The following is a 56,366-nucleotide window of genomic DNA, read 5'->3' on the forward strand; positions in this document are numbered from 1 at the left end:
TGGCCGAGAAGGACTCGGTCACGGTGGGGGACAGGGTCAGAAGTGGCGGTGCACCGTGCGGCGCCGGAAGTACAGCACGCCGCCCGTCAGACCCGCGGCCACCAGGGCCCCGCCCGCGACCAGCGTGATTGTGCCGTAGTCCTCGACCGCGCCGCCGATGCCACCGCGCACACCGCGCGCGGGTGCCGTCGTCGACGAGGTCGTCGCGGTCGTGCCGACCGTGACCGACTGCGAACCGGCCGCCGAACCGTCCTGGCAGAGCACCGCCACCGTATGGGTGCCGGGACTGACGTTCGTCCAGGAGGCGCTGCCGCCCGCCAGCGTGGTCTGCCGCCCCGAGGCGAAGCTGGCGTTGCCGCCGCTCATCAGCGCGGCCTTGCCGCCGTTGGGGCAGGCAGTCGTGGTGACCTGCACGGTCGACCCGGTGACGGTCACGTTGATCCCCGGTCCCGCGACCGCCGAGGGGGCGGTCAGTGCCAGCGGGACTGCGACGGCGGCCACGGCCAGTCCGGAGCGGAGCGTTATCTGAGTAGTACGCATGCGTCTGCCCTCCGGTGGCACGGTTGGCGGTACGTCCCGTGCGCCGCCGGAATTGGGAAACGCCCGTGCTACCTGACGACGAGCCAACGCGGCGTCAGCCCGTACCGCATGCGGACTGCCCCCGGGCAGGTGACGGAGTCCATCGTCCGGCCGAGAGCTGACCGCCTTTCAGGGGCGTGCCGCGGTCGCGGCCGGCTGACCCGATGTCACCCGGGCCCGGACGCGCGGCCGCGGCGCGCGGGTCACCACGACGGCCCCGACCGCAGCAGCTGGTCCCGGACGAGGAGCACATGCGGATTGGCCGGGGCGCCGGGCCGCTGCGCGAGATAGCCCGTGTTGATCGGCGGGTCCTCGGGCAGCAGCAACGGCACCAGGGCGCCCGCCGCCAGCGCCTCCAGGCACAGATAGCGCGGCAGCACGCTGATGCCCGCCCCGGCCGCCACCGCCGAGAGCACCCCGCGCAGGTCCGGCACGGTGATGGCGGGCTGCTCGGTCAGGCGCTCGCCGAAGACGTGCCACCAGTACCTGCGGGCGATGGGCAGGTCGTCGGCGTACGCGACGAGCGGCACCCCGCGCAGCGCGGCGGGACCCTCGGACGCGACCCGCCGCGTGCCGATGCGCTCCGCCCACTCGGGGGAGGCGACGAGCACGAACTCCTCGTCCGCGAGCGGTACCGCGCTGAACGTGCGCCCGCGCAGCCGCAGCGTGGAGATCACCAGGTCGAAGCGGCCGCCTCGCAGCCCGTCGAGGAGTTCGTCGGTGAGGCCCATGGTGACCCGCAGGCGCACCCCCTGGTCGGTGAGCGGCGCGAGCGCGGGCAGGACGCGGGCGCACACCAGCTCGGCCGGTCCCGCCAGGTGCACCGGGTCCGGGCGCTTCTCGGCGGCGAGCGGGCCGCGGTCGGCCACGGCGGCGAGCGCGTCGATCGGGGCCGCCACCTGGGTCGCCAGCTCGTCGGCGACGGACGTCGGGACGGCGCCGCGCGGCCGTCGCTCGAACAGCTCCCGGCCCAGCTGCTGCTCCAGGGAGCGGATCTGCGTCGTCACCGTCGGCTGCGAGAGGCCGAGCACCCGGGCGGCCGCCGTGAAGGAGCCGGAGCGGTGCACGGCGAGGAAGGTGCGCAGCAAGGACAGGTCGAGCGGCGCACGGGCCGGGGAGACGTCGGCGGGCGCCGACGCGGGCCGTGCGCGGCGTACCCGCGCTGAGCTCCTGCCATTGGAATCTCTATGGGGCATACCGGAGATCGTATTGGAACTCTATGGCTCGGCGGCCTACCTTCGAACCACCGGCGACCTGACGTTCTGCGTACGGAATGTCAGCGCGTCATCCGGGACGCAGCGTCATCCGGGACACAGCGTCATCCGGAACACAGCGTCATCTAGAACAAAGTGCTTCATACGAGGCAAGACGCATCACGCGAGGCAAGGAGAGGGCTATGGCGAAGATCCTGATGGTGGTCACCGGCTCCGACGTATGGACGCTGGCCGACGGCACCGCGCATCCGAGCGGCTACTGGGCCGAGGAGGTCGCGGCCCCGTACCGGGCCTTCACCGAGGCCGGGCACGAGGTCGTGGTCGCGACGCCCGGCGGCGTCGAGCCGACGATGGACCCGGCGAGCCTCGCGCCCGAGCTGAACGACGGCCAGGAGAACGCCGCCGCCATCGCCGCCCTCCTCGCGGGCGTCGCCGAGCTCAAGCAGCCCGTGGCCCTTGAGGACGTGCGCATCGACGACTACGCCGCCGTGTTCTACCCGGGCGGCCACGGCCCGATGGAGGACCTCGCGGTGAACGCCGCGTCCGGCGCCCTCCTGATCGCGGCCCTCGCGTCCGGCAAGCCCCTCGGCATCGTCTGCCACGGCCCCGCCGCGCTGCTCGCCACCGCCGACGTCGAGGGCGGCTCGCCCTTCGCGGGCCGCCGCGTGACCGCGTTCAGCAACGCCGAGGAGACCCAGGCCGGGTTCGCCGACCGGGCGCCGTGGCTGCTCCAGGACCGGCTCGTCGCCCTCGGCGTCGACTTCCAGGAGGGCGAGCCGTGGGCGCCGCACATCGTCGCCGACGGCAACCTCCACACCGGCCAGAACCCGGCGTCGGCCGCCCCGCTGGCCGCCCGGATCGTCACGGAGCTGGGCTGAGCCATGGCGGGCGACCGGCTCACCGACGTCCTCGACGCGACGTACACGTGCCTGAGCAGGTACGGCGTGCGGCGCACCACGATGGACGACATCGCACGTGAGATGGGTGTGTCCCGGTCCGCCGTCTACCAGTACGTACGCGGCAAGGACGACGCGGTCCGGCAGCTCGCCCGGCGCCTGCACGACCGGGCGCTCGACCGGGCCGCGGCGGCCGCCACCGCCGACGCGCCGCCCGCCGAGCGGATCCACGGCATCCTCGCCGCCAAGCTCGACCTGGTCCTCGACCTCGCGGGCGGCTCGGGGCACGCCGCGGAACTCCTCGACGCCAAGGCGCGTCTGTCCGGCGACATCTGCGACGCGTTCACCGAGCGGATCCGGGGACTGCTGACCGAGCAGTTCACCGGGACGGGAGTGGCGGCCGCGCCCACGGGAGCCCCTGGGGGCACCGGGCCCGCCGCGGACGCCGGGCCCGCGCCCGCCGAGGCCCCGTCCACCCGCACTCCGGCACGGGCCACCTACACGACCGCCGCTCCGGCCCCGGCCACCGACACCACCCCCGCCCGGGCCACCGGCCCGACCCTCGCCCCCGCCCAGGCCGCCGACGTCTGCCTCGCCCTCGTCATCGGCCTGGAGTCCCTCCCCGGCGCGGCGCATCTGCTGCGCCCCGCGACCGACGCCCTGCTCACCGGGCTCCTGCCCGCACCCGAGTCACACCCCCTGAGGACCTCATGAACGACAGCGCCACCCCCGCGAACACCACGAACCCCTCTGGCTCCGAGGACCCCGCCGCCCTCGTGGCCCGCCTCCGCGCCACCTTCCGCACCGGCCGCACCCGTCCCCTCGACTGGCGCGTGCGCCAGCTCACCCGGCTGCGCGCGATGCTCACCGAGCACCGCGAGGACATCGCGGACGCCCTGCACGCGGACCTCGGCAAGCCCCGCGCGGAGGCCTACCGCTCCGAAGTCGACTTCAGCGTCCGGGAGATCGACCACACCCTCGACCATCTTCAGGAGTGGCTGAGCCCGCAGTCCGTCGACGTCAGCGGCGTCTTCGGGGAGCGGGCGAGCGCGGGCACGCAGGTCGACCCGCTCGGTGTCGTCCTCGTCATCGCGCCGTGGAACTACCCCGCGCAGCTCCTCCTCGTGCCCGTCGCCGGGGCGCTCGCCGCGGGCAACGCCGTCGTCGTCAAGCCCAGCGAGATGGCACCCGCCACCTCCTCGGTGATCGCCCGGCTCCTGCCGCGGTACCTGGACACCGACGCGGTGGCCGTCGTCGAGGGCGGTGTGCCCGAGACCACGGCGCTGCTCGCCCAGCGCTTCGACCACATCTTCTACACCGGCAACGGCACCGTCGGCCGCATCGTGATGCGCGCCGCCGCCGAGCACCTGACCCCCGTCACCCTCGAACTCGGCGGCAAGTCACCGGCGTTCGTCGACTCCGGCGTGGACGTGCCGGAGGTCGCCCGGCGGCTCGCGCAGGCCAAGTTCGCCAACGCCGGACAGACCTGCGTCGCCCCCGACTACGTCCTCACCGACCCGGCCACCGCCCGCGCCCTGGAGGCCGCGCTCACGGAGGCGATCGAGCGGCGGTTCGGGGCGGACCCGGCGGCGTCGGACGCGTACGGCCGGATCGTCAACGAGCGGCACTTCGACCGGCTTTCGGGGCTGCTCGGCTCGGGCCGCCTGGTGACCGGCGGGCAGACCGACCGGGCCACGAAGTACATCGCGCCGACCGTGCTCGGCGGGGTGAAGCCCGACGAGCCCGTCATGCGCGAGGAGATCTTCGGCCCCGTCCTGCCGATCGTCGAGGTCGAAGGCCTGGACGAGGCCATCGAGTTCATCAACGACCGGGACAAGCCGCTCGCCCTGTACGCGTTCACCGAGGCGGACGTCACCCGGGAGCGGCTCGCCGCCGAGACCTCCTCGGGCGGGCTCGGCTTCGGCCTGCCGATGGCTCATCTCTCCGTCCCCGAGCTGCCGTTCGGCGGCGTCGGCGAGAGCGGGCTCGGCGCCTACCACGGCCCGCACTCCATCGCGACGTTCAGCCACCGCAAGGCGCGCCTGGACGTGCCGCTGTCCGCCTGATCCACCGCCCCCGTCCGGCCTGGTGTCACCCCTCCTCGGGAAGCGGCGGCACCAGGCCGTCGGCGACCAGGCCCGCGTACACGGCCTGCCCGAGCGCCTGGACGGCCGACTGCGGGCGCACCATCACCGTGAACTCCTTGATCCGGCCGTCCTCGTCGAAGTGCAGCAGGTCGATGCCGTGGATCTCCTTGCCGGACACGGTCGTCCGGAACAGCAGGACGGCCGACGCCGCCTCGGTCCCGTCGGCGCTCGTCTGTGCCGCGCCCTCGTAGGACCCGACGTACCGGAAGTCCTCGAAGAGCCGGAGCAGCACCCCGAAGAGCCCGATCACCATCTCGCGGCCCTCGAAGGGCTGGAACTTCACCGGGCTGTAGAAGCGGATGTCCGCTGTGAACAGGTCATCCAGGGCGGCGAGTTCGCGCTTCTCCACGGCCTCGCGGAAACGGGCGACGGCGTCGCGGGCCGCGGCGGGCGTGCTGTCGGCGGACGTGGTCATACCAACCTCCATAGTCAAGAATCTGAGTAGTCAGATTGATGACTATCATGGGGGTGCGGCGCCCGGAAGGGAAGACCGTGCGACGGCGCCCGGAGAGAGGCAGGCGGCGCCCGGAGAGAGGGAGAGGTCGGACATGGCTCTGCGGCACGCGGTGCTCGCGGCACTGCTCGACGGGGAGTTCAGCGGCTATCAGCTGGCCAAGGGCTTCGACATCGGCGTCGCCAACTTCTGGCACGCGCTGCCGCAGCAGCTGTACGCCGAGCTGTCACGCCTGGAGAGCGACGGACTGGTCTCCGGGCGCGAGGTCGTGCAGGACGGGCGGCCCAACAAGCGGATGTTCCGCGTCACGGACGAGGGCGTCGCCGAGCTGGAGCGCTTCGCCGCCGCGCCCGCCAAGCCGTCGTTCATCCGGGACGACCTGCTGGTTAAGGTGCAGGCGGTCGACGGCGTCGACGCGGCGCCGGTGATCGCCCAGCTCCAGGAGCGGGCGGCGGTCGCCGAGGCCAAGGCCGAGGTCCTGGGGAAGCTCCTGCTGCGGCTGCGCGGGGAGCTGGACGAGGCGGAGTTCCTGCTCGCGGGGCAGCGGATCGGGCCGTATCTGACCTGTCAGCGCGGACTCGCCTTCGAGCGCGAGACGCGCGAGTGGTGCCTGTGGGCGGCGGAGCTGCTGCTGCGGCGGCAGAGCGCGGGACGGGCCGGGTCGGAGCCGGCGCGACGGCGCCCGGCCGGGTGATCCGGGCCTGGGCGGGTGCCCCCGCACCCGATCGGCGTCCGGTGCGGGGGTGGCTTTCGAGGGCAGCCGCCCGGGTCAGTTCAGGCGGGCCTTCGGCGGGGTCCCGTAGAAGGTGATGGGCGGCCAGCCGCGCTTGGCGGCGAGGTCGTTGAGCGCCTCCGCGATGTCCGTGGGCGTGACCTCCTGCTGCCCCGACGCCTCCTCGACCCTGACGCTGAAGGTCATGGACAGCTCCGCGTAGCCCGAGCTGTGCTGCACGCGCCCGCTGAACTGCGTCCCGGGGTCGAACGCCACCGCCGACTGGCTCCCCTCGGCGGCCTGGGCGGTCCGCGCGTCCGCGGCGCCGCCGTTGTCGTCCGCCTGTGCCGTGCCCGCGGAAGCGAGCACCGCGCCCGCCGCCGCCGAACCCGAGTAGCCCAGCAAGGACCGTCTGGAGACTCCGGACATGTTCCCCTCCTGATTCGCACGGGCCTCCCCCCTGGGGGCCCGCGGTGATCATAAAGGCCGAAAGATCCCCATGGAGCGGAACGAGATCACCTACTTCGGGCCGCTCTGTGCGGTGGTGACGGTCCGTTCGGGGGAGTAGCGGCCCCAGGTGCCGTCGGGCAGCTTGGCGCGGAGCTTCACGCGGTGCGTCTCGCCTGCCTTCCGGCCGACGTAGAAGCTGTGCTTCGCCTTGCCCTGGGGCGCGGTGCCGCCGAACACCAGCGAGGTCGCGCTCTTCCCGTCCAGGTGGATCTGATACTCCGTCACCGCACCGCCGGTGTGCGGGGGTTTCCAGGTCAGGTCGATGTAGTACGCCCCGTCGCCGGACTTGTGCGTCCGCGCCCCGAAGCCGCCCGGGGCGGTGGCGCGCCCGCTGTCCTTGCCCGCGGCGGTCCTGACGCGCACGGCGGGGCTCGCGGCCGAGAAGTTGTCGGCGGCGTCGCGCGCCTTCACCGTGAACGTGTACGTCGTGCCCGGCCGCAGGCCCGTGATCAGCGTGTCGGTGGTGCCCCCGCCCACGCTGTGGATCTTCGACGCGCCCTGGTAGATCTCGTACGACGCCACGCTGCGGTCGTCCTTCGACGCGCCCCACGCCAGTGTCGCCGCGTGCCCGCCCTGGGCCTCGCCGCGCAGCGTGCGCGGGCGGGACGGGGCCTTGCGGTCGGCGGCGGTCGCGGCGGGCGTGGTGACCCGCAGCTTCTTGCTGTCGGGGCTGACGTTGCCGTCGCCGTCGCGGGCCCGCACGGAGAAGGTGTAGGTCGCCGCGGGCTTGAGGCCGGTGATGTCCACCATGTGCTGGTCGGCGGGGACGTCCTTGACCTTGGCGGTGCCCCGGTAGATCTCGTAGCCGGTGACGTCGGAGCCGTCGGTGGTGCTGTTCCACATCACGTGCACGGACGTGGCGCTGCCCGCCTGCACGGTGAGGCCGCGGGGCGCGGAGGGCGGCCGTGTGCTCTTGCCGTCGTCGCGGCCCCAGGCACACGAACTCACCCCGAGGACGGCCGCGGTGACGGTGAGGCAGGCGCACATCAGGGGGAGCCGGTGGCGGGGCGGGTGGGGGGTCCGTCGCACGGTCGTGCCTTCCACTCGACGCGATTGGTCCGGACCAATTTGACAGGGGTGACGGGGGCACATCAAGGGGTGGGGTGGAACGGGAGTGCGGCGAAGGGCAGTTCACGGGGCCTCCGCCCCTCCGTACCCCCGCACACCTTCCGGCCCCCCTCACACCTTCCGGTACGCGTAGGCCTCCCGAGCCGCTGCCTCCACCGCCGCGAGGTCCGCGCCCGCCGACGCCGTCACGACCGCCGCCACCGCGCCCTCCACGAAGGGCGCGTCGACGAGGCGGGCGCCGTCGGGGAGTTCGTCGCCCTCGGCGATGAGGGCCTTGACCGTGAGGACGGCGCTGCCGAGGTCGACGAGGATCGCGACGCCCGCGCCCCGGTCGACCCGGTGCGCCGCGGCCGCGATGAGCTCGGAGCTGGTGCCGAGTCCGCCGCCCTCCGTGCCGCCCGCGGCGGCCACCGGCGCGGTGCCGCCCCCGGCGAGACCCGTCGCGAGCGTCGCCACGGACTCGGCGACGGGCCCGCTGTGGGACACGAGCACGATGCCCACGAGTCCGCCGTCGTCACTCATACCGTCACCGTTCCTTCCGGCACCCTTGCCCGCGTCGGAGGTCCCTTCACTCACGCCCGGCCCTCTCGGCGGTCTCGGCCAGCGCCTCGAACAGCAGGGCCGACGACGTGGCCCCGGGGTCCTGGTGGCCGATGCTGCGTTCGCCCAGGTAGCTCGCCCTGCCCTTGCGGGCCTGGAGCGGCGTGGTCGCGAGGGCGCCCTCGTGGGCGGCGGCGTGGGCCGCGGCGAAGGACGTGGGGAGCGCGTCGACCGCGGGGACCAGGGCGTCCAGCATCGTCTTGTCACCGGGTGCCGCGCCACCGAGCGCGGCCACCGCGTCGACGCCGGCGCGCAGGGCGTCCGCGAACTCCGCCTCGCCGACCTCGGCCGCGTCGCCGAGCGCCTTGCCCGTGCGGCGCAGCAACGTGCCGTACAGCGGTCCGGACGCGCCGCCCACGGTGGAGATCAACTGCCGTCCCGCCAGGACGAGGACGGCGCCGGGGGTGTCCGGAGCCTCCTTCTCCAGCGTGGCGGCGACGGCCGTGAAGCCGCGCTGGAGGTTGCTGCCGTGGTCGGCGTCGCCGATGGGCGAGTCCAACTCGGTGAGCCGCTCCGCCTCACGGTCGACTGCCGCGGCGGCGGTGGTCAGCCAGCGGACGAGGAAATCGGCGTCGAGCACGGGAACTCCTTGCGTTGTCGGTGCGCCGGGCCGGAGCCCGGAGCCGGTGGCGTGGGGGATCGGCGAGGGGGGCGGACCGGCCGGTGCGGGAGCCGCACCGACCGGAGCTGGGTCGGATCGACCGCCGACGGGGCGGACGGACCGCCGACGGGGCGGGACCGGCGGTCACATGCCCCAGCGCAGCCCCGCGGTGCGCACGGGCGCGTCCCACAGCCGCAGCAGTTCCTCGTCGACCCGGCAGAGCGTCACGGAGGCGCCCGCCATGTCGAGGGACGTCACGTAGTTGCCGACGAGGGTGCGGACCACGGGGACCCCGCGTTCGCCGAGCACGCGGTGGACCTCCGCGTTGAAGCCGTACAGCTCCAGGAGCGGAGTGGCGCCCATGCCGTTGACGAGGACGAGGACCGGGTCGTGCGAGTCGAGGTCGTCCAGGACGGCGTCCACGGCGAAGTCGGCGATCTCCCGGGACGTCATCATGGCGCGCCGCTCGCGGCCGGGCTCGCCGTGGATGCCGACGCCCAGTTCCAGCTCGCCGGCGGGCAGGTCGAAGGTGGGGGAGCCCTTCGCGGGGGTGGAGCAGGCGCTGAGGGCGACGCCGAAGCTGCGGGAGCTCTCGTTGACCCGGCGGGCGACGGCCTCGACGCGCTCCAGGGGCATGCCCTCCTCGGCGGCGGCGCCCGCCAGCTTCTCCACGAACAGGGTCGCGCCGGTGCCGCGCCGCCCCGCCGTGTACAGGCTGTCGGTCACCGCCACGTCGTCGTTGACGAGGACCTTGGCGACCTGGATGCCCTCGTCCTCGGCCAGCTCGGCGGCCATGTCGAAGTTCAGTACGTCACCGGTGTAGTTCTTCACGACGAACAGCACGCCCGCACCGCTGTCCACGGCAGCCGCGGCCCGCACCATCTGGTCGGGCACGGGCGAGGTGAACACCTCACCGGGACAGGCGGCCGACAGCATCCCCGGCCCCACGAACCCGCCGTGCAGCGGCTCGTGCCCCGACCCACCGCCCGACACCAGGGCGACCTTCCCCGCGACGGGCGCGTCCGCCCGCGTGATCACCCGGTTCTCCACGTCGACGGTCAGCTCCGGATGCGCCGCCGCCATCCCCCTGAGCGCGTCCGCGACCACGGTCTCCGCCACGTTGATGAGCATCCTCATGGGTACCTCCGATAGAGATGGGCAGGCGTGCTCTGACCTGCGTCTGACTAGGCAGAGCACATAGGGCGAGTTGTGGATCTTGACGGTCCGGGGCGGTCCGTGGCGGGTGCGACTTCGCTTGACGGCAGTATCGGTCTTGCGGCAGCGAAGGTCACGCGTCGATGCCGGTACGCTCGGGCGCTCCGCCGGGGCGCGGCAGCCGCTACAGCAGGCCGAGGCCCAACCGCAGACCCAGGGCGCACAACGCCGCCCCGCATACTCGGTTGATCCACATCATCGCCCCGGGTCCGAACCGGCTTCGACAGGAACCCACCAGCGCGATCAGCGCGTGGAACCACATCGCCGACGCCGCGGCCATGCCGATGATGAAGAGGAGCACCTCCCCGTCGCCCAACTGGGCGCGAAAACCGCCGAGGAGAAGCGTGCCGTCGAGGATGGCCTGAGGGTTGAACCAGGTCAGGGTGAACGCGGCGACCGCCACTCTGCTCCAGGCGTACGAGTGGGTCACATCCCGCCCGGTTTTCCCGTCCACGTCCTGCTCGGTACGGCTCCGCGCCAGGTTGACGCCGATCCAGAGCAGATAGACGCACCCCACCACGGTCATGGCGCTGCTCAGCCAGGGGAACCATCCGAGGACGGCGCCAAGGCCGTACAAGCAGGCCAGCGCCAGGGTGATGTCCATCGCCGTCACGGCGAGGGCGACCCGCACGGACATCCGTAGCGGGCCGCCCGCGGCGGACTGGATCACGTAGACGTTCTGTGCCCCGATGGGCGCCGCGTACGCGAAGCCCAGGGTGAACCCTTCAATCACCGGAGTCATGCGGAGTCACCCGACGTCATGCTGCCGATTTGGAGAAGGACGGGCGCAGCGCGCGGCGCAAGACGTCACGATAGAACTCACCATAAGTGCCGCTGTAGTTTTCGATGTGGCCGATCATGTGGGGGTGTATTTGCGGCAGTTTATTGATGGGGGTGCCCATGCGTATGTGATGCTCGACGTGAAAATTGTTCCCGTTGGTGAGCCAGAAGGAGAACCAGCCGCCGCGAATGGAGCGGGTGTTCTTGAAGACGTCCTGGGTCGAGCGGTCGCAGAAGATGTGCTCAGGCAGCTCGATCAGAAAGTGGATGGGCTCCGCGAAAAGCAGCGGGATGAGCCAGAGGGTCAGCATGAGCGGCGATCCGGTCCACCAGGAGAGCAGCCCGAGTGCCGCTGCGGCTGCCAGCGTTGTGCGGTACTCCGTGCGGATGCGGCCGTGCACCGCCGGGTCGGTGATGACCTCGTCGTACGTCGTACGCGGCGACAGCGAGCGTGCGACGTCCGCACCGGCCTCGAACCAGCGGCGCACATTGAACGCCGAGCTGACAAGGGTCCACAGTGTGAACCTCCCGACCGCCGCGTAGTCGAAGAACTCGGTGTCCTTGTCCGTGCCCAAGTACCTGTGGTGCAGCAGGTGCAGCGCCCGGTAGCGCGAGTACGACACCAGCAGGGGCATGCCCAGTGCGGTGCCGACCACCCGGCCCTTCCGTGCCGAGCGGAACCCCGTGCCGTGCAGTGTTTGGTGCTGCAGCTCCACCGCATGGGCGTAGACGAGGCCGAGCAGCAACTGTGCCGGGAGAGCCGCCAGCCAGCCGTGGGTGAGGATCCAGAAGCAGGAAATCGCTGCCAGCGCGCCTGCCAGAGCTACCTTGGCCGTGAATATTCGCGAGTCCCGTACCGTGAACTTCTTTGCTTCCGTTGGTATTTCGAGGCGAGCAGCGGGTTGAGCCGAGCGATTCACCGATGGGCGATGTGCCACGTCTTGCGACCCCCGTCTATGAGTTTCCCCAACCGCGACGTTTCCATCAGCGCAACCGGAATTTCGGCATGCGAATGGCGGTCCTTCGCCAATGGATCGAGGGCGGTATCGGGTCAGTATGCGGCTACGGCCCCTGGTCTGTCGTCGCCCACATGTACTCTCTCCAAAGTCACCTCGTGGCGTGCGTCGCCTACGCCATCAGACTAGGTAATCCCCAGAATTACCGACCTCGTTGTAAGGTTTGTGTCCACCGCTTCTCTGACCGGAGTGTCCAGGTTCCACAATGTCGGCCATGGCTGGGGACGGTCCGTCCCGGTCACCCGATCACCGCCCCTAGCCCACGCGCCGCAGCGCCTTCTCCCTGCGCTCCGCCACCCCCGACCCGGACTCCCGTCGCGCCATCCTGCGCAGGACCACCGGGGCGACGGCCAGGCCGAGCACCGCCCAGACGCCGAGGACCGCGGCCGTCTCCAGGTGGCGCCAGGAGTCGGCGATCTCGACCTGGACCGCGGCGTCGGGGAGCAGGGCGGAGCGCATGCCGAGGCCGAGCCAGTAGATGGGGGTGCACTGGGCGACGATCTGGAGCCAGTCGGGGAGGGCGGTGACGGGATAGAAGATGCCGGAGATCGTGATCATGCCGATGACGGGGAGCTGGATGAGGCCCTGGCTGCGCGCGCTGGGGAAGAGGGAGCCCAGGATCGCGCCGATGGGCAGCGTCGCCACCATGCCGAGGACCAGGATCCACAGCAGCGTCAGCCAGGCCCCGGCGCTGTCCGCCGCCAGACCGTCGATCAGGAACATGCCGGGGACGAGGAGGATCGCCAGATCGGCGATGAGGCCCCCGGCGACGGAGAGCACCTTGCCGGTCAGATAGCCCCGCATGCCGCCGGGCGTCGCCTTGGCCCGCAGCAGGGTGCCGTCCTCCCGCTCGGCCGTCAGGACCTGGCTCATCGTGACCATGCCCATCGCGGCGTTCATGCCGAGGATGCTCGGCAGCGCGAGGGTGCCGAGCAGCAGCCCGCTCGCCCCGAACTCCGTGTCCCGCATGAAGAACAGGGCCACGAGCATCAGCACCGGCCAGAGCAGATGCGAGACCAGCTCCGCGCCGTTGGTGAACGACTGCCGCAGTTCGATCGCGCCGCGGCCGCAGCCCGCTCGCAGGGCGGTGACCGTGGGGCTCGCGGGGCGCGTCCGGCGCGTCGGGGCGAGGGCGCTCATCGGGCCACCTCCGTCGTGCGCTCCTCGTGTGCCGTGGGGGCGCCGTCGCTCCCGGGTGCGCGCACCAGCGCCATGTACGTGTCCTCCAGCGAGGCCCGGCGGACCGCGAGATCACCGATCGCCTCGCCGTGCCGGGCGAACAACTCCCGTACGAACCGCGTCGATTCACCGGTCGTGTGCGTGAAGTGCCGCCCGCCGCACGTCCAGCTCACCTCGTCCGCGGCGGCCGTGCGGCGGGCCAGGTCGGAGGCGGAGCCGTCCGCGACGATCCGGCCGCCGGACAGGATCATGATGCGGTCGGCGAGCTTCTCCGCCTCCGCGAGGTCGTGCGTGGTGAGCAGGATCGTGGTGCGGTGGTCGGCGGCGAGGCCGTGGACCAGGTCGTGGAACTCGTAGCGGGCCCGCGGGTCGAGGCCCGCCGTCGGCTCGTCGAGGAAGAGGAGTTCGGGGCGGCCGACGAGGCCGATCGCCACGTCGAGGCGGCGCCGCTGCCCGCCGGACAACGTCCTGACCTTGTGGCCCGCGTGCGCCGACAGGCCGACGGCGGCCAGGAGTTCATCGACGTCCCAGGGCCGCGGCACCGCCTCGGTGGCGTACGGGACGTAGTACCTGCCGAAGTGCGTCAGGAACTCCCGCACCCGCCACTTGCCGTGGTCGCGCCACGACTGCAGGACGACACCCACCCGCGCCCGCCACTCCTCGTCGCCGCGCGCCGGATCCGCGCCGAGGACCCGGACCCGGCCCGACGAGCGCATCCGGAAGCCCTCCAGGATCTCGATCGTGGTGGTCTTGCCCGCGCCGTTGGGCCCGAGGAGGGCCAGTACTTCGCCGTGCCGGGCGCGGAACGTCACATCCCGCAGGACGTCGGTCGTGCCGTACCGCATGCGCAGCCCTTCGACGTCGAGTACGACGTCGTTCGCGCCGATCGTGGTCATCGTCATCAATTCACCGTGGTGGCAGGGAAAGGGGGGATCGCTCGCCGGGATCGGTAGTAGGCCGACCAGGGTTGAGCGGATGTGAAAGCTACGTTGCGTTCATGGGAGCGTCAATCGATTGTGGGGGTGGTGCGGGGCATGGAAGTCACCATCTCTGGCTTTCGGTGCAATGGAGTTGAAGGTGAATGCAACGTCGGTCCGAGTGGCGTTGCAATGAGCTGTCCGTGAAGGCACACTGGCACCGTCATCGACCGGCGGCGGGGAGCGGAGTGCTTGACGATGCCCGGAGGCAGGCTGACCCACGAGGACCGGAGGCGGATCGCCACGGGGCTCACCGACGGGCTCGGGTACGCGGAGATCGCCCGAAGGCTCGACAGGCCGACGTCCACCGTCAGCAGGGAAGTGGCCCGCAACGGCGGCCCCCGGGGCTACCGCGCCGAGCACGCCCACCACGCCACCGCGCGCCGCGCCCGCAGGACCACCCCGGCCCCGTACGAGACACCGTCCACCGACCGCACCACCGGCTCCGACCGTCGCGGTGACCCGGAGGCGACGCACGGGCGCGACCCCGAAGCGGTACGCGCCTTCGTGGACCAGTTCGCGGAGCTGATGGTGCACACGGGGCTGCCCCGCATGGCCGCCCGCGTCCTCGCGAGCCTCGTCACGGCCGACTCGGGCGCGCTGACCGCCGCCGACCTGACACGGCGACTGCGGGTCAGCCCCGCCTCCGTGTCGAAGGCCGTCGCGTACTTGGAGCGCCTCGAACTGCTGCGCCGCGAGCGCCACGCCGTCGGGCGCCGCGAGGCGTACGTCATCGACGACGACGTCTGGCTGCGCACCTGGCTGACCAGCGCCCGTACGCACGCGATGATGGCCGACACCGCCCAGGCGGGCGTCGACGTCCTCGACCCCGGCACCCCCGCGGGCGCCCGCCTCGACCACATGCGGCAGTTCTTCACGAGCCTCAGCGACGACATGGCCGGCGGCACCGCCGCCGACGCCTTCGCCGACGCCCTCACCGTCCTCGCCGCCCTCGTGCACGCCGAAGTCCCGCTGACGGAAGGGCAGTTGGCGACGGCGCTCGGCTGGAACGGGGAGCGCGTCGCCACGGCGTTGTACGACGCCGAGCAGCACCCGGACATCGCCGATCCGGTGGCCCTGCGCCGCCCGGCGCCGGACACGTACGGCGTCGTCGCCAGGCCGGGACGGCTCAGCACTGCCCAGCGCGCGGCCCTGACCCGGCCCTGACCGCACGCGGTCCGTACCGCGGCAGGGCCGGTCGGCCCCCTCATCGGGCCGGTTCGGCTCTGCCCGGACACGGCCGGGTCATGCCAACGTCGGGGTGGGACCCGCCGGGGCGAGCGGCGGGTCCCACCAGCGAGCGCGGGCACGACGCCGAGGAGGCCGTACGCCGTGGACGGGACACTGATCGTCGGAGTGGACGGCTCACCGTCCTCGGCGACGGCCCTGGACTGGGCCGTCGCCGAGGCCGTGCGCGGCTCCCTCGCGCTGCGGATCGTGCACGCGTCGGGCTGGGAGTGGTACGAGGGACACGAACCGTCGTTCGGCATCAACCGCGACGCCGTGCGCGCCCAGGCCGACCGCGTCCTCGCGACCGCCACGGCGCGGGTCGCCGACCGGGCCCACGCCGTCGACGTCACGAGCGAGGTCCTGGACGAGGACCCCGCCGCCGCGCTCGTCCGTGAGAGCCGCCGGGCGGCCGGTGTGGTCGTCGGCAGCCGGGGGCGCGGCCGCCTCGCCGGGCTGCTCCTCGGCTCGGTCAGCCTGTCCGTCGCCGCCCGTGCGTCCTGCCCGGTCACCGTGGTGCGCGGCGGCGAACAGAGCCTGCGCGGCGGGTTCCGGCGCGTCGTCGTCGGCGTCGACGAGGCCGCCGGGGCCGCGGCCGCCGTGGGGTACGCCGTCCGCGCGGCCCGGCAGCGCCACACGGAACTGCTCGCCGTGCACGCCTGGCGCCGCCCCGCACCCGAGGCCGAAGGGCCGCGTCCCGTCGACGACGCCGACCCGCGACGGCTGCGCGCGGAACGCGAACTCGACGTGGCCCTGCGGTCCGCGGTACGCGACCACGGTGCCGTCGCCGTGCGCCACGAGGCCGTCGAGGGCCAGGCCCGCGCCGCCCTCCTCGACGCCTCGGCCACCGCCGACCTGATCGTGGTCGGCGCCCGCCGCCGCCCCGGCCACACCGGCCTCCAGCTCGGCCCCGTGAACCACGCCGTCCTGCACCACGCCGCGTGCCCGGTCACGGTGGTGCCCCATGCCTGAGCGACGTCCGCGCGGCGCGCGCACCGGACGTACCAGACGCACCGGCGCCCGACCTGTCTGAACCGCGCCGCACGTGGAACCCGGCCGCCCACCGGACGCACACCCGGACACGAACGCCCCGGACGCACACCCGGACACGAACACCCGGGACAAGCCCCCTGGACCCGAACGCCCGGGACAAGCACCCCGGACACGAACGCCCCGGACACGAACGCTGCCGACCTGGATGCGAACCGGACAGACCAGGCAGACCAGGCCGACCAGACAGAAGAGAATCGAGGTCCGTCACCCATGGCCAAGGATCGCCTCGGCGCCCTGGACGCCCACTGGCGCGCCGCGAACTACCTCGCCGCGGGCCAGCTCTACCTGCTCGCCAACCCGCTCCTGACCGAACCACTGCGACCGGAGCACATCAAGCCCCGCCTCCTCGGCCACTGGGGCACGTCCCCGGGCCTCAACCTGGTCCACACGCACCTGAACCGGCTGATCAAGGAGCGCGACCGCGACATCCTGTGCGTGTGGGGACCCGGCCACGGCGGTCCCGCCGTCCTCGCCAACTCCTGGCTGGAGGGCAGCTACACGCAGAGGTACCCGGACGTCACCCGGGACGCGGCGGGCATGGAGCGGCTGTTCCGGCAGTTCTCGTTCCCCGGCGGCGTACCCAGCCACGTCGCGCCCGAGACCCCCGGCTCCATCCACGAGGGCGGCGAACTCGGCTACTCCCTCGCGCACGCCTACGGCGCCGCCTTCGACAACCCGGACCTGCTCGTGGCCTGCGTCGTCGGCGACGGCGAGGCCGAGACGGGGCCGCTGGCCGCGTCCTGGCACTCGGGCCGGTTCCTCGACCCCGTGCACGACGGCGCGGTCCTGCCGATCCTGCACCTGAACGGCTACAAGATCGCCAACCCGGCACTCCTTTCCCGCATCCCCGAAGCCGAACTCGACGCCCTGCTGCGCGGCTACGGCCACGAGCCCCTGCACGTCACCGGCGACGACCCGCGCACCGTCCACCGCGACCTGGCCGCCGCCCTCGACCGGGCCGTCGACCGCGTCACCGCCGTCCAGCGGGAGGCGCGCTCCGCGGGCAGGCGCGGGCGCCGCCCCGCGTGGCCGGTGATCGTCCTGCGCACGCCCAAGGGCTGGACGGGCCCCGCACAGGTCGACGGCGAACCGGTCGAGGGCACCTGGCGCGCCCACCAAGTGCCGCTCGCGGGCGTGCGCGAGAACCCCGAGCACCTGCGCCAACTGGAGGTCTGGCTGCGCTCCTACCGCCCCGAGGAACTGTTCGACGCCGAAGGACGCCCCACCCCGAAGGTCCTCGCCTGTGTGCCCGAGGGCGACCGGCGCCTGGGCGCGACCCCGCACGCCAACGGCGGCCTGCTCACCCGCACCCTGCCGCTGCGCCCCCTGGAGGACTTCGCGGTCGCCGTCGACAAGCCCGGCACCGCCCTGCACGAGCCCGCCCGGGTGCTCGGCGGGATGCTCGCCAAGGTCATGGCCGACACCGCCGAACGGCGCGACTTCCGGGTCGTCGGCCCCGACGAGACGGAGTCGAACCGCCTCGGCGCGCTGTTCACCGCCACCGGCAAGGCCTGGCAGTCCGAGACGCTGCCCACCGACGAACACCTCGCCACCGACGGCCGCGTCATGGAGGTCCTCTCCGAACACCTCTGCCAGGGCTGGCTGGAGGGCTATCTCCTCACCGGCCGCCACGGCCTGTTCTCCTGCTACGAGGCGTTCGTGCACATCGTCGACTCCATGGTCAACCAGCACATCAAGTGGCTGCGGACCGCGCGCGGGCTGACCTGGCGCGCCCCCGTCCCCTCCCTGAACTACCTGCTGACCTCGCACGTCTGGCGCCAGGACCACAACGGCTTCTCCCACCAGGACCCCGGCTTCGTCGACCACGTCCTCAACAAGAGCCCCGAGGTCGTGCGCGTCTACCTCCCGCCGGACGCCAACACCCTGCTGTCCGTCGCCGAACACGCCCTGCTCAGCCGGGACTACGTGAACGTGATCGTCGCGGGCAAGCAGCCCTGCTTCGACTGGCTGAGCCTCGACGCGGCCCGCGCCCACTGCGCGCGCGGCGCGGGCGTGTGGGAGTGGGCGGGCACCGACGACGGCCTGCGCGACCCGGACGTCGTCCTTGCCTGCGCGGGTGACGTCCCCACCCTCGAAGTCCTCGCGGCCGCCGCCCTGTTGCGCGAGCACCTGCCCGAACTCGCCGTGCGCGTCGTGAACGTCGTCGACATCGCCCGGCTCCTGCCGCGCGAGGAACACCCGCACGGCATGGCCGACTTCGAGTACGAGGCGCTGTTCACCCGCGACAAGCAGGTGATCTTCGCCTACCACGGCTATCCGTGGCTGATCCACCGCCTCGCCTACCGTCGCACCGGCCACTGCCGCCTCCATGTGCGCGGCTACAAGGAGGCGGGCACGACCACCACGCCCTTCGACATGGTCGTACGCAACGACCTGGACCGGTACCGCCTGGTCATGGACGTCATCGACCGCGTCCCCGAACTGTCCGTCCGCGCCGCGTCCCTGCGCCAGCTGATGGCCGACCAACGCGCCCGCCACCACACCTGGATCCGCGAGCACGGAACCGACCTGCCCGAGGTCGCGGCCTGGTCGTGGCCGTACTGAACCACCCGAGCAACCCGAACGACCCGAACGACCCGAACGACCCGAACAGCACCGGATCGCACACCCTCCGAGGCACGCCATGAATCGCCACCGCCCGTCATCCCGTCCCTGGCCGACGACCCGTTACCGCCTCGCCACCGGTGACCGCACGCGCGCGGTCACCGCGGGCATCGACGGCACCCTCGCCGGCATGGACGCCGCCGACTGGGCGGCCCGTGAGGCGCTGCGCCGAGGTGTGCCGCTGCGGCTCCTGCACGTCGCGGCCGATCCGGACCACCAGCCCCGGATACGCCGGGTCGGCCCCGCCGACCGGGCCCGCGGCGTCCTCGACCGGGCCGCGATCACGCTGTCGTACGTCCATCCGGCGCTGCGGATCCACGCCCAGCAGCCCTCGGGGCCGACGGTCGCCGCCCTGCTCGCGGCGGCCGCCGAAGCCGATGCGCTGGTCCTCGGCTCCCGGGGCCCGGCCGGGTTCGGCGGCTTCCTTCTCGGCTCGGTGGCCGCGGCGGTGGCCGAGCGCGCGGATCGGCCGGTCGTGCTCGTCCGCGCCGGGGAGTGTCCCGAGGACGCCCATGTCCCGGACGCCGACGGCCGGCCCTCGCGGACCACGCCGTACCGGCCGGTCGTCCTCGCCCTCGATCTCCCGCTCCCCGGTGAGGAGTTGATCGCCCACGCCTTCGACGCGGCGGCCGTCCGCGGCGCCCCCCTGCACGTGGTGCATGTGTGGACCATGCCGCCGCTCGACGCGTACGCACCGGGCCAGGCGGTCCCGGACGTCCTCGCCGAGCGCGAGGAGGACGCGCGCCGGGAGCTGGCGGCGGCGCTGCTGCCGTGGCGCCGTGCCTACCCCGCCACGAGGGTCGTCGAGCGCGTCCGGTTCGGGCGCACGGGCCATCACTTGCTGAAGGCGGCGACAGGTGCGTCGCTCCTGGTCGTCGGCCGCCGTGTGCAGACAGGGCCGCGCCTCGGCAGAACGGCGCACTCGGCCGTGCGGCACGTGGCCTGTCCCATCGCTGTGGTGCCGCACAACTGACCTGCAACGGCTGCGGGGCGACGTACAACTGACGATCTGTCAGTCAACGCCAGATGTCTATCAAAATCATGAAACGTGCTTCAGGCTGAAGGGCCTGGATGCGCCGCCCACCCGTTGGGGGCCGGCGGTGTTCCGCGCGTTCGGGGTGGTGCTCCCCGAACGCCGAGGGGGGAGGCACCCGATGGGGGACACGTACCTGGTCAGGAAGCTGGAGAAGCTCGCGGCGAGCTTGGAGCGGCTTTCGCTGCCCGCCGACTCGCCCGTGCTCGTCGACCGGATCGACCAGCTGAAACACGTCCTCGAACGAATGCGGCACACCACCGCCGGTGAGGTCAGGATCGTGGCCCTCGGGGCCAACTCCTCGATGAAGTCGACCACGTTGCGCCTGCTCCTCGGGCGCAACGACGTCTTCTCCGTGGGCCCGGGTGCGGTGAGCGCGGTCTCCACGGAGCTGCGGCTCGTCCAGGACGATGGCCCCACGGGCCCGCCGGAGTACAGCGTCGTGACGCTCACCGAGGAGGGCGCGCGCCGCCGGGCCCGCCGTCTGCTCGAGCTGGACGAGGACGATCCCCGGAGCCTGGAAGAGCTGAGCCGGGTGGCGCATCCGCACGTCGGTCTGGTCCAGGAGATGCTGGAGGCCGTGCCACGGCTCGGCTACGGCGAGACCTTGAGCATGGAGCAACTGGCCGCCCGCGAGGGCTCCCTCACCTTCAGCAGCGGACGGGGCACCCCCTTCATCGCCCGGGTCAGCGCGCGCTTGCAGGTCCCGGCCGAGGTGTGGCCGCTGGACTGGGCGGCAGGCCGGTCCGTGGTGATCGTCGACATCCCCGGCACCCGCATGGGCGGAGCCCTGGAGGACGTCGTCATCGCCGAGACGCAGAGCCGCGCGCACATCGCCCTGCTCACCGTGGCCTGCGGCGGCGGCACCCAGTTCGAGACGCCGCGGACCGCACCCGATCCGCACTGCGTGTTCGTCGCCACCCGCCTCGATGCCGTCGACAACCCGAGCAACGCCAACTCCCTGCGCGTCCTGGAGACGTCCATCGCCTCCATGGTGCGCGACATCGGCGTGGCCGGACGGCCCGGCCGCGAGACCCGTGTCGCCTCCGTCAGCGGCCCCTGGGCAGCGCCCGACGAGGCCGCCTGGGTCGCCTTCGACCCGGACAACCCGCACATCTGGAAGACCGCCCAGCTCGCGCGCGAGCAGTGGCGCGCCGCCGCCTGGGACCCGTCCGGCGCGACCGGCGGCCAGCTGCGCCTCGCCGTCGAGGGCGCCCTCGCCGACGGCGGCGTCGGGCGCCTGCGCGCACTCATCGCCGAACTCGCCGACAAGGACACCGCACACGTCGACTCGCAGGAGTTCGAGCAGCTCATCGAGGAGGGCATCCGGCTGCTCAAGGAGGCGGGCGCACACGTCCCCGCCGCCGGGAAGCTCAAACTCCAGGAGGCGGCGGCCCGCGACGACGCCCGCCCCATCGCGGATCTGCGGCGCATCGCAAGGGAACAGGCCGACACCGTCGTGTACGCGGCCGACGCCTGGTCGAAGGTACGGCTCGCCCTGGAACAGACCGGCGCCGGAGGCCGGGCGAACGCCGACGCGCTCCAGCCGCTGCGCGGACTCGACATCGGCGCCCTCAGCGCGACCGCCATCAACGGGACCCGCCTGGAGCTGACCGAAGCCCTCGCGAGCTGGTGGGCCTCGCACACCCGCGAGGACCTCGCCGACGGAGCGCCGTGGACCCGCCTCACCGCGCCGTTCGGCCCCGACGCGGACGACGGTGAACGGCAGGCGCGCGCGGACGCCGACGCCGCGGCGGCCGCACAGGTCGACGGCATGGCGGGGCGCCTGCTGCACCAGCTGGCCGGTCGCCACGGCGCCGACGGCGGCACCGCCCACCGCCCGGCCGCGCGGCTGTACTTCCGGCAGGTCGCCCGGGCCCGCGAGGAACTGGCCCGGCTCCTGGAACGGATGCTGGTCGACACCTTCGAACCCGCGGTCGTCCTGACCCAGAAGGCCCTCGGCGAACTCCTCGTCCAGCAGCGGCTCGCCCTCGTGAGCGCCACAGGACCGGTCGCCGTGCTCAACCAGATCGGAGCCGAGCTGCAGCAACTGTCGACGGCGAGGGCGGGAAGTGCCTGATGACCGGCCGTCGCTGGAACTCTACGGCCGGTCGGACGGCGCGGGCCTCGCGCTGCGGCGCGGCACCGTTCCAGGGCGCATAGAACGCGTCGACGTGCTGGACGGCTCGGCGGTCGTCAGCACGACCACCTTCACGCCGCCCGTCGACGGCGCGGCGGCCGACGCCGACCTCGTCCTCACCCCGTGGCGGCGCAGGCCCGGCGCGCCCACGGTCGTCGTCCACTACCGCCGCCACCAGCCGGAGTCCCGCGTCCCCGCGCCGTCGGCACGCGGCAGCTTCCGGCTCGACCCGGACCAGATCGGAGACCGTCCCATGCCCCAGGCCACGCCCGACGGCAGTCCCGCACAGACCCAGGGCCCCGACCTCATCGGCGCCTTCTTCGACTTCGGCACCAGCCGCGCCGTGTGCGGCGTGTTCGACCGCCGCCGCGTGAGCGGCAGCGACGCCGCGCTGCCCATCGCCGGTGTGGAACGGGCCAGGAGTCTGCTGCCCGTCCAGCTGTTCGCCACCGACGACTCGCCGGACCCGGCACAGGAGATCGAGGACCGCACCGTCGGCATCCCCCTGGCCCGGGGAGAGGCCTGGCGCGAGATCTTCGGCTGCGCGCCCCTGGACGTCCACCACGTCAGCCACACCAAGCCCCGCACCAGTGATCTGGTCGTGACCGGCGACAGCGTCGACTTCGCGTCCGACGCCACCGGCGAGCGGGTCCGGGGAGCCAAGCGCCATCTGGCCGACCTGGACCACGAGGTGCCGGGCACCCAGCTGAACGGCCGGGAGCTGTTCCGCCGGGTGTACGCTCGGTTCGCCGAGCTGGTGGCCGCCGAGCTGGAACTCCCCCGTGCCATCGGCTCGTTGAGCGTGACCTTCCCCACCAAGCTGCCGCCGGACAAGCGCGACGAACTGCTCGACGTGCTGCGCACCCTCGCGCCCAAGGTGGAGATGAACATCGACGAGGCCGTCGCCGCGGCCGGGTTCGCGATGATGAAGCGGCTCGGCGCGGACTTCCTGCTCGGCGTCGAGGCGTTCACGCTGAACGCCCGCTGCCCCGAGGGCGGTCGTGCCTGGGAGCAGCCCGACGAGTGGGCCAAGGCCCGTGCCTGGCACGAGAACCTGCTCGTCCTGGACGTCGGCGGGGGCACCACCGACTCCGCCCTGATCAAGGTGACCGTCGTCGACGCCACCCCGGCCGCCGCCGGGGACAGCCCCGGCCGGTTCTACAGGCTCCAGCCGCAGGTGCTGGCCTCGGGCGGACGCCTCAACCTCGGCGGGGACCGCCTCACCGCCCAGCTGTTCACGCTGCTGCGCGGCAAGCTCGGGATCAGGCCCGGTGACACCCGCTTCCGGGGCGTGGAACAGGCCGCCCCGCGCCAGCAGTTGTTCCACGCCCTGTGGGAGGCGGCCGAGGCCGTGAAGCGGCAGGGGCTCCGGGGGGTGAACCCGGCGACGGTCCGGATCTGTACCGCGGCCCCGGGCGGTGCCGCACCGGACTCCGCCGCCGTCCCCTTCGTCTGGCCGGTGCCCCCGGACGGTGCTGCGTCCGCCGAGCCCTCGGCCGTGGAGGTGACCGTCACCGCTGACGAGCTCGCCGAGCAACTGCGTGACGTCGTCGCGGAGATCACCTGGCTGGCGGGCGGCATCGCCCGCGGCGGCCTCGACGTGTCGGGCGGCGGTCACGAGAGCGTCGACCGGGTGCTGTTCTCCGGCGGTTCGATGCACTCCGCCGCGCTGCGTCGCGGCATCGAGGAGGGGCTGCGCCGCCGCTTCGAGAGCGACCAGCTCGCACCCACCTTCGAGGTGGAGTTCGACGCGGAGTTCGCCAAGGCCGGAACGGCGGTGGGCGGCGTGTACCTGGACGCGGTGGCCGACCTGAGCCCGGACGCCGAGGACCCCGAGGTGATCCCCGAACTGCTGCGCGGGATCTCCTACTTGGACGTCGACGCCAGCCGCCTCCACGTGAACCTGGCGGCCGACTTCCACCTCCGCAAGGGCTCCCAGGAGACGTACGAGGAACCGGTGTTCAGCCGCGGCCAGCGTCTCGAACTCGAACCCGGCGGCCGGGCCTACGCCGAGGGCCGCTCCACCTACCCGGTGCGCGCCGTGCTCGCCGTGCACCGCTACGACGTCTCCAAGGACGACGGCGGCCGCGAAGCCGACTCGCTGTGGGCGACCCACACGATGCTGCAGGGGCAGGCGGACCAGCTCGCCGCCGCAGGCGTCAACGTCCGCTTCGAGATCGACCAGGAGGAGCGCATCACACTCCTGCTGTGCAAGGGCACACCGGGCTGGCTGCTCGATGGCCCCGCGGTCGACACGACCGACGTACCGCACGGCCTGATCGTCCCGCCGGAGCGCGAGGGCGCCCCAGCCACCCTGCGCTACTCGCTCTACCAGGAGGTCTACCAGGTCGGCGTCGGCCTGCGGGAACGCGAGCCGCTGGCCTTCGCGGGCGATCCGGTCCCGCCGGGCGGGCTGCTGCTGCATGTGGCCGCGCGGCGGATCACGTTGTACTGGGGGCTGTCCGGCGCGGGAACGGGGGCGGCCCCGGGGCTCGGGACACCGATGGGGACCGGGGTGGAGCGGGACGCCGGACCGGACCCGGCGCACCGGGAGTTCGGGACCCTCGCCGATGTGCCCGACGGCTACGTCTGGGTGTCCCTCGACGCCACGGGTTCGCTGCGCTTCCACCAGCAGCGGCCCCGCCGCCGTACCGTGACCGCGCGCATGGACCTGATCGACGCCGCACCCGGTGAGGTCTACGAAGAGGTCATGAAGTCGGGACTGTTCTACGACGAGAGCAAGGACCCCTTCAGTGGCACCCTCTGACGCCGTGAAACCCGCCGAAGGCGCCCGGCCCGCCCGGCCCGACGAGGCCCGCACACCGGGAAGCGGCCCCGAAGACGCCCCCGCCCCCCTCGTCCGCGCCCTCTGCGACGACCTCGCCACCGTCCTGAGCACCCCCGTCGACCCCGCCGACCTGCACCCCCGGCACGACGGGGCGGCGCCGCCGCTGCTCGGCCTGGTGGGCGTGGCCGCCGCGGGACCGCGCCAGGTCGCCTGCCGGCTGCTCGCCGAGTGGGTACGGGCCGGCACGGCCGAGCGCGGCGAACAGCCCGAGCTGTGGGGGCCGTCGGCGGTCGACATCGCCGGTCTCCGGCTCGGCGGCGAACGGCTGCTGCCGGGCCTCACCCTCACCCCGCTGCCGTCCGGGCTGGCGCCGCGCGAGGCCGTGGAACGCCTGCTGCCGACCGTCGCCGAACTCCTCGGCGCCATGCGCCAGGTGGCGTTGGTCGACCGCACCCGGGCCGCCACCGTGCCGGGCTGGTCGGCCCGGCTGCGGCTGCTCGCCGAGTACGACGCCCTGGGCCCGGCCGCGGCCGCCACCGGCGACCCGGGCGCCTGGGTGGTCTCCGCCCACCACCTGGCCGCGTCGGCGTTCGTGCCCGAGGCCGCCGAGGGCAGCGTCTGGGCCCAGCTGATGGCGGCGGTGCGGACCCACGCCGTGCGCGCCCTCGCCGAACTGGGCGAGGCCAAGGAGGGCGAGGGCGAGCTGGACCGGCGGGGCTCCGCCGACTTCGCCGCGCTCGTCGACATGGAGCGCAGCGTGACGCTCGACGGCTATCCGGCGCGCTCCGGCAACGTCCTCCAAGTCGTACGGCTGCCCAGGGAGCGGGCCGGACGGATGGAGAAGGCCCTGGTGCTGCTCGCCCCGAGGAGCGGCGGATGAACGTCCTTCCGCTCTACGTACTCGCCGACAGGTCGGGGTCCATGGCCGAGACCACCGGGCCCGTCACCGCGATCGAGGTGGTGAACACCGTCCTTCGCGAACTCCTCGCGCGGCTCGCGAAGGACCCGATGATCCGGCGCGCGGTCCGGCTCTCGGTGATCTCCTTCGCCGAGGACGCCCGTGTGGACCTGCCGCTCACCAGCCTGTCGTCGACGACGGCCGTGCCGGACCTGGAGGCCTCCGGGCCGACGTCGTTCGCGGTGGTCTTCGAGGCCACCGCGCACACCGTCGCGCACGACCTGGCCGCGCTCGGCGCCGCCGCGCGGCCGCCGCTGGTGTTCATGCTCACCGACGGCCGCCCCACCGCCCACCGCGACCGCGCCGCAGGCTGGTACTCGGAGCATCAGGCGCTCCTGGCCAGCGCGGGCCCGGACCGGAGGGTCCTGCTCGTGCCCTACGGCTACGGCCGTGTCGACCCCCGCACCCTCGCCTCCATCGCCGCCGACCCGAGCGCCGCGTACCTCGCGGGCCGCAGCGACTCGCCCGCACAGGCCATCGAGCGCTTCGCCGAGCTGGTCTTCGGCTCCGTGGCGCGCAGCGTGGCGATGGACTCCGAGCAGGTCGTGCAGCCGCCGGGCACGGTGCGGCCCTATGTCGAGGACTACTGACCATGTCCGACTTTCCGGCTGTCGACGCCATGGACCAACCCTGGTACGAGCCCCCGCTGTTCAGCGGCGACGCGGAGGCGGCCCTGCCGCTGCTCGCGTACGACGGCGGGCAGGCGGGCGCGGTCACGGTGCGGGCGGGCGCGGCGGCCGCGGAGACCTGCCGTCCCCGGGACAACTGCAACGACGCCTTCGCCCTGTGGTCCGACGCGGCGACCGGCATCTGCTTCCTGGCCGTCGCGGACGGCGTGGGCCGCTCGGAGGACGCGGGCCGCGCCGCCCGCGCCGCCGCCCGCGTGGCGGTGAAGGCGTTCCGCGCGCAGTGGCTCCCGGCGCCGGACCCCTCCGGCGACCACCTCGCGGACCGGGTGCGCGAGACGGTCGCCGACGTGGCCGTCACCCTCGACTCGCTGTCCCGGCGGCGCACGGGCGATCCGCGCGAACACGGCGAGTACCGCACGACGCTCGTCGTGGCGGCGCTGCCCACCCGGATCCCACCGGGCGGCGGCGTCGCCGCGGTGGTCGCCCGCGTCGGTGACTCCACGGCCTGGCGGCTGCGCCCCGGCTTCCTCGCGCCCGTCTTCCCCGGCCGCGCGGAGGACCTCACGCCCACCGCGGCCCTGCCCGGCAACTACGCGGCGCTGCAGATCCAGGTCCTCGACCTCGGCGACGGCGAGGTCCTCGCCCTGACCACCGACGGGCTGGCGCGCGACGGCCGTGACGAACAGGTGCGGGCCTTCCTGGGGCGGATCTGGGCGACACCGCCGACCCCGCTCGAGTTTCTCGGCTCGCTGGCCGTGCGCCGCAACGACCGCAGCGACGACCGGGCCGCCGCGGTCGCCTGGCTCGGCCATCACGAGGCGGCGCCCGACGGCACGTTCGGCTCCGGCACGGGGTGAGGGCCGTTGGACTTGAACCCCGGCTGGTGGCTCGTGCTCGCCGTCGCCGCCGCCCAGCTCCTCGCCGAGGTGGTGCGCCGCGCGATGGACGGCGCGGCGGCCGACGCGCTGCGGTTCGCCGCCGCGGCCGCGGAGCTGCGGCGGCGCGCGGACACCAGCGACAGCACCACGCGCGGCGCGGAGCTGACCGGACACGCCCACCGGCTGCGCGGCCTCCGGCGGCGGGCCCGGCGCCGCCGCGCCGCCGGATGGCTGCTCCTCACCGCGGTCTGGGCGGGCAGCCAGGCGGCGTGCTGGCTGTGGGACGTCAACGAACGCTGGGCGGAGCCGGGGCGCTGGGACGAGGACGTCGTCGTCGGCATCGCGGTCGTCGGCCCGGCCGTCGCGCTGCTCGCGCTGTGGGCGACGGCCCGGCTCGCCGGACGCCCCGCGGCCCTCGACCGGTCGGTGGCCTTCCTCGTGTACGTGGCGGCGGGCGCGCTCCTGGTGGCGGGGCCCGCGGGGGCGGACGGCGCGGCCGAGGGCACGACGGCGAGCGTGGTCGTGATCGCCGTGTCGCCGGTGGTGCGCCGGGTCGTGGCGACGGTGCCGCGGCGCGCGGGCCCGGTGCCGCTCAGCGCGGAGGCCACGGCCCTGGTCGACACGATCGACCCGCCCGCGCGGCCCGTACCGCAGGGGACGGCGGCCTGGGGCCCGCCCGGCACCCGGCCGAGGACCCCGTCCGCGACCCGGACCGACACCCTGCCCGACATCCCGCTCGGGTCCGTGCCCGGGCCCACGACCGTGAAGCCGCGCCGGACACCGAAGAACAGCCGGTCAGGGCCGCGACAGACCTTCGGCCACCCCCCGCCCGCCCACGGCTACCCGATGATCGACGTCGTGCCCCTGGCCGACCTGTCGTTCGGCGCCCCCCGGCCCGGCCTGCCGCCGCACATCCGCCCGGCCCGTGTCGCGCCCTCCACCGAGGAGTTCCTGGTCAAGACGTTCGACGAGGAGAGCGCGGCGGGACCTCCGGCCGGGGGAGAGCGGCAGCGCAACCCCGTCCGGGCCCTCGCCCCGTACCGCGAACTCCTCTCCAGGGTCGGCGAGTTGCCCACGCCCCGGCGCCGCACCGCCGACCGCGTCCTGCTGTGGCCGCGCGCGGTCGTCGGCGTCGGCGAGCGGGCCAAGGGCGTCATGTACCCGCCGCTCGCTGAGCCGTTCCTGCTCCGCGAGGGCGGCGCGCAGACCGGCGACCACCTCCTTGCCGAGGAGCCGGACTTCGTCGGCTGCCAGGTGCCCTCGTCCCGGCAGCGCGCCGAACTGCTCCTGGACGTGGTGTCGGCCCACGCCCTGCTGCACGACATGGGGCTCGCCCACGGCGACACCAACTGGAAGAACTTCGTGTACGGCGTCGAGGCGGGCCGGGGGCGCGGACGGCTCATCGACATCGACAGCGTGACGCCCCTGGACGACCCGCGGCCCCTCCTGATGCACCAGCCGGACTGGGGCGACGACCCGCGCATGCCGCCCCTGGTGCGCGACGTCCACAGGGTGGCGCTCCTGGTGGCGCGCCTCGCCGGTCCCGTACCCGACTGGGACACGCAACACCCGCCCGCCCAGGCCGAGTTCTGGTTCACCCCGGGGCTGCGGAAGCTCACCCGGAGTGCCCTGGCAAGGCCTGAGGAGGCCACGGCGGCGGAGTTCGCCGAGGCGCTGACGGCGGCGCTGCGCGGCCAGGGGTGAGGCCGTCCCGCTCCGGGCGCCGGAGGGCGTGGCCGTCCCCGCCCTCGCGGCCCGAGGCCGACGAGCCCCGCGCCTACCGTTCCGGCATCCGCACCCCCACCCGCTCCCACGCGCCGAGCACGGCCCGGTGCTCGACGCTCCCCTCGCCGTACTTGCTCACGGCCGCCGTCGCCGTGAAGCGCGCCCAGTCCTCGAAGAGCAGACCGCTGCCGATCGCGTGCACGGTCAGCGCGTCCCACCAGATCATCCCGGCGCGCTCCCACGCATACCCGCCGAGGCGCTCGGCCACGAGGTAGAACGCGTGGCCGGGGATGCCGCTGTTGATGTGGACGCCGCCGTTGTCGCGGCCCGTGCGGACGTAGTCGTCCATGGCCGCCGCCTGCGGGTCCTTGCCGAGGACGTCGTCGTCGTAGGCGGTGCCGGGTGCCTTGAGGGAGCGCAGGCCGACACCGCGGACGCCTGGCGCGAGCAGGCCCTTGCCGACCACCCAGTCCGCGTCCTCGACGCTCACGCCGTCGGTGTACTGCTTGACGAGCTGGCCGAAGACGTCGCAGATCGAAACCGAGAGGGCCCCGCTCTGTCCCGCGTGGGAGAAGAGCGACATCATCTCGCGCACTCCCATCCAGACGCCGCCGGCGATGATCTCGAGGCACTGGGTGAACCGCTCGAAGACCGTGCCGTCCCCGTCACCGAGGACCAGCAGTTCCCCGTTCCAGTACATGTTGCTGAAGTCGCCGCTGTAGTGCACGACCGCGGTCATGGGCCGCCGGACCAAGGGGTCACGGCCCAGGACGGCCCGCGCGAAGGCGGAGGTGGCGAGGAGCGCGTCGTACGCCTCGTCCACGGCCGCGTCGCCCGTCGGCGGCTGGCCGGTGCGCCGGGCCACGGCGAGCCCCGTGGTCTCGCGGTTGTGGTGGGCGTCGTACACGACGTGGTCGGCGTCCTCGGTGGCTGCCGCTTCCGAGGCCGACGGCAGGGGCGCGGGCTCGCTGACGAGGCGCGCCACGTCCTCCGGGGCGAGGCGCGCCTGGAGCGCGAGCGGGACGACGCCCTGGAGCAGCCAGGTGAGCGCACCGGTCTCCTCGGCGGGCGCCGGGTGCGAGCCGTCGAGCAGGCCGGTGGCCTCGCGGACCAGGTCCGGCGGGATCCGCGCGATCGCGGCGACTTCTTCGAGCGCCCGCACCAACTGGCGTACGGCGCCGTTGAGGAGCCGGTCCCGCACGGTGTCGCCGAGTCCGCCCGCCGCGAGCGCGGGGACGGTCTCCAGCGCCTCGTACCCCTGGTGCACGGTGACGAAGGCCGCGCTGCCGCGCCTGCGGGCGATCATCGTGGCCTGCTCGTCCCACGCGGTCCGCGACAGCGCGGGGGCCGTCCAGTGGCCGGTCTGCCGGAAGTAGGCGACGGCCGCGCTGTTCCTGGCCAGCTCGGCGTAGATGAGGCGGGCGGCGGTGCGGGTGTTGCTGCGGTGGCTCAGCATCGCGCCGCCCCCGCCGAGCAGACCACCGCCCACGGTGGCGATGACGGTGCTGATCAGACCGCTGTCCATGCCCCGGCCTCCCCCGACGTGCCCGGCCCCTGGCCACATCATCCGGGCGCGGGGGAGGGCGGCCAAGACATCGAACCGCCCGGTGGCGATGAGTTTCGACCGGAGCGAGGGTCTGTACTGACGAGCGAGGGTCCCCGCGAGCGACAGGAGAGCGCCATGCCCAAGATCACGCCCAACCTCTGGTTCGACACCCAGGCCCTTGAGGCCGCCGAATTCTATGTCTCCGTGTTCCCGAACTCCAAGGTCACGAAGGTGTCGTACTACGGCGAGGCGGGACCGCGCCCGGCCGGTACGGTCCTGACGGTCGAGTTCTCGCTGGACGGCCAGGACTACACCGGCATCAACGGCGGCCCCGAGTTCACCTTCGACGAGGCCGTCTCCTTCCAGATCGGCTGCGCCGACCAGGAAGAGGTCGACCACTACTGGACCAAGCTGACCGCGGACGGCGGCCAGGAGAGCCAGTGCGGCTGGCTGAAGGACAAGTACGGCCTGTCCTGGCAGGTCGTCCCCGACGAGCTCGGCGCGCTGATGACGGACCCCGACCCGGAGCGGGTGCGGCGGGCCATGACGGCGATGTTCACGATGCAGAAGCTCGACGTGGCGGCGCTGCGGGCGGCGGCCGACGGCGCCTAGGCCCGCCCGTCGGGCAGGCCCTGGGCCGCCCCGGTCCCGAGGAGCAGGTCGAGGCCGTGCTCGAAGCGGCCGTCGAAGGACGCGTCGCGGAAGTACGGCGCGAGGCGCCGCAGCGACGGATACTCACCCGACTCCAGCGACCGGACGAAACGAGGGTCGACCTGCTCGGGCAGCGACTGCTCCTCCTGCGTCAGGCCGAGGACGAAGTACAGCAGGCTCCAGGCCGTCCACGCCGCCTCGCGCTCGCCCGCCGGATTCGCCGAGTCCGCCGGGCCCGTTGAGCCCGCTGAATCCGCCGGGCGGCCTGCCAGGAGTGCCGTCGTGAGCGTTTCGGCGAAGCGGAGCGTGGCGGGCTCGGCCGCGTAGGTGCCCGCCACGATGCGCGCGCCGTCCCGGTGCGCGAGCAGCGCGTTCCGGTAGCGGCGCATGAGTTCACGGGCGCGCGCCCGCCACTCGCCCGGCAGGCCGTCGAGGGAGATCTCGGCGACGATCGCGTCGGCCATCAGCTCCAGGAGCCTGGTCTTGGTCTTGGCGTGCCACAGCACGGTGTTCATCCGCACGCCCAGGCGCTCCGCCGTCCCCCGCACCGAGAGTCCGTCGGCGCCCTTGTCGGCGAGTACGTCGAGAGCCGCGCGCGCCACGGCGCCGGGCGTGAGCCCCGCGCGGTGGCCGCTCTCGGCCCGTCCGGCCGTCCCTTGCTTTTTGGTCACTGACCTAGTGTACTGACGGTCAGACGACTTGGTCACTGACCAAGCGTGAATGCGAAGGGGAGGTCCCGTGCCCACGAAGCACGCAGCAGAAGAGAACCGCCGAAACCAGCGGCACCCGCACGTCGTCATCGCCGGAGCGGGCCCCGTCGGCCTGTGGCTCGCCGCCGAACTGCGCCTGGGCGGCGTGCCGGTGACCGTCCTGGAGCAGCGCGTCACGCCGTCCCCGCACTCCAGGGCCCTCACCGTGCACCCCCGCACCCTGGAGGTCCTGGCGTGCCGGGGCGTCGTCGAGCCGTTCCTGGCCGAAGGCGTGCGCCTGCCCGACGGGCACTTCGCGGCCCTCGACCACCGCCTCGACTTCGGCGTCCTCGACACCCCGTACCCGTTCACGCTCGCCCTGCCGCAGGCCCGCACCGAAGCGCTCCTGGAGGAGCACGCGCGCGCCGCCGGCGCCGACATCCGGCGCGGCCACCGCGCGACGGGCCTGACCGAGCACACGTCCGGCGTGCGCGTCGACGTCACGGGCCCGGACGGCCCGTACGAGACGGAGGCGGCGTACGTCGTCGGCTGCGACGGCACCCGCAGCACCGTGCGCGACGCGGCGGGCATCGGCTTCCCCGGCAGCGACGCCACGGTGTGGGGCTGGCTCGGCGACGTCGTCCTGGCCGCGCCGCCCGCCCGGCCCGTCATCAGCGTGTCGACACCGCGGGGCGGACTGCTCTGCGTGGCCCTGCCCGACGGTGTCCACCGCCTCGTCGGCCACACACCGGAGGACCAACAGCGGGACTGGCCGGGGGAGTTGACCTTCGACGAGCTGCGGGCGAAGGTCCGACGCATCAACGGCGACGACTTCGGCATGCGCGACCCGCGCTGGCTCTCGCGGTTCGGGAACGCGGCACGGCAGGCGCAGACGTACCGCAAGGGCCGGGTGCTGCTCGCGGGCGACGCCGCGCACATGCACTTCCCGGCGGGCGGGGTCGGCCTCAACGTCGGGGTGCAGGACGCCGCCAACCTCGGCTGGAAGCTGGCCGCGACCGTGCGCGGCGACGCCCCGGACGGACTCCTCGACACCTACCACCGCGAACGGCACCCGGTCGGCGCCGAGTTGATCCGGACCACCCGCGCCCAGACCGCCCTGATGACGTCGTACTCCGGCGACGGAGCCGCCCTGCGCGACCTGCTCAGCGGCGCCATCGCCGCCGTGCCGGAATTCTCCCGGCGGCTCGCCGAAGGGCTCTCGGGTCTCTCGGTGGCGTACGAAGCCGACGGCGACAGCCACCCGCTCACCGGCCGCCGCGCCCCGAACCTGCGACTCGCGGGCGGGCGCGCCCTGTTCGACCTGCTGCGCCCGGGCCGTCACGTCCTCCTCGACCTCGCCGGCGCCGGGCACGCCGACGGCCCCTCGCCGGACGTCGTCGTCCACGAGGGGCCCCTGGCCGAGGCCCACCCCGACTGGGTGGGGGTGGGCTCGGCGCTGATCCGTCCGGACGGGCATGTGGCGCGGGTCCGGGTGTGACGGTCGGTCAGCCGAAGGCGATCGAGCTGGTCTTGTTGTCGAAGCCGATGGTGGCCAGGTCCGCCACATCGCCGTTGATCACCTTCGACTCGCCCTTGCAGTCGGCCTTCGACCAGAGCTTCAGCGAGCCGCTCGCCGAGATGGACGACGCCACCTTCGGCCGCGCCACGTTCTGGCAGCCCTTGCCCGCGACGCCCTGCGCGACGCCGTCGCCGGGGAAGTTGGCGTCGTCGAAGAGGACGGCGCTGGTGGCGGGGGCGGCGGCCTGGCCGCCGCCCGCCTCGCCGGTGCCCTGGTCGGCGCCCGCGCTGCCGCTGCCCTGGTCCGAGCCCGCGCCGCCGGTGCCCTCTTCGGCGCCCGTGCCACCGCCCGCTGGCTGCCCCGACTTCTGGCCGTCCGGCGTCACGCCGAACCAAGTGCCGCCCACACCCTGGCCGTTGGTGTCGCCGGGCTTGGTGTCCTTGCTGAAGCGGTAGACGGGCCAGCCGCCGATGGTCACCTGGCGCGTGCCGTCGTCCCGCTTGATGACGCCGACGTCCGCGGGCTTCACCCCGTCGACGAAGATCTTGCCGCCCGGGTCCACCAGGACGGGGGGCCAGGTGGTGGCGCAGGCACCGGCGCAGTTCGACTTGGACGGCCGCGCGGTGTCCTTGTCGAAGCGGTAGAGGGTGAAGCCCGAGCCGTTCACCACGACCGGGTTCAGGTCGCCCGCCTGTCCCGCCGACAGCTGGACCCACTTGCGCTGCACGGGCTTGGCGGCGGGCTTGCCCGGAAGGTTGGCCCAATCGCCGGTGCGCCGCTGGGCGTTGTTCTGTTCGGCGGTGCCCGAGCGCAGCGAGAGATCCATCGTGCCGCTGCCGCCGGCCTGGCCGTCGGCGGCAGGGGCGTTGGACGCCGGGGCGTCGCCCGCGGCCTTGGAGTCGCCGCCGTCGTCACCGCCGCCACACGCCGTCAGGAGCAGCACGCCCGCCGCTGCGAAGGACGTGAAGAGCATGGCCGGCCGGGTGTTCTTGCTGAACATGAGAGGTCTCCTAGGGATGTCGTCGCTCGGTCGCCCTGGCTGTTCTGGGCCTTCGAGGCGTGAGTACGGGCGCCGTGCTCACGTCTGTTCAGCCTCTTGGGGGCTGTGACCAAACCGAGACAATGTCTAAGCTAGGAGTGCGTCCTGAAGTAGGGCTTGCTGAATCAGTCGCCCGGCTCACCGGGAGTCACCTCCGGCCTCTCGTGATACGCGCAGGCCACAGCCGTCACGGCCGCGGCCCCCGCGAGCAGCGGCCAGTCGATCCCCTAGTGAAGAACCAGCCAGGCGCCGGGCAGCGCCCCCGCGATCATCGCGAGGGCCGCGCCGACCCTTCGGACCGGCTGCGCCAAGGCCGCGGCTGACGCTCCCCGCCTCCCCGCGTCATCACCCTTCCCCCTTACTGAAACACGTTCTACTCTGTCCGCCGTCAAGCCGCAGCGCCACGGCAGGGTCGGGCGCAGGGACGACAGGAGGGCTCGTGCACCTCGAATACACCCCCGAGCAGCAGCGGTTGCGCACCGAACTGCGCGCGTACTTCGCCGAGTTGGTGCCCGATCGCGCGTACACCCGCTACGCCGAGCCCGCCGCCCAGAAGCGGTTCTACCGCGAGACGATCCGCCGCCTGGGCGCCGACGGCTGGCTCGGCGTCGGCTGGCCGGAGGAGTTCGGCGGCCGCGGGCTCACGCCGATGGAGCAGTTCATCTTCTTCGACGAGGCGGCCCAGGCCGGTGTGCCGCTGCCGCTCATGGCCCTGAACACCGTGGGTCCGACGCTCATGCGATACGGCACGGACGAGCAGAAGGCGTACTTCCTGCCCCGGATCCTCTCCGGCGAGATCGACTTCGCGATCGGCTACAGCGAGCCCGACGCGGGCACCGACCTGGCCGCGCTCAAGACCCGGGCCGTCCGGGAGGGCGACGAGGACACCGGCCACTACACGGTCGACGGCCAGAAGATCTGGACGACCAACGGCGACACCGCCGACTGGGTGTGGCTGGCCGTGCGCACCGCCCCCGAGGCGCCGCCGCACCAGGGCATCACCATGCTGCTCGTGCCGACGTCCGACCCCGGCTACTCCTGCACCCTTATCAACACCCTCGCCTCGCACGACACCACGGCGAGCTACTACGAGAACATCCGTGTGCCCGCCTCCCGCCGCGTCGGCGCGGAGAACAAGGGCTGGCGCCTGATCACCAACCAGCTCAACCACGAACGCGTCACCCTCGCCGCCCACGGCACCATGGCCATCCGCGCCCTCCACGACGTCCAGCGCTGGGCCGCCGAGACCAAGCTCGCCGACGGCCGCCGCGTCATCGACCTGCCCTGGGTGCGCCGCCGTCTCGCCCAGACCCACACCAAGCTCGACGCGATGAAACTCCTCAACTGGCAGATGGTGAACGCCGTCCAGGACGGCACCCTCACCCCCCAGGACGCCTCCGCCGTCAAGGTCTACGGCTCCGAGGCCCGCCGCGAGGCCTACGCCTGGCTCATGGAAGTCGTCGGCGCCGCGGGCCCCTTGAAGGAGGCATCGGCGGGATCCGTCCTCCATGGCGAACTGGAGCGCGGCTACCGCTCGGCGGTCATCTTCACCTTCGGCGGCGGCAACAACGAGATCCAGCGCGAGATCATCTCGTGGATCGGCCTGGGGATGCCGCGGGTGCGCCGCTGAGGTGGGCGAGCCGGCGGCGTCGGGGCGGCTGCCATGACACCCTCAGACGGAGCTGGGGGCCTCTTCGTGGTCGGGCTCCGGTACCGGCCCCTTCTTCTCGGCGGCGGGCACGTGGGCAGCGGGCAAGGTGATCAGCAGCACGACTGCTCCGAGGAGTGCGATGGCCGCGATCCAGCCCGCGCCGACGTGCATGGCATGGACGAACGCGTCATCGGCGGCCTGGGCGAGAGTGGGCCGGTGGGTGGCGGTGGCGACGTGGCGGGCCTGTTCGGCGGAGACGCGCGCCTGGTCCCGCACCGGACCGGGCGCACCCTCCAGCGAAGGCTCGATCGCACGTCGGTACATGATCGACATGACCGTGCCGCCCACTGCGATTCCGATGACGCTGCCGGTCTGTCGCACGGTGTTGGTGACGGCCGATCCCGCACCGGCCTGCTCCAACGGCAGGTTGCTGAGCAACGCGGCCGTGACGGGGCCGATCACCATGCCGATCGCGAGCCCCTGGATCAACAGCAGGACCTCGATCCAGACGAGAGGAGTCTGGAGTCCGAGGAACGCGTACCCGCCCATGGCCAGCGCGGCCACGGTGAACGCGGGCACGGTGACAAGGCGCAGCGACAGACGGCGAACCAGGCGCGAGGCAAGGGGCGCCGCCGCGAGCGCGCCGAGTGCGGTCGGGACATTGGCCAAACCCGCCTTCATCGGCGAGAACCCGAGCGCGCCCTGAAGGTAGAAGGCGTTGTAGAAGGTGATGGCGGCCACGCCGAACAGCAGTAGTCCGAGCGCCACATTGCCACCACCGAATGTGCGTCGCGCGAGCAGCCGCGGATCGAAGCTGGGCGCCTTGACGCGCAGTTCGACGAGCACGAAGACGGCCAGCAGAACCAGGCCGACAACGATCGGCGCCCAGACGTCGGTACGACTCCACGCGGCCACCTGCCCTGCCCGGATCAGCCCGTAGGCCAACGCCGCGAGCCCGCTGACCGACAGCAGCATTCCGGCGGGGTCCAGTGGCCGCGGAACGGGGCTGCGGAAATTCGGAACCAGTACGGCGAGCCCGACCAAAGTCAACGCCGCGACCGGGACATTGACCAGAAAGACCGAGCCCCACCAGAAATGGTCGAGCAGGAACCCGGCAAGGACCGGTCCGGCAGCCATTCCGACACCGGCCGACGTCGAGAAGACACCGATCGCGGCAGCCCGCGCGGGGCCGGTGAAGGTCCACATGAGGATGGCCATCATCGCGGGCGTGATGAGCGCGCTGCCCAGACCCATCACGGCGCGAGCCGCGATCAGCTGGCCCACATCGCTCGCGTACGCCGCCCACAGCGAGGACCCCGCGAAGATCACCAGCCCGCTGGAGAAAACGGTCCGGTGCCCGAATCGATCGCCCAATGCGCCCGCGGTGAACATCAATGTGGCGAAGGCCAGGGTGTACGAACCGGTCGCCCATTGCAGCTGACCGGGATTGGCCCCAAGGCCATGGACCGGGTCCGCAAGGGTCTCCAGCGTGGTACTCAGGACGGTATTTTCGAGCCAGATAAGCAGCGAACACAGCATGAGAACAGCAAGAATCAACTGCTGCCTGGATTTCGGCAACGTGGGAGTCGCGGTCATGAACACCTTCGGAAATCGATCGCCGGGAAGCGGAACGACTGGACCATAAGCAAACTCCACGACGCCGTCAAGCTTGAATTTTCTTGTCAATACCGTTGCGTCTGAATGGACTTGTATGCCCTCTGCTGGATTTGCTGACTGAAGAATTCTGTGCCCTCGGCGGATTTGCACGGCGCTCCCCAGGGAAGCATGCCCGTGATCAGCACGGGGCGTCGTCCAAGTCGCCCCGAGTCATCCGAGTCATCCGAGCCGTCCAAGGAGAACCGCCCTATGCGCACCCTGACGTTCGTCGTCGGTACCGGCCGTAGTGGGTCGACCGCGCTGTCCGGCATCGTCAACGCGCATCCCGATGTGCTGAGTCTCAACGAGCTGCTGGCGTCGGTGCAGAGCCGGGGGTTTCCGGAGGGGCTGCTCGGGGGCGGGGAGTTCTGGCGGTTGCTCGCCGATCCCAATCCGCTGTTCGAGCGGATGATCCGCAATGGCGTGCCGATGCCGGAGTTCGTCTATCCGCGTCGGCCCGGACGCTTCGCGACGGAGACGACCGGGATCCCCGCGCTGTCCCTGATGGTGCTCCCGCATCTGACCGACGACCCGGACGGGCTCTTCGACGAGCTGGAGGAAGCGGTGCGCCGGTGGCCGGAGCGCACGGCCGCGGGGCACTACGAAGCGCTGTTCGACTTCTTGGGGGCGAAGTTCGGGCGCACGGCGGCTGTCGAGCGGTCCGGGTATTCGCTGGAGCGGGTGCCGCTCCTGCGCAAGGTGTTCCCGGAGGCGCGCTTCGTGCACCTGTTCAGGGACGGGCCCGACTGCGCCCTGTCGATGAGTCGGCACACGGGCTACCGGCTGATCTACCTGCTGCGGCAGATTCTCGCGCGGACCGGTGCCGAGCGCGTCGAGAACCTGACCGAGGCCCAGGTCCGCTCCCTGCCGCCCGAGCTCTCGCCCCTGCTGGGGGAGCGGTTCGACGCCGCCCTCGTACTGGACAGCGATCTGCCGCTGACGGGATTCGGCGCGCTGTGGTCGGAGCTGATCACGCAGGGCGTGGAGCGTCTCGGTGACGTTCCCGCCGCGCTGCGGACCACGCTCGCGTACGAGGACCTGCTCGACGAGCCCCGCGCGGAGCTGACGCGGCTGGCCGAGTTCATCGGCGTGGAGCCGCTGCCGCAGTGGCTCGACACCGGGGCGGCACGGCTCGACGGCAGTCGGCGGGGCTCCTCCCTGCGGCTGCCCGTGGCCGAGCTCGCCGCTCTCCGGGAGTGTTGCTCTCCCGGAGAACGGGCCCTGGCGGACAGCCGACGGTAGGCGGTGCGGGCGGACGCGTCAGTGGACGGTCCAAGGGTGTCGACGCGGGCGGTTCAGGGAGTGTTGACGGAGAACACCACCCGCTTGCCCACCGTCGTGTTGATGCGTTCGTTGACGCCCCACAACCGGTCCGTGGTCCACGAGTAGGCGAGGTTCTGGGTGTAGACGGGGGCGGCCGTCATGACGTGCGGCGCGGCGTTCGCCCGCGCCTTGTGGACACAGGAGTACGGATCACTGGGGGTGCCGCCGCCCGAGCCCGTCGGGCAGGTCCCCGCCAGGTACCAGTTCGTGCCGTCGGTGGCCGCGCCCTGCATGGACCAGACCGGGGACGAGTACGCGGCCGACGCGGTGCCCTCGGGCAGCTTGGTCGTGGCGTCGAGCGGCCAGCGCACGACGCGGCCGCCCGCGGCGTCCTTCTTGTACTCGGCGGAGACGAGGGAGTCCTTGCCGCCGGTGCGGTCGAGGCTCAGGGAGTTCAGGCAGGGGGTGGTGCCCGAGGTGACGGAGCAGGGGGTGTCACCGGTCGTGGTCCGGTACATCGCGACCATGGGGACGGCGTAGTTGTGCCACAGGCCCGACGAGGTCGTGCCGGAGACGCCCACCTCCTTGCCCTGCTTGTTGAGTTTCCAGATGTGCCGCAGGTCGTAGACCTGGAGGTAGCGGCCGTTGGCGACGAAGGCCCGGTCGCCGTACCAGACGACGCCGTCGACGTGATTGCGCGGGACCACACGGAAGTCGCCCTTGCCGTCGGCCTTCTTGACGGGCTGGACGAGCAGCAGGTGGTGGTAGTCGGGCGCGGCGTTCTTCGCGTTCACGAGCGTGAGCCGGGCGTACTCGTCACCGCGCCGCTTCGCCGGGTCGGGATTGCCGAGGTCCGTGCTGTGGTGCCAGGTCACGGCGTGCGCGGGGACGCCCTTCCACCGGCCGTCGGTAGGGGCCCCGCTGTCGCTGTACGGCAGGGAGAGGCCCTGCGGGGTCCAGCCGCCCTCCGTGGCGTTCCAACTGCTCGACCGGTCGTCCTCCTTCTTCCAGCAGTGGCCGCCGGGCTTGAGGCTCGCGGACAGGCCGGTGTCGTGGCACAGGCCCGCGACACCGGTGTTCCCGCCCGTGCCGAGGACGGTGCGGACGTCGACGGTCGTGACGGCGCCGGTCCGCTCCACGGCCTCGACCGCGGCGTCCGTGCCGTCGGCGCCGCCCCCGGCGACGACCTGGTTCAGTCTGAACTGCGCGACGGTGGCGGGGTCCACCGCCCCGAACGGCATCGCGGCAAGGGCCGGCGGGGCGTTCACGAGCATCGTGGCGGCGACAGCCGCCGCGGAACCGGCCACAGCGAGTCGGGTGCTCCATGGGGAAGTCATGCGGCGGACGATATGCCGTTCTGCGCGCTTCTTCGATCACACGGACGATGCCCGACTGCCGTGCGGCAACGGGGAGTTCACCACCCGGCCGTCTCGATGTGGCCGAAAGTCAGTGCTGGTCGGGCCGTGTTCGCGGGGGACGTGGCTGGTTCCTTGTGCCGCGGAAATCAACGGGCAACCATCGGGCGGCACCCTCACGTCTGGTCCCACAAGGGCACCTCGGCAGCAGGGAGAACGCGGTCGCGTCTGGATGGCGGCCGCTCGGCCGCGGTGCCCGGGACCATCGATCCACATTGCAACGTATGGGAGAAACACATGGCTGCCTTCGAAGCCCCGGCCACCCCCCTGGAGCAGCTGCTCATCGCCACCCTCTACGACGGCAGCCAGGTCGCTGCCGCCTTCGACGAGCTGCGTCAGGCCGGCCTCGGCGACAAGGTCGACTCCTGGCTGAGCACGGGCGAGAACCTGCCCGTCACCGCGGACGAGCTCGGCAAGGTCCTCGGCGGGCACATCGCCCGGATAGCCACGGTCACCGGCACGACCGCGGACGAGATCGCCGAGAAGGTCGCCGTCATGCTGCCGCTCGCCGTGGACGCGGCGAGCCCGAACGGTGAACTGGGCCAGTAGTCCCGAGTCCTCCGGGCCGCTAGGCGACCGTCTCGTGCCCGTGCCGCCGCACGGACACGGGACGACCCGCTCACGGCCGTATCGCGGGCCGCGCGAGTGTGCGTAACCTGCGAGGGGAGGTGACGGCATGCGCGAGGCGGACGCCGGGCTCTTCGGGCCCTCGTCGGTGACCTGGCAGGCGCACGCGGACCCGATGATGTGGGTCGCGGGCATCAGGGCCCTGTACTTCCAGGCGCTGCACCCGCGCGCGGTGCGCGGCGTCATGCAGAACTCGGACTTCCGTAAGGACGCCCGGGGCCGTCTGATGCGCACCGCGAACTTCGTGGGCACGACGACGTACGGCACCACGCAGGCCGCGGAGAAGGCGGGCGCCCGGGTCCGCAAGATCCACTCGATGCTCTCCGCCACCGACCCGGACACCGGGGAGCGCTACGGCGTCGACGAGCCCGACCTGCTCCTGTGGGTGCACTGCGCGGAGATCGACTCCTACCTCCACGTCCTGCGCCGCTCCGGCTTCCCGATCGGCGACGCGGCCGCCGACCGCTACGTCGCCGAACACCGCGAGAGCGCCCGCCTGGTCGGCCTCGACCCCGACGGCGTACCGGCCACCACCGCCGAACTCGCCGCCTACTTCGAGAAGACGCGCCCCGAGCTCACCGTCGGCCCCGAGGCCCGCGCCGTCGACGACTTCCTGCTCCGGCCGCCCACGCGGGCCCTGCTGGTCCCGGCGCGCGCCCTGCTCTGGCGGCGCGTGGCGAACCTCGCGTACGCGTCCCTGCCCCGCTACGCCCACGAGCTGTACGGCAGGCCCGCCCCACCCCCGCCGACGGTCACCCGCCGCCTGGCCGCCACCGGCACCCTGCTGCGCCTCGTGCCCGCCCGGGTGCGCTGGCAGCTCCCGCCGAAGCACGTCCTGCGCGCCATGGCCCGCCTCGGCCCCGGCAGCCGCCCCGACCCGCGCCATGTCCCGTACAAAGTCGACAGACGGGACGCCATACTGGACGGGCCGGGGAGGGCGCAGCGAGGCAACGGGGGCGATGGCGCGAGATGCCAGAGGTGGGGGACACCAGACTGATCCAGGGGCGGTACCGACTGCTCGACCTGATCGGGCGCGGCGGCATGGGCGAAGTGTGGCGGGCGCGCGACGAATCGCTCGGCCGCAAGGTCGCCGTCAAATGCCTCAAGCCGCTCGGGCCCCAGCACGACCAGTCGTTCACCCGGGTCCTGCGGGAGCGCTTCCGGCGCGAGGCGCGGGTCGCGGCGGCGCTCCAGCACCGCGGTGTGACCGTCGTGCACGACTTCGGCGAGAACGACGGCGTGCTGTTCCTCGTCATGGAGCTCCTCGAGGGCCGCAACCTGAGCCAGGTCCTGGAGGACAACCGACAGCACCCGCTGCCCGTCACCGACGTCGTTGACATCGCCGACCAGGTCGCCTCCGCGCTCGCGTACACCCATGAACAGGGCATCGTGCACCGCGACCTGAAGCCCGCCAACATCATGCGGCTCCTCGACGGCACGGTGAAGATCTGCGACTTCGGCATCGCCCGGCTCGGCCACGACATCGGCTTCACATCCCGTCTCACCGGCACCGGCATCGCCATGGGCACCCCGCACTACATGTCGCCCGAGCAGATCAGCGGCGCCGAGGTCGACCAGCGCAGCGACCTCTACTCGTTCGGCTGCGTGCTGTACGAACTCGCCACCGGCGCCCCACCGTTCGACATGGAGGACGCCTGGGCGGTCCTCGTCGGCCACCGCGACACCGCGCCCGAGCCGCCCCGCCGCCACCGCGGCGAACTGCCCGTGTACTTCGACCGGATCGTCCTCGACCTGCTCGCCAAGCACCCCGACGAACGCCCCGCCGACGCCCGCGAACTCGGCCGCCGCATCACCGCGGGCCGCAGCGCGTCCGCCGCCTACGTCCCGACGGTCGTCTCGCCCTCCCTGCGCCGCACCGACACCGCACCCTCCGAGCGCGCGGCGCGCCCCGAGCCGCACCGCGAGCCCGCCCTGCCGTCCTGGACGCGCGGCATGACCACCGGCCACAAGGCGACCGGCACCACCCTGCGCACCACACCGCCGGACGCCGCCGCGGGCCTCACCGGCGAGTGGATCCCGCGCTCCACCGGCCGCCACACCGCCCTGCCGCCGCCCCCGCCGGAGCGGCCCGCGCCCTCGCCGTCCGTCGTCGCCGCCCTCGTCAGCCGCCACAACGCGGGCCTGAGCCTCGGCCGCCTCGGCCGCTGGGCGGAGGCGGGCGAGGTGCATCGCGCCGTCGCCGCCGAGCGCGAGCACGTGCTCGGCCCCGACCACCCCGACACCCTCGCCAGCCGGTACGAGATCGGCTTCACGCTCAGCCGCACCGGGCGCCCCGCGGACGCCCTGCGCGAGTACGGCCGCGTCGCCGAGGGCCGTGAACGCGCCCTGGGCGCCGACCACTTGGACACCCTCGCCGCCCGCCAGGAGATGGCGTACGTCCTCGGCCAGCTCGGCCGGCACTTCGAGGCGCACCAGGTGTACACGCAGGTGCTCGGTGCCAGGGAGCGGACCGCGGGCCCCGACCACCCCGACACCCTGCGATGTCGGCACAACCTTGCGTTCAACCTCAGCCGCCTGGGCCGCCTCGAGGACTCCTACCGCCTGGCCCGCGACGTGGCCGCCGCCCGCGCCCGCGTCCTCGGCGCCACCCACCCCGACACCCTCGTCACCCGCTATGAAGTCGCTTACGCGCTGGGCCAGTTGGGGCACTGGCCGGAGGCGTTGCAGACGTACCGCGAAGTGGCCGAGGCGCGGACGAGGGCGCTCGGCGCCGACCACCCCGACACGCTCGCGGCGCGCTACGAGGTCGGCATCAGCCTCGGCCGGCTCGGCCGCAGCGCCGAGGCCCTGGAGCTGTACCGCGCCCTGATCCAGGACCGCACCCGCGTCAACGGCCCCGCCGACCCCGAGACCCTGCGCGCCCGGCACGGCCTCGGTGTGAACCTGGGCCGCCTCGGCCGCTGGGAGGAGGCGCTCGCGGAGGCCCGCGACGTGTGCGCGATCCGCGAACGCGTCCTGGGCGCGGGCCACCCCGACACCCTGGTCAGCCGCCGCGAGGTCGCCGTCGGCCTCGGCTGGCTCGGGCGGTGGCCGGACGCCCTCACCGAGTACCGCAGGGTGGCCGCCGCCCGCGAACAGGTCCTCGGCGCCGACCACCCCGACACCCTCGCGAGCCGCAACGACGAGGCCCACTGCCTGGAGCAGCTGGGCCGGGGCACGGAGGCGGTGGAGCTGTACCGGAGGGTGGCGGTGCTGCGGCAGCAGCGGGCCTCCGGGGCGCACTGAGGCGCGCGGGCCGCTTCTCCGGTCGGCCGCGGATCAGCCTCCGTCGGTCGCGGAGTTCGTCAGCCCCGGAGCTGGACGGGCGCGCGCATGGCGGCCAGCTCCGGCTCGCCGTCGATGTCCATCGGGGTGCCCTCGGGATAGCGGGCGCACCCGGCGTACGCGGAGACCTCCAGGCGTCCGCCGGGGTAGGCCGTGATCGCGACCGACGTGCCGTCCCGCGGGGGCCGCATGCTCAGCTCCAGGCCGTAGCGGTCGTTCTGGTGCTCGGCCACCTTCCAGCCCTGGCGGGTCAGTTCCCGCCGTGCGTGCGCCAGGGCGGTCACCGCCCGGGCGCGGGGGACGTCCCGCAGGGTCCAGTCGTAGGTGACGCTGACGACGTGCGGCTCGCTCGGCGGCGAGGGGTCGAGCGCGTCGGACAGGGTGCGCAGGCCGCGGCGGTCGCAGGTGTAGGCGTCGGTGTACGCGCGCGGCCCGGACCGCTTCGTGTCGAGCCGGGCGTCCGGCAGCGCGAGCGCGTCATAGACCGCCTGGCTGCGCTCGTCCAGGTGCCGGGACGTCGCCGCGGGGTCCGCGACGGGATACGGCTCGCCCTCCCAGACCCCCTCGAACCACCGGGCAAGGCCGACGAGACCCGCGAGTGCCGCGGCGATCCCCAGCCCTGCCGTCGTCACGCGCACGGCCTTGCGGCGGCTCTCCGGGGTCATGTTCGTCTTCGCCATGCGGGCATCCTGCTGCGGCGCGGTGCGGCGGACATGAGTACGCGTACTCAAGCGGGCCCTGGTCGGTCTCCCGCACCACCCCCGGACAACAGCTCGATTCCGTGCTACCAAGGATCATGCGATCCAGCTACGACGCCGTGGTGGTCGGTGGCGGCCACAACGCCCTGGTTGCCTCCGCCTACCTGGCCCGCGCGGGCCACTCGGTCCTGCTCCTCGAACGGCTGCCCGACACCGGCGGAGCCACCGTGTCCACGCGCCCGTTCCCCGGCATGGACGCCAACCTCTCCCGCTACTCGTACCTGGTGAGCCTGCTGCCGCGGAAGATCGTGCGGGACCTGGACCTGGACTTCCGGGTGCGCACCCGCACGGTCTCGTCGTACACGCCGACGGTCCGCGCGGGGCGCCCCACGGGGCTGCTCGTGGGCGGCGGCGAGGCCCGCACGCGGGCGTCGTTCGCCCGGCTCACCGGCGACGACCGCGAGTACACGGCCTGGCGCGAGTTCTACGCGCGCACGGCCCACGTCGCCACCCGCGTGTTCCCCACCCTCACCGAACCCCTGCCGACGAAGAAGGAGCTGCGCCGCCGCGTCGACGACGACACCGCCTGGCGCATGCTGTTCGAGGAGCCCATCGGCCGGGCCGTCGAGGAGCGGTTCGCGGACGACCTGGTGCGCGGCGTGGTCCTCACGGACGCCCTGATCGGCACGTTCGCCGACGCCCACGACCCGTCCCTGCGCCAGAACCGCTGCTTCCTCTACCACGTGATCGGCGGCGGCACCGGCGACTGGAACGTGCCCGTCGGCGGGATGGGCGCCCTGACCCGCGCCCTCACCGACGCCGCCCGCGCGGCCGGCGCCGACCTGCGCACCGGCCACGAGGTGACCCGCGTCGAGACCGACGGACGGCACGCCGAGGTGACGTACCGGACGGCGGACGGCGAGGGCACGGTCGGGGCCCGGCACGTCCTGGTGGGTGCCTCGCCGCAGCAGCTCGCCGCGCTGACCGGGGACGCGCCGCCGCCCCCGGCCGAAGGCGCCCAGCTCAAGGTGAACATGCTCCTGGACCGGCTGCCCGCGCTCCGCGACCCGGACGTCGACCCGCGCGAGGCCTTCGCCGGGACCTTCCACATCGCCGAGGGGTACGGGGAGCTCGCGCGGGCCCACGCCCAGGCGACCGCGGGCGGACTTCCCGCGGCACCGCCGTCCGAGATCTACTGCCACTCCCTCACGGACCCGACCATCCTCGGCCAGGATCTCGTCGACCGCGGCTGCCACACCCTGACCCTCTTCGGCCTGCACACCCCCGCCCGCCTCTTCACCGACGCCACCAACGACTCCCTGCGCGCCGAACTCCTCACGTCCGCCCTCGCCCAGCTCGACGCGCACCTGGCCGAGCCGATCGCCGACTGCCTGGCCACGGACGCGGACGGCCGTCCGTGCGTCGAGGCGAAGACCCCGCTGGACCTGGAGCGCGACCTGCGCCTGCCCGGCGGCAACATCTTCCACGGCGACCTGTCCTTCCCGTACGCGGACGAGGACGCCCCCGACCGGCGGGGCCACGAGGGCCGTTGGGGCGTGGCGACCCGGCACGCGAACGTCCTGCTGTGCGGCGCGGGCGCACCGCGCGGGGGCGGGGTCAGCGGCATCCCGGGGCACAACGCGGCCATGGCCGTTCTGGGACGGTGAGCGGCGATCGCACGGAACGCGCTGGTGTACGGTCGGACACCGTTCGATGCGCGAGGAGGACCCACGCGTGAGTGACGGAGACAAGAGGTGCTCACCATGGCTTCCCGACGTGCCGGTCGCAGCGCGGACTCCCCGACGTTCACCGAACAGGCGCGCCGTCGGCAGCTCATCGAGTGCACGATCGACCTGATCTCGACGAAGGGCTATCCCGCGACGTCCCTGTCCGCCATCGCGGAACAGGCGGGCCTGTCCAAGGCGGCCGTCCTCTACCACTTCTCCTCCAAGGACAACCTCACCCGCGCGGCCCTGGACCACGTCCTGGAGGACTTCACCGCGTACGTCGGCGAACGCGTCGCGGCCGAGGCGGACCCGCGCGCCGCCGTCATCGCCTACGTGCGCGCGATGATCGGCTACCAGCAGGCGCACCGCCGCCACGTCCGGGTCATCACGGAGATGCTCCTGGACGACCACGGCGGCACCCGCCTCAAGACCCCCGGCGGCCATGACACGGCGGGCCGCTGGCAGACCCTCGCCGACCTCCTGGCCGCGGGCCAGCGGGCGGGCAGTTTCCGCCCGTTCGACGTCCGCACCGTATCCCTCGCCGTCGGCGGCGCCATCGACGGCGTCATCGGCCACTGGCTCGCGCACCCCGACCTCGACCTGGACGCGGCGGCCGACGAGCTGGAGACGTTCACGCTGAACGCGATCGGGGCCGGGGGCGGCGGCCGCGCCGATCGCTGAACCGGGGCCGGGACCTGGGCCGGGGTGGGCGCGGGGCGTACAGGTGTGTGCCCCGTGGGCCGTGGGCAGCACTTGGGGGGCGTGAGCCGTCGGCCGCCGGGGCCGCGGGGTGACGCCGCAACCGCGTGCCGAAGGAGCGTCGCATGGGCGTCAGCAACCCCCCGTCCGAACCGCAGGACCCCTCCGCCGAGTCCATACCCCCTGCATCCCCTGCATCCCCTGCATCCCCCGCCCTCGGCGGACTCGACGCCGCCCTGCCCGAACTCGTCGCCCTGTACCAGGACCTGCACGCCCACCCGGAGCTGCCCTTCGAGGAGCACCGCACCGCCGCCGAGATCGTCCGCCGCGCCACGGCGTACGGCTGCGACGTCACGCCCGGCGTGGGCCGCACCGGCGTCGTGGCCGTCCTCGACAACGGCGAAGGCCCCACCGTCCTGCTGCGCGCCGACTTCGACGCCCTGCCCGTCGTCGAACTGACCGGCCTGCCCTACGCGTCGCGCACCGAGGGGCTGATGCACGCCTGCGGCCACGACATGCACGTCACCTGTCTGCTGGGCACCCTGAAGCTGCTCGCGGCGGCGCGCGCGAGCTGGCGCGGGCGGGTCGTCGCCGCGTTCCAGCCCGCCGAGGAGATCGGCGAGGGCGCGCAGGCGATGGTCGACGACGGCATCCTCGACCGCTTCGGGACGCCGGACGTGGTGCTCGGCCAGCATGTCGCGCCGCTGCCCGCGGGCATGGTGGCCTGTCACGCGGGAGCCGCGTTCGCGGCCACCGACTCGCTGAAGGTCGTCATGTACGGCAAGGGCGCGCACGGCTCCCGGCCGGAGACGTCCGTCGACCCCGTGGTGATGGCCGCCGCGACGGTGATGCGGCTGCAGACCGTTGTCTCGCGCGAGGTCCCGGCGGGGGAGACGGCCGTGCTCACCGTCGGGTCGCTGCGCGCGGGCACGGTGGACAACATCATCCCGGACGAGGCCGAGCTGCGGCTGAGCATCCGCTCCTACACGGAGGACGTCCGGGCCCGGATGCGGGCCGCCGTCGAGCGGATCGTGCGCGGTGAGGCATGGGTGGCGGGCGCCGCGCGCGAGCCCGAGTTCACCCAGCTCGACGCGTTCCCGGTGCTGGTCAACGACGAGGCGGCGGTGGCCAGGACCATGGCCGCGATCGGTGCGGTCGTCGGCGAAGGGCAGGTGATCGACCCCGGGCCCGTCACCGGCAGCGAGGACGTGGGGATCCTGGCCACGGCGGCCAAGGCCCCGGTCTGCTACTGGCTGTTCGGCGGCTGCGACCCCGCGACGTACGCCGCGGCCCAGGCCGCGGGCACCGTGGACCGTGACATCCCGTCCAACCACTCGCCGCGCTTCGCGCCCGTGCCCGAGCCGACCGTCACGACCGGTGTGACGGCGCTGACGACGGCGGCGCTGGAGTGGCTGGGCCGGGCGGAGTGAGAGCGGGCGGCGCGGCGTTGGGCGATCGGTGTTCGGCGATTGGCGTTCGGCGTGAGCCTCAGCGCCAGTCCGGAGCGCCCGGCGCCGGGGCCACGGCGCTCTCGATCCTGGCCCGGGTCTCCCGCATGACCGCGACGATCCGGGCCTCGTGCTCCTCGCTGAGCCGTGCCACCGGCACCGAACAGCTGATGGCGTCGGTGGCCGGAACGTCGTAGCGCAGGGCGAAGCCGAAGCCCGCGATGCCCGTCACCGTCTCCTCGCGGTCGATGGAGTAGCCGCGCTCGCGCACCCGGGCGAGATCGGCGACGAGCGCGCCCCCGTCGGTGTGCGTGTTCTCCGTGTAAGCGACCAACGGGCCCTCGGGGAGGGGGAGTTCGGCGTCAGGGCGCTCGGCCAGCAGGGCCTTGCCGAGGGCTCCGGCGTGCGCCGGGATCCGGCGGCCGACGCGGCTGAGGCTCCGCGCGTACTCGTGGGACTCGCGCGTCGCGAGGTAGACGACGTTCGGGCCGTCGAGCCGGGCCAGGTGGATCGTCTCGCCGAGCGTGTCCGAGGCCTGGTCGAGCGCGGGGCGGACCCGGCGCACGCGCGGGTCGCTGTCCAGGTAGCTGGTGCCCGTGAGCAGAGCGCGGATCCCGATGCCGTACAGGGAGCCGGTCGTGTCGGAGCGCACCCAGCCGCAGTCCACGAGGGTCTGGAGCAGCTGGTACATGCTGCTGCGCGGTACGTCCAGTTCCGCGGCCAGTTCGTCCAGGCGGGCGGGCCGGTCGCCGCGGGCGGCGAGCAGTTCGAGCAGCTCCACAGTGCGGGCCGCCGACTTCACCCCGCGGGTCCCGGTCGTCTTCGACATGGCCACATCGTAATTCCGCGGTACCGCACCCATTGACCCCACCTGTTCACCCCCATAATCTCCGTTCTCATACATGCACGCCATCTGCATACAGGGATGAGATTCAGGATGCGGTTCAGCATGGAGACCGAGGGCATGGAGGCCGAGGGCGCGGTCCGGCGGCTGCGGGACGGCATGGCGCGCGGGGTGCTGTCCTTCCCGCTCACGAGCCTGCGGGACGACGGCGCCCTCGACCTGGAGTCCTACCGGGCCTACCTGGCCGGCCAGTTGGCCTCGGCCCCGGGCGCGGCCGGGCCGGGCGCGGTGTTCCCCGCCTGCGGCACCGGCGAGTTCTTCTCCCTGGACGAGGACGAGTACCGGGCCGTCGTCGAGACCACGGTCGAGATCGCCGACGGACGGCTGCCCGTGGTCGCGGGCGTCGGCTACGGCTGGGCGCAGGCACTGCGGTTCGCCCGCATCGCCCAGGAAGCGGGCGCCGACGCCCTGTTGGTGCTGCCGCACTATCTCGTCGAGGCCCCGCAGGACGGCCTCGTCGAGCAACTGCGCCGGATCGCCCGGGGCACGACGCTGCCGCTCATCGCGTACCAGCGCGGGCAGGTCGCCTTCACCCCGCGGAGCCTTGGCCGGATCGCCGAGATCCCCACGGTCGTCGGCCTCAAGGACGGCCACAGCGACCTCGACCGGCTGCAACGCCTCACCCTCGCCGCGCCCGACGGCTTCCTCTTCTTCAACGGCGCCGCCACCGCCGAGATCCAGGCCCGCGCCTACGCGGCCGTCGGCGTCCCGGCCTACTCCTCCGCCGTGCACGCCTTCGCCCCGGAGATCGCGAACGCCTGCTTCAGGGCCCTGCGGGACGGCGACGACGCGGCGGCCGACCGGTTGCTGCGCAACTTCTACGTCCCGCTGGTCGAGCTGCGCGACCGGGTGCCCGGGTACGCCGTCTCGCTCGTCAAGGCCGCCGCCCGGCTGCGCGGACTGCCGGTCGGGCCCGTGCGCGCCCCGCTCGTCGACCCCGGCCCGGCCGACCTCGCGGAGCTGGCGCGGATCCTCGACGACGGCCTGGACCTCGTCGGCGCCGGGCGCCTGCGCGCGGCCTGACGCCGCGGGCCCTGCCAGTGAACACCCCTCGGGCGCACGGCAGTTGAGCGCCCCGGTCCCACCTGCCCAACCGTCCCAAGGGGAACGGACATGCCTCTCCTCGTGGTCGGGATCAGCGTCCTTGTGCTGCTGCTCCTCATGACCCGGCTGAAACTCAACGGCTTCGCCGCGCTGCTGCTGGTGGCGGTCGGTGTCGCCCTCGTGCGCGGGATACCGGTCGCCGACATCCCCGACGTCCTGTCCGAGGGCATCGGGGGCCAGATCGGCGACACGATGCTCACCATCGGGCTCGGCGCCATGGTGGGCCGGGTCATGGGCGACTCCGGTGCCGCCCAGCGCATCGCGGGCACGCTGCTCGCCGCCTTCGGGCCGCGCTGGGTGCAGGTGGCCATGGTGGTCACGGCCATGCTCATCGGCGTGACCATGTTCTACGAGGTCGCGTTCGTCATCATCGTGCCGGTCGCCTTCACGCTGGTCCGGGTCACCGGGGCGAAGCTGCTGTGGGTCGGGCTCCCGATGTCCATCGCCCTGTCCACCATGCACAGCTTCCTGCCGCCGCACCCGGGACCCACCGCCGTCGCAGCGACCTTCCACGCCTCGGTCGGCCACACCCTCTTCTACGGGCTCTTCATCGCCGTGCCCATCGGCGCCCTCGTCGCGCTCGCGTGGCCGCGCCTGCCGTTCATCAAGGTGATGGACCCCGCCATCCCCAAGGGCCTGGTCGGCGAGGGCGAGTTCACCGACGAGGAGATGCCGGGGCTCGGCTGGTCGCTGTTCGTGGCGCTGTTCCCCGTGGTGCTGATCGCCGGGGCCGCCGTGACCGACATGGCCACCTCCGGCGAGAGCCCGTTCCTGCACTTCGTCGCCTTCATCGGCTCGCCGCCGATCGCGCTCCTGCTCACCCTGTCCCTCGCGACCTGGGCGTTCGGGCCCCGGATCGGCCGCAGCATGGCGGAGGTCGGCGCCTCCTGCACCTCGGCGGCCCAGGCGATGGCGATGATCCTCCTCGTCATCGGCGCGGGCGGCGCCTTCAAGAACGTCCTCGTCGAAGGCGGCATCTCCGACTACATCAAGGACGCCACCGACAGCTGGTCCATCTCACCCATCGTCCTGGCATGGCTCATCGCGGTCATCCTCCGCGTGGCCCTCGGCTCCGCGACGGTCGCCGTCGTCGCCGCCTCCGGGGTGGTCCTGCCGCTCCTCGCGGGCAGCGGCATCCATCCCGAGATCATGGTGCTCGCCGTCTCCTGCGGCTCGATCGCCTTCTCCCACGTCAACGACCCGGGCTTCTGGCTGTTCAAGGAGTACTTCAACCTCACGGTCATCGAGGCGATCAAGGTCCGCACCACGTACACGACCGTGCTCGCGATCCTGGGCCTGGCCGGAGTCCTCGCCCTGGAGTGGACCTTGGACGTCCTCAGCCTCTGACCGCGCGCCTCCTGATCCCCGCCCCCCTGCCCTCCCCACCGCCTCCGGAAGGACCCGCCCGGCATGAGCAGCCAGCCGACCGTCACCCACTTCGCCGTCTACCCGGTCGCGGGCCGCGACTGCATGGAGCTGAACCTCTCCGGTGCCCACGGCCCCTACTTCACCCGCAACGTCGTGGTCCTCAAGGACTCCGAAGGCCGTACGGGCCTGGGAGAGGTGCCGGGCGGCGAGAAGATCACGCAGACGCTGCGGGACGCCGAACCCCTCGTCGTGGGAGCGGAGTTGGGCGACTACAAGCGGGTGCTGCGCGCGATGGGAAGCCGTTTCGCGGACCGCGACGCGGGCGGGCGCGGCGCCCAGACCTTCGACCTGCGGACGACCGTGCACGCCGTCACGGCGGTCGAGTCGGCCCTGCTCGACCTGCTCGGACAGCACCTCGACGTCCCGGTGGCCGCCCTGCTCGGCGACGGCCGACAGCGCGACTCCGTACGCGTACTCGGCTATCTCTTCTACGTCGGCGACCCGGACCGCACCGACCTGGACTACGTCCGGGAGCCCGACTCGGACGTCGACTGGTACCGCGTCCGGCACGAGGAGGCCCTGACGCCGGGGGCCATCGTCCGCCAGGCCGAGGCGACCCACGCCCGCTACGGCTTCCGGGACTTCAAACTCAAGGGCGGAGTCCTGCCGGGCGCGGAGGAGGTCGAGGCGATACGCGCCCTCAAGGACCGCTTCCCCGAGGCACGGATCACCCTGGACCCGAACGGCGCCTGGTCGCTGCGCGAGGCCGTCGACCTGTGCGCGCCCCTGGTCGGCACCCTCGCCTACGCCGAGGACCCCTGCGGAGCCGAGGACGGCTACTCGGGCCGGGAGGTCCTCGCCGAGTTCCGCCGCGCCACCGGCCTCCCCACCGCGACCAACATGATCGCCACCGACTGGCGCCAACTGACCCACGCCCTCGCCCTCCAGTCGGTCTCCATCCCCCTGGCCGACCCGCACTTCTGGACCATGCAGGGCTCGGTCCGCGTCGCCCAGCTCTGCAACTCCCTCGGCCTGACCTGGGGCTGCCACTCCAACAACCACTTCGACATCTCCCTGGCCATGGTCACCCACTGCGGCGCCGCGGCCCCCGGCCCCTACAACGCCCTGGACACCCACTGGATCTGGCAGGAGGGCCTGGAACGCCTCACCGTCACCCCACCCCGCATCGTCAACGGCGAGATATCCGTCCCGGACGCCCCGGGCCTGGGCGTCGACCTGGACATGGACCGCCTGCTCGCGGCCCACGCCCTCTACCGGGAGAAGGCCCTGGGCGCCCGCGACGACAGCGCGGGGATGCAATACCTGATCCCCGGCTGGAGGTTCGACGCGAAGCGGCCTTGTCTGGTGCGCTAGCCCGGACCCCGCCGCGCGAACCCCGGCGCATGCTCCGGTCGCACCCCCACCCCGCCCACGTACCCCGCCACCATCCGCAGGAGCGGCACCCGGCGCAGCAGGCGGAGCGGGGTCGGGAGGTGGCCGGGGCGGAGGGTGCCGTGGAGGGCCGGGCGCAGGAGGGTTTCGTGTTCGGTGAGTTGGGAGCGTTGGGTCAAGGTTGCGGGGAATTCGCGGCGGCGCTGGACGCGGTGCAGGTCGGTGGGTGTGGGGCGGCCGTGGCGCAGGGGGGTGGCCAGGTGGCGGGCCGCGGCCACCGCGTCCTGGACGGCGAGGTTGACGCCGACGCCGCCGACGGGGGACATGGTGTGGGCGGCGTCGCCGATGCACAGGAGGCCGTCGCGGTACCAGCGGGGGAGGCGGCCCATGGTGACGTCGAGGAGCTTCACGTCGTCCCAGGACTCGATCGCGAGCAGCGCTTCGTGGTCCCAGCCGAGCAGGGCGCCCAGGCGGTCGCGGAACCAGGCGATGTCGTGGGAGCGCAGCTCGGCGTCCGTGCCCTTCTTGATGAGGTAGGCCGTCTGGTAGTAGTCGCCGCGGTCCATCGTGGCGGCGACCTGGCCGTCGCGGACGGTCAGGAACACCTGGCCGCGCTTGCGGCGGTCGCGCGGCGCCGGCACCTTGACCTGCCACACGTCCATCGGCACCTCGAAGGAATCGGGCACGAGCCCCGCGGCGGCCCGCACCACGGAGTCCCGGCCGTCGCAGGCCACGGTCAGATCGGCCGCCAACTCGCCGGGCCTGCCGTGTTCGTCGGTGTACGTGACGCCGGTGACCCGCGCCGTCGCGTCGGTGCGCAGGCCCGTCACCGCCGTCCGCATCCGCAGCCCGAACGTCGGCTCCTCGGCCGCCGCCGACGCGAGCAGGTCCAGGAAGTCCCACTGCGGGACCATCGCGATGTACTTGCGGCGACCCGGTACGCGGCGCAGGTCGGCCGCCACGAACGTGGTGCCCTCGATGTGCATCCGCATCTGGGTGAGCCGCTGCGCGGGCAGCCGGTCGAACTGTACGCCCAGGCCCAGTTCGTCCAGGAGCCGCAGCGTCGACGGGTGCACCGTGTCGCCGCGGAAGTCGCGCAGGAAGTCCCCGTGCTTCTCCAGGACGGTCACGTCGACACCGGCCCGGGCGAGCAAGAGGCCGAGCATCATCCCGGCGGGCCCGCCGCCCACCACGCAACAGGTCGTGCGCTCCATGGTCCACGCCCTCTCTCGTTTCTCGTTTCTCGTTCGCGTGCGAGGACTCTAACCGATCGGTCAGGGTGCTGACCGGTCGGTTAGATGTTGGTGTCCGGGCTGGTCGACATGTGGAAGGTCGACCGGTCGCCACAGTGCCGCGCGGTCGCAGCCGCGCTCGGTCTGATGGCGGGGGGTACGAGGCGGGAGACGGCTGACGCTTTCGTGGCGGGGGTGTCCACGGTGGTCGCCCAGCTGGGGCTGCTGCGCCGGAACGGCATGCCGCAAAGAACCTGACGCAGCATCAGAAAATCTCTTCCCTCGTCCGCGCCGCTACGGCATCCTGCGCCCATGCAGACGGAGCTGAGCAAGCAACTCGGAGTCCGGTACGCCGTCTTCGGCTTCACGCCGTTCCCCGCCGTCGCGGCCGCCATCAGCCGGGCGGGCGGGTTCGGGGTGCTCGGCGCGGTCCGCTACACCGCGCCCGACGACCTCGCGCGCGACCTCGACTGGATGCAGGAGCACGTGGACGGCCTGCCCTACGGGCTCGACGTCGTCATGCCCGCGAAACGGGCCGAGGCACCCGGAGGGCAGTCGCTGACCGAGGCCGACGTGGAGGCGATGATCCCGGCGGGGCACCGGCAGTTCGTCGAGGAGACCCTCGCCAAGCACGGCGTGCCCGCGCTCGCCGCGGGCGAGGCGTCCGGCTGGCGCATCACCGGCTGGATGGAACAGGTGGCGCGCGGCCAGCTCGACGTCGCCTTCGACTACCCCATCAAACTGCTCGCCAACGCCCTCGGCTCCCCGCCCGCCGACGTCGTCACCCGCGCCCACGACCAGGGCGTGCTCGTCGCCGCCCTCGCGGGCAGCGCCCGGCACGCCCGCAAGCACGCGGACGCCGGCATCGACATCGTCGTGGCGCAGGGCTACGAGGCGGGCGGCCACACCGGCGAGATCGCCTCCATGGTGCTCACGCCCGAGGCCGTCGAGGCGGTCGCGCCGCTGCCGGTGCTCGCGGCGGGCGGCATCGGAAGCGGCGAGCAGGTCGCGGCGGCACTCGCCCTCGGCGCCCAGGGCGTCTGGCTCGGCTCGGTGTGGCTCACGACGACGGAGGCCGACCTCCACTCCGCCGCGCTCACCCGCAAACTGCTCGCCGCCGGGTCCGGGGACACCGTCCGCTCCCGTGCCCTCACGGGCAAGCCCGCACGCCAGTTGCGCACGGAGTGGACCGACGCGTGGGACGACCCCGCGGGGCCCGGGACGCTGCCGATGCCACTGCAGGGGCTGCTCGTCGCCGAGGCCGTCTCGCGCATCCAGAAGTACGAGGTGGAGCCGCTGCTCGGCACGCCCGTCGGGCAGATCGTGGGCCGGATGAACAGCGAGCGCAGCGTCCAGGCCGTGTTCGACGACCTGACCCGCGGGTTCGAGCGGGCGATCGACCGGTTGAACCGCATCGCGGGGCGGTCCTGAGGGGCCGGGGCACGCCGA

General features: G+C 73.0%; 48 protein-coding genes. 28 read left to right on the plus strand and 20 right to left on the minus strand.

What is annotated here, in order from left to right; genetic code table 11:
- Positions 1-36: 36 nt before the first annotated feature.
- Complete coding sequence (locus tag ACFVHO_RS16925; protein ID WP_385714443.1) at positions 37-540, minus strand: hypothetical protein; 504 nt, start codon at positions 538-540, stop codon at positions 37-39.
- A gap of 242 nt (positions 541-782) precedes the next feature.
- Positions 783-1,775 (minus strand): LysR family transcriptional regulator, encoded by a 993-nt coding sequence (locus tag ACFVHO_RS16930; RefSeq protein WP_385714446.1) that lies wholly within the window; start codon positions 1,773-1,775, stop codon positions 783-785.
- A gap of 200 nt (positions 1,776-1,975) precedes the next feature.
- Here ACFVHO_RS16930 and ACFVHO_RS16935 point away from each other — a divergent pair, with 200 nt between their 5' ends.
- The 3 genes from ACFVHO_RS16935 to ACFVHO_RS16945 are packed head-to-tail and all read left to right on the plus strand — an operon-like array spanning position 1,976 to position 4,755.
- The gene (locus tag ACFVHO_RS16935) at positions 1,976-2,671 is read left to right on the plus strand and encodes a type 1 glutamine amidotransferase domain-containing protein (protein ID WP_385714449.1); all 696 of its coding nucleotides are present in this window, start codon (positions 1,976-1,978) and stop codon (positions 2,669-2,671) included.
- Between the two features lie 3 nt (positions 2,672-2,674).
- Positions 2,675-3,403 carry a TetR/AcrR family transcriptional regulator gene (locus ACFVHO_RS16940; RefSeq protein ID WP_385714452.1) on the plus strand — a complete coding sequence of 243 codons (729 nt, stop codon included), beginning with the start codon at positions 2,675-2,677 and terminating at the stop codon, positions 3,401-3,403.
- Entirely contained in the window at positions 3,400-4,755 is a 1,356-nt protein-coding gene (locus tag ACFVHO_RS16945) for an aldehyde dehydrogenase family protein (RefSeq protein WP_385714455.1), read from the plus strand. Before ACFVHO_RS16940 ends, ACFVHO_RS16945 begins: the two co-directional genes overlap by 4 nt.
- A gap of 25 nt (positions 4,756-4,780) precedes the next feature.
- On the opposite strand, the gene ACFVHO_RS16950 is transcribed toward ACFVHO_RS16945, so the two are convergent.
- A complete protein-coding gene (locus ACFVHO_RS16950) occupies positions 4,781-5,251 on the minus strand; it encodes a nuclear transport factor 2 family protein (protein WP_385714458.1) in 471 nt (156 codons plus the stop codon).
- A 133-nt stretch (positions 5,252-5,384) separates the two neighbouring features.
- On the opposite strand from ACFVHO_RS16950, the gene ACFVHO_RS16955 reads away from it, so the two are divergent.
- Positions 5,385-5,984 carry a PadR family transcriptional regulator gene (locus ACFVHO_RS16955; RefSeq protein WP_385714461.1) on the plus strand — a complete coding sequence of 200 codons (600 nt, stop codon included), beginning with the start codon at positions 5,385-5,387 and terminating at the stop codon, positions 5,982-5,984.
- Between the two features lie 75 nt (positions 5,985-6,059).
- Here the strand turns inward: ACFVHO_RS16955 and ACFVHO_RS16960 are convergent, their stop codons facing one another.
- The 9 genes from ACFVHO_RS16960 to ACFVHO_RS17000 all read right to left on the minus strand — a co-directional run bounded on the left by ACFVHO_RS16960 (position 6,060) and on the right by ACFVHO_RS17000 (position 13,873).
- Positions 6,060-6,431 (minus strand): hypothetical protein, encoded by a 372-nt coding sequence (locus ACFVHO_RS16960; protein WP_385714464.1) that lies wholly within the window; start codon positions 6,429-6,431, stop codon positions 6,060-6,062.
- Positions 6,432-6,521: 90 nt separating this feature from the next.
- On the minus strand, positions 6,522-7,499 hold the full coding sequence (locus ACFVHO_RS16965; protein ID WP_385714734.1) for a fibronectin type III domain-containing protein: 978 nt from the start codon (positions 7,497-7,499) through the stop codon (positions 6,522-6,524).
- 192 nt (positions 7,500-7,691) lie between these two features.
- Positions 7,692-8,102: a PTS fructose transporter subunit IIA gene (locus ACFVHO_RS16970; protein WP_385714466.1), complete on the minus strand. Its 411-nt coding sequence runs from the start codon at positions 8,100-8,102 to the stop codon at positions 7,692-7,694.
- A 46-nt stretch (positions 8,103-8,148) separates the two neighbouring features.
- Positions 8,149-8,760 (minus strand): dihydroxyacetone kinase subunit DhaL, encoded by a 612-nt coding sequence (gene dhaL, locus ACFVHO_RS16975; protein ID WP_385714469.1) that lies wholly within the window; start codon positions 8,758-8,760, stop codon positions 8,149-8,151.
- Positions 8,761-8,925: 165 nt separating this feature from the next.
- Complete coding sequence (gene dhaK, locus ACFVHO_RS16980) at positions 8,926-9,918, minus strand: dihydroxyacetone kinase subunit DhaK (protein WP_385714472.1); 993 nt, start codon at positions 9,916-9,918, stop codon at positions 8,926-8,928.
- Between the two features lie 202 nt (positions 9,919-10,120).
- Positions 10,121-10,738 (minus strand): LysE/ArgO family amino acid transporter, encoded by a 618-nt coding sequence (locus ACFVHO_RS16985; RefSeq protein ID WP_385714475.1) that lies wholly within the window; start codon positions 10,736-10,738, stop codon positions 10,121-10,123.
- 16 nt (positions 10,739-10,754) lie between these two features.
- Positions 10,755-11,696, minus strand: a complete 942-nt coding sequence (locus ACFVHO_RS16990) for a fatty acid desaturase (RefSeq protein ID WP_385714478.1) — start codon at positions 11,694-11,696, stop codon at positions 10,755-10,757.
- A gap of 351 nt (positions 11,697-12,047) precedes the next feature.
- Positions 12,048-12,932 carry an ABC transporter permease gene (locus ACFVHO_RS16995; protein WP_385714481.1) on the minus strand — a complete coding sequence of 295 codons (885 nt, stop codon included), beginning with the start codon at positions 12,930-12,932 and terminating at the stop codon, positions 12,048-12,050.
- The gene (locus tag ACFVHO_RS17000) at positions 12,929-13,873 is read right to left on the minus strand and encodes an ABC transporter ATP-binding protein (RefSeq protein WP_385714484.1); all 945 of its coding nucleotides are present in this window, start codon (positions 13,871-13,873) and stop codon (positions 12,929-12,931) included. Before ACFVHO_RS17000 ends, ACFVHO_RS16995 begins: the two co-directional genes overlap by 4 nt.
- A 273-nt stretch (positions 13,874-14,146) precedes the next feature.
- Here ACFVHO_RS17000 and ACFVHO_RS17005 point away from each other — a divergent pair, with 273 nt between their 5' ends.
- The 10 genes from ACFVHO_RS17005 to ACFVHO_RS17050 all read left to right on the plus strand — a co-directional run bounded on the left by ACFVHO_RS17005 (position 14,147) and on the right by ACFVHO_RS17050 (position 28,983).
- Positions 14,147-15,115, plus strand: a complete 969-nt coding sequence (locus ACFVHO_RS17005; RefSeq protein ID WP_385714736.1) for a MarR family transcriptional regulator — start codon at positions 14,147-14,149, stop codon at positions 15,113-15,115.
- Positions 15,116-15,280: 165 nt separating this feature from the next.
- On the plus strand, positions 15,281-16,147 hold the full coding sequence (locus ACFVHO_RS17010; protein WP_385714487.1) for a universal stress protein: 867 nt from the start codon (positions 15,281-15,283) through the stop codon (positions 16,145-16,147).
- A 222-nt stretch (positions 16,148-16,369) separates the two neighbouring features.
- Positions 16,370-18,793 carry a phosphoketolase gene (locus ACFVHO_RS17015; RefSeq protein WP_385714739.1) on the plus strand — a complete coding sequence of 808 codons (2,424 nt, stop codon included), beginning with the start codon at positions 16,370-16,372 and terminating at the stop codon, positions 18,791-18,793.
- A gap of 79 nt (positions 18,794-18,872) precedes the next feature.
- Positions 18,873-19,826 carry a universal stress protein gene (locus ACFVHO_RS17020; RefSeq protein WP_385714490.1) on the plus strand — a complete coding sequence of 318 codons (954 nt, stop codon included), beginning with the start codon at positions 18,873-18,875 and terminating at the stop codon, positions 19,824-19,826.
- A gap of 181 nt (positions 19,827-20,007) precedes the next feature.
- On the plus strand, positions 20,008-21,966 hold the full coding sequence (locus ACFVHO_RS17025; RefSeq protein ID WP_385714493.1) for a hypothetical protein: 1,959 nt from the start codon (positions 20,008-20,010) through the stop codon (positions 21,964-21,966).
- Positions 21,959-24,793, plus strand: coding sequence for a hypothetical protein (locus ACFVHO_RS17030; RefSeq protein WP_385714496.1), 2,835 nt, complete (start codon positions 21,959-21,961; stop codon positions 24,791-24,793). The genes ACFVHO_RS17025 and ACFVHO_RS17030 overlap by 8 nt, the downstream gene beginning before the upstream one ends.
- The gene (locus ACFVHO_RS17035; RefSeq protein WP_385714499.1) at positions 24,780-25,694 is read left to right on the plus strand and encodes a hypothetical protein; all 915 of its coding nucleotides are present in this window, start codon (positions 24,780-24,782) and stop codon (positions 25,692-25,694) included. Before ACFVHO_RS17030 ends, ACFVHO_RS17035 begins: the two co-directional genes overlap by 14 nt.
- A complete protein-coding gene (locus ACFVHO_RS17040) occupies positions 25,691-26,362 on the plus strand; it encodes a VWA domain-containing protein (RefSeq protein WP_385714502.1) in 672 nt (223 codons plus the stop codon). The genes ACFVHO_RS17035 and ACFVHO_RS17040 overlap by 4 nt, the downstream gene beginning before the upstream one ends.
- A 2-nt stretch (positions 26,363-26,364) precedes the next feature.
- Positions 26,365-27,258, plus strand: a complete 894-nt coding sequence (locus ACFVHO_RS17045; RefSeq protein WP_385714504.1) for a protein phosphatase 2C domain-containing protein — start codon at positions 26,365-26,367, stop codon at positions 27,256-27,258.
- 6 nt (positions 27,259-27,264) lie between these two features.
- Positions 27,265-28,983: a hypothetical protein gene (locus ACFVHO_RS17050; RefSeq protein ID WP_385714507.1), complete on the plus strand. Its 1,719-nt coding sequence runs from the start codon at positions 27,265-27,267 to the stop codon at positions 28,981-28,983.
- Between the two features lie 73 nt (positions 28,984-29,056).
- Here ACFVHO_RS17050 and ACFVHO_RS17055 read toward each other — a convergent pair whose 3' ends face one another.
- The gene (locus tag ACFVHO_RS17055; RefSeq protein ID WP_385714510.1) at positions 29,057-30,529 is read right to left on the minus strand and encodes a M4 family metallopeptidase; all 1,473 of its coding nucleotides are present in this window, start codon (positions 30,527-30,529) and stop codon (positions 29,057-29,059) included.
- Between the two features lie 156 nt (positions 30,530-30,685).
- On the opposite strand from ACFVHO_RS17055, the gene ACFVHO_RS17060 reads away from it, so the two are divergent.
- On the plus strand, positions 30,686-31,162 hold the full coding sequence (locus ACFVHO_RS17060) for a VOC family protein (protein WP_385714513.1): 477 nt from the start codon (positions 30,686-30,688) through the stop codon (positions 31,160-31,162).
- Here the strand turns inward: ACFVHO_RS17060 and ACFVHO_RS17065 are convergent.
- Complete coding sequence (locus ACFVHO_RS17065) at positions 31,159-31,872, minus strand: TetR/AcrR family transcriptional regulator C-terminal domain-containing protein (protein WP_385714516.1); 714 nt, start codon at positions 31,870-31,872, stop codon at positions 31,159-31,161. The genes ACFVHO_RS17060 and ACFVHO_RS17065 overlap by 4 nt on opposite strands.
- Before the next feature lie 67 nt (positions 31,873-31,939).
- On the opposite strand from ACFVHO_RS17065, the gene ACFVHO_RS17070 reads away from it, so the two are divergent.
- A complete protein-coding gene (locus ACFVHO_RS17070) occupies positions 31,940-33,388 on the plus strand; it encodes an FAD-dependent monooxygenase (RefSeq protein ID WP_385714519.1) in 1,449 nt (482 codons plus the stop codon).
- A 7-nt stretch (positions 33,389-33,395) separates the two neighbouring features.
- Here ACFVHO_RS17070 and ACFVHO_RS17075 read toward each other — a convergent pair whose 3' ends face one another.
- The gene (locus ACFVHO_RS17075; RefSeq protein WP_385714522.1) at positions 33,396-34,409 is read right to left on the minus strand and encodes a hypothetical protein; all 1,014 of its coding nucleotides are present in this window, start codon (positions 34,407-34,409) and stop codon (positions 33,396-33,398) included.
- Between the two features lie 478 nt (positions 34,410-34,887).
- Between ACFVHO_RS17075 and ACFVHO_RS17080 the strand changes: the two genes are divergently transcribed.
- Positions 34,888-36,078, plus strand: a complete 1,191-nt coding sequence (locus tag ACFVHO_RS17080) for an acyl-CoA dehydrogenase family protein (protein ID WP_385714525.1) — start codon at positions 34,888-34,890, stop codon at positions 36,076-36,078.
- Between the two features lie 42 nt (positions 36,079-36,120).
- On the opposite strand, the gene ACFVHO_RS17085 is transcribed toward ACFVHO_RS17080, so the two are convergent.
- Positions 36,121-37,695, minus strand: a complete 1,575-nt coding sequence (locus ACFVHO_RS17085) for an MFS transporter (protein WP_385714527.1) — start codon at positions 37,693-37,695, stop codon at positions 36,121-36,123.
- A 270-nt stretch (positions 37,696-37,965) separates the two neighbouring features.
- Here ACFVHO_RS17085 and ACFVHO_RS17090 point away from each other — a divergent pair, with 270 nt between their 5' ends.
- A complete protein-coding gene (locus ACFVHO_RS17090; RefSeq protein WP_385714529.1) occupies positions 37,966-38,997 on the plus strand; it encodes a sulfotransferase in 1,032 nt (343 codons plus the stop codon).
- Positions 38,998-39,050: 53 nt separating this feature from the next.
- On the opposite strand, the gene ACFVHO_RS17095 is transcribed toward ACFVHO_RS17090, so the two are convergent.
- Positions 39,051-40,355 carry a hypothetical protein gene (locus tag ACFVHO_RS17095; RefSeq protein WP_385714532.1) on the minus strand — a complete coding sequence of 435 codons (1,305 nt, stop codon included), beginning with the start codon at positions 40,353-40,355 and terminating at the stop codon, positions 39,051-39,053.
- Between the two features lie 315 nt (positions 40,356-40,670).
- Here ACFVHO_RS17095 and ACFVHO_RS17100 point away from each other — a divergent pair, with 315 nt between their 5' ends.
- The 3 genes from ACFVHO_RS17100 to ACFVHO_RS17110 all read left to right on the plus strand — a co-directional run bounded on the left by ACFVHO_RS17100 (position 40,671) and on the right by ACFVHO_RS17110 (position 44,306).
- The gene (locus ACFVHO_RS17100) at positions 40,671-40,982 is read left to right on the plus strand and encodes a YidB family protein (RefSeq protein ID WP_385714535.1); all 312 of its coding nucleotides are present in this window, start codon (positions 40,671-40,673) and stop codon (positions 40,980-40,982) included.
- Positions 40,983-41,109: 127 nt separating this feature from the next.
- Positions 41,110-42,057 carry an oxygenase MpaB family protein gene (locus ACFVHO_RS17105; protein ID WP_385714538.1) on the plus strand — a complete coding sequence of 316 codons (948 nt, stop codon included), beginning with the start codon at positions 41,110-41,112 and terminating at the stop codon, positions 42,055-42,057.
- Positions 42,039-44,306, plus strand: coding sequence for a tetratricopeptide repeat protein (locus ACFVHO_RS17110; protein WP_385714541.1), 2,268 nt, complete (start codon positions 42,039-42,041; stop codon positions 44,304-44,306). Before ACFVHO_RS17105 ends, ACFVHO_RS17110 begins: the two co-directional genes overlap by 19 nt.
- Before the next feature lie 59 nt (positions 44,307-44,365).
- On the opposite strand, the gene ACFVHO_RS17115 is transcribed toward ACFVHO_RS17110, so the two are convergent.
- Positions 44,366-45,025: a hypothetical protein gene (locus ACFVHO_RS17115; protein WP_385714543.1), complete on the minus strand. Its 660-nt coding sequence runs from the start codon at positions 45,023-45,025 to the stop codon at positions 44,366-44,368.
- 116 nt (positions 45,026-45,141) lie between these two features.
- Here ACFVHO_RS17115 and ACFVHO_RS17120 point away from each other — a divergent pair, with 116 nt between their 5' ends.
- The 3 genes from ACFVHO_RS17120 (at position 45,142) to ACFVHO_RS17130 (ending at position 48,899) form a co-directional block, all read left to right on the plus strand.
- The gene (locus tag ACFVHO_RS17120; RefSeq protein ID WP_385714546.1) at positions 45,142-46,710 is read left to right on the plus strand and encodes a phytoene desaturase family protein; all 1,569 of its coding nucleotides are present in this window, start codon (positions 45,142-45,144) and stop codon (positions 46,708-46,710) included.
- Positions 46,711-46,806: 96 nt separating this feature from the next.
- Positions 46,807-47,451, plus strand: coding sequence for a TetR/AcrR family transcriptional regulator (locus ACFVHO_RS17125; RefSeq protein WP_385714548.1), 645 nt, complete (start codon positions 46,807-46,809; stop codon positions 47,449-47,451).
- 143 nt (positions 47,452-47,594) lie between these two features.
- Complete coding sequence (locus ACFVHO_RS17130; protein ID WP_385714550.1) at positions 47,595-48,899, plus strand: amidohydrolase; 1,305 nt, start codon at positions 47,595-47,597, stop codon at positions 48,897-48,899.
- 58 nt (positions 48,900-48,957) lie between these two features.
- On the opposite strand, the gene ACFVHO_RS17135 is transcribed toward ACFVHO_RS17130, so the two are convergent.
- Positions 48,958-49,746 (minus strand): IclR family transcriptional regulator, encoded by a 789-nt coding sequence (locus ACFVHO_RS17135; protein ID WP_385714552.1) that lies wholly within the window; start codon positions 49,744-49,746, stop codon positions 48,958-48,960.
- A gap of 108 nt (positions 49,747-49,854) precedes the next feature.
- Here ACFVHO_RS17135 and ACFVHO_RS17140 point away from each other — a divergent pair, with 108 nt between their 5' ends.
- The 3 genes from ACFVHO_RS17140 to ACFVHO_RS17150 all read left to right on the plus strand — a co-directional run bounded on the left by ACFVHO_RS17140 (position 49,855) and on the right by ACFVHO_RS17150 (position 53,667).
- Entirely contained in the window at positions 49,855-50,844 is a 990-nt protein-coding gene (locus ACFVHO_RS17140) for a 5-dehydro-4-deoxyglucarate dehydratase (protein ID WP_385714555.1), read from the plus strand.
- Between the two features lie 90 nt (positions 50,845-50,934).
- Positions 50,935-52,272 carry a gluconate:H+ symporter gene (locus tag ACFVHO_RS17145; RefSeq protein WP_385714557.1) on the plus strand — a complete coding sequence of 446 codons (1,338 nt, stop codon included), beginning with the start codon at positions 50,935-50,937 and terminating at the stop codon, positions 52,270-52,272.
- A 63-nt stretch (positions 52,273-52,335) separates the two neighbouring features.
- On the plus strand, positions 52,336-53,667 hold the full coding sequence (locus ACFVHO_RS17150) for an enolase C-terminal domain-like protein (protein WP_385714560.1): 1,332 nt from the start codon (positions 52,336-52,338) through the stop codon (positions 53,665-53,667).
- Here ACFVHO_RS17150 and ACFVHO_RS17155 read toward each other — a convergent pair.
- Positions 53,664-54,899 (minus strand): FAD-dependent oxidoreductase, encoded by a 1,236-nt coding sequence (locus tag ACFVHO_RS17155; RefSeq protein WP_385714563.1) that lies wholly within the window; start codon positions 54,897-54,899, stop codon positions 53,664-53,666. The two genes, ACFVHO_RS17150 and ACFVHO_RS17155, sit on opposite strands and share 4 nt — an antisense overlap.
- A gap of 330 nt (positions 54,900-55,229) precedes the next feature.
- Between ACFVHO_RS17155 and ACFVHO_RS17160 the strand changes: the two genes are divergently transcribed.
- Complete coding sequence (locus ACFVHO_RS17160) at positions 55,230-56,348, plus strand: NAD(P)H-dependent flavin oxidoreductase (protein ID WP_385714565.1); 1,119 nt, start codon at positions 55,230-55,232, stop codon at positions 56,346-56,348.
- Positions 56,349-56,366: the final 18 nt, after the last annotated feature.

It is taken from the genome of Streptomyces sp. NPDC127108 (assembly GCF_042677545.1).
Classification (GTDB): domain Bacteria; phylum Actinomycetota; class Actinomycetes; order Streptomycetales; family Streptomycetaceae; genus Streptomyces.

What these genes read in the sequence shown, in the direction of transcription:
- ACFVHO_RS16925 (WP_385714443.1), bottom strand. Translation starts at nt 540, where the DNA reads ATGCGTACTACTCAGATAACGCTCCGCTCCGGACTGGCCGTGGCCGCC.
- ACFVHO_RS16930 (WP_385714446.1), bottom strand. Translation starts at nt 1,775, where the DNA reads ATGCCCCATAGAGATTCCAATGGCAGGAGCTCAGCGCGGGTACGCCGC.
- ACFVHO_RS16935 (WP_385714449.1), top strand. Translation starts at nt 1,976, where the DNA reads ATGGCGAAGATCCTGATGGTGGTCACCGGCTCCGACGTATGGACGCTG.
- ACFVHO_RS16940 (WP_385714452.1), top strand. Translation starts at nt 2,675, where the DNA reads ATGGCGGGCGACCGGCTCACCGACGTCCTCGACGCGACGTACACGTGC.
- ACFVHO_RS16945 (WP_385714455.1), top strand. Translation starts at nt 3,400, where the DNA reads ATGAACGACAGCGCCACCCCCGCGAACACCACGAACCCCTCTGGCTCC.
- ACFVHO_RS16950 (WP_385714458.1), bottom strand. Translation starts at nt 5,251, where the DNA reads ATGACCACGTCCGCCGACAGCACGCCCGCCGCGGCCCGCGACGCCGTC.
- ACFVHO_RS16955 (WP_385714461.1), top strand. Translation starts at nt 5,385, where the DNA reads ATGGCTCTGCGGCACGCGGTGCTCGCGGCACTGCTCGACGGGGAGTTC.
- ACFVHO_RS16960 (WP_385714464.1), bottom strand. Translation starts at nt 6,431, where the DNA reads ATGTCCGGAGTCTCCAGACGGTCCTTGCTGGGCTACTCGGGTTCGGCG.
- ACFVHO_RS16965 (WP_385714734.1), bottom strand. Translation starts at nt 7,499, where the DNA reads ATGTGCGCCTGCCTCACCGTCACCGCGGCCGTCCTCGGGGTGAGTTCG.
- ACFVHO_RS16970 (WP_385714466.1), bottom strand. Translation starts at nt 8,102, where the DNA reads ATGAGTGACGACGGCGGACTCGTGGGCATCGTGCTCGTGTCCCACAGC.
- dhaK (WP_385714472.1), bottom strand. Translation starts at nt 9,918, where the DNA reads ATGAGGATGCTCATCAACGTGGCGGAGACCGTGGTCGCGGACGCGCTC.
- ACFVHO_RS16985 (WP_385714475.1), bottom strand. Translation starts at nt 10,738, where the DNA reads ATGACTCCGGTGATTGAAGGGTTCACCCTGGGCTTCGCGTACGCGGCG.
- ACFVHO_RS16995 (WP_385714481.1), bottom strand. Translation starts at nt 12,932, where the DNA reads ATGAGCGCCCTCGCCCCGACGCGCCGGACGCGCCCCGCGAGCCCCACG.
- ACFVHO_RS17000 (WP_385714484.1), bottom strand. Translation starts at nt 13,873, where the DNA reads ATGACGATGACCACGATCGGCGCGAACGACGTCGTACTCGACGTCGAA.
- ACFVHO_RS17005 (WP_385714736.1), top strand. Translation starts at nt 14,147, where the DNA reads ATGCCCGGAGGCAGGCTGACCCACGAGGACCGGAGGCGGATCGCCACG.
- ACFVHO_RS17020 (WP_385714490.1), top strand. Translation starts at nt 18,873, where the DNA reads ATGAATCGCCACCGCCCGTCATCCCGTCCCTGGCCGACGACCCGTTAC.
- ACFVHO_RS17025 (WP_385714493.1), top strand. Translation starts at nt 20,008, where the DNA reads ATGGGGGACACGTACCTGGTCAGGAAGCTGGAGAAGCTCGCGGCGAGC.
- ACFVHO_RS17040 (WP_385714502.1), top strand. Translation starts at nt 25,691, where the DNA reads ATGAACGTCCTTCCGCTCTACGTACTCGCCGACAGGTCGGGGTCCATG.
- ACFVHO_RS17045 (WP_385714504.1), top strand. Translation starts at nt 26,365, where the DNA reads ATGTCCGACTTTCCGGCTGTCGACGCCATGGACCAACCCTGGTACGAG.
- ACFVHO_RS17055 (WP_385714510.1), bottom strand. Translation starts at nt 30,529, where the DNA reads ATGGACAGCGGTCTGATCAGCACCGTCATCGCCACCGTGGGCGGTGGT.
- ACFVHO_RS17060 (WP_385714513.1), top strand. Translation starts at nt 30,686, where the DNA reads ATGCCCAAGATCACGCCCAACCTCTGGTTCGACACCCAGGCCCTTGAG.
- ACFVHO_RS17075 (WP_385714522.1), bottom strand. Translation starts at nt 34,409, where the DNA reads ATGTTCAGCAAGAACACCCGGCCGGCCATGCTCTTCACGTCCTTCGCA.
- ACFVHO_RS17085 (WP_385714527.1), bottom strand. Translation starts at nt 37,695, where the DNA reads ATGACCGCGACTCCCACGTTGCCGAAATCCAGGCAGCAGTTGATTCTT.
- ACFVHO_RS17090 (WP_385714529.1), top strand. Translation starts at nt 37,966, where the DNA reads ATGCGCACCCTGACGTTCGTCGTCGGTACCGGCCGTAGTGGGTCGACC.
- ACFVHO_RS17095 (WP_385714532.1), bottom strand. Translation starts at nt 40,355, where the DNA reads ATGACTTCCCCATGGAGCACCCGACTCGCTGTGGCCGGTTCCGCGGCG.
- ACFVHO_RS17100 (WP_385714535.1), top strand. Translation starts at nt 40,671, where the DNA reads ATGGCTGCCTTCGAAGCCCCGGCCACCCCCCTGGAGCAGCTGCTCATC.
- ACFVHO_RS17105 (WP_385714538.1), top strand. Translation starts at nt 41,110, where the DNA reads ATGCGCGAGGCGGACGCCGGGCTCTTCGGGCCCTCGTCGGTGACCTGG.
- ACFVHO_RS17115 (WP_385714543.1), bottom strand. Translation starts at nt 45,025, where the DNA reads ATGGCGAAGACGAACATGACCCCGGAGAGCCGCCGCAAGGCCGTGCGC.
- ACFVHO_RS17120 (WP_385714546.1), top strand. Translation starts at nt 45,142, where the DNA reads ATGCGATCCAGCTACGACGCCGTGGTGGTCGGTGGCGGCCACAACGCC.
- ACFVHO_RS17125 (WP_385714548.1), top strand. Translation starts at nt 46,807, where the DNA reads ATGGCTTCCCGACGTGCCGGTCGCAGCGCGGACTCCCCGACGTTCACC.
- ACFVHO_RS17130 (WP_385714550.1), top strand. Translation starts at nt 47,595, where the DNA reads ATGGGCGTCAGCAACCCCCCGTCCGAACCGCAGGACCCCTCCGCCGAG.
- ACFVHO_RS17135 (WP_385714552.1), bottom strand. Translation starts at nt 49,746, where the DNA reads ATGTCGAAGACGACCGGGACCCGCGGGGTGAAGTCGGCGGCCCGCACT.
- ACFVHO_RS17140 (WP_385714555.1), top strand. Translation starts at nt 49,855, where the DNA reads ATGCGGTTCAGCATGGAGACCGAGGGCATGGAGGCCGAGGGCGCGGTC.
- ACFVHO_RS17145 (WP_385714557.1), top strand. Translation starts at nt 50,935, where the DNA reads ATGCCTCTCCTCGTGGTCGGGATCAGCGTCCTTGTGCTGCTGCTCCTC.
- ACFVHO_RS17150 (WP_385714560.1), top strand. Translation starts at nt 52,336, where the DNA reads ATGAGCAGCCAGCCGACCGTCACCCACTTCGCCGTCTACCCGGTCGCG.
- ACFVHO_RS17155 (WP_385714563.1), bottom strand. Translation starts at nt 54,899, where the DNA reads ATGGAGCGCACGACCTGTTGCGTGGTGGGCGGCGGGCCCGCCGGGATG.
- ACFVHO_RS17160 (WP_385714565.1), top strand. Translation starts at nt 55,230, where the DNA reads ATGCAGACGGAGCTGAGCAAGCAACTCGGAGTCCGGTACGCCGTCTTC.